Source organism: Alsobacter sp. P4_H11, assembly GCF_056400925.1.
In genome coordinates this window covers 111,618-165,059 of sequence record NZ_JBFUKI010000011.1, presented here as the reverse complement: position 1 = coordinate 165,059, position 53,442 = coordinate 111,618, and the positions used below count along the sequence as shown (strand labels likewise).

56 protein-coding genes and 2 pseudogenes (1 of these 58 cut by a window edge) are annotated in these 53,442 nt (G+C 68.5%); 28 read left to right on the top strand and 30 right to left on the bottom strand.

Translation table 11 applies throughout. The features are described 5' to 3' along the window. The 8 genes from AC1DSZ_RS19450 to AC1DSZ_RS19415 form a co-directional block, all read left to right on the top strand. Positions 1-393: hypothetical protein (locus AC1DSZ_RS19450; protein ID WP_476839997.1), on the top strand; the 393-nt coding region annotated here is incomplete at its 5' end. Then, positions 390-920 (top strand): TadE/TadG family type IV pilus assembly protein, encoded by a 531-nt coding sequence (locus tag AC1DSZ_RS19445; protein ID WP_476839996.1) that lies wholly within the window; start codon positions 390-392, stop codon positions 918-920. The genes AC1DSZ_RS19450 and AC1DSZ_RS19445, both read left to right, overlap by 4 nt. A gap of 7 nt (positions 921-927) precedes the next feature. Further along, complete coding sequence (locus AC1DSZ_RS19440) at positions 928-1,473, top strand: TadE/TadG family type IV pilus assembly protein (RefSeq protein WP_476839995.1); 546 nt, start codon at positions 928-930, stop codon at positions 1,471-1,473. Further along, entirely contained in the window at positions 1,470-2,189 is a 720-nt protein-coding gene (locus tag AC1DSZ_RS19435) for a TadE/TadG family type IV pilus assembly protein (protein WP_476839994.1), read from the top strand. Before AC1DSZ_RS19440 ends, AC1DSZ_RS19435 begins: the two co-directional genes overlap by 4 nt. Before the next feature lie 87 nt (positions 2,190-2,276). After that, positions 2,277-3,119, top strand: a complete 843-nt coding sequence (locus AC1DSZ_RS19430; protein ID WP_476839993.1) for an RNA methyltransferase — start codon at positions 2,277-2,279, stop codon at positions 3,117-3,119. Between the two features lie 227 nt (positions 3,120-3,346). Further along, positions 3,347-4,219, top strand: a complete 873-nt coding sequence (gene murI / locus AC1DSZ_RS19425) for a glutamate racemase (protein WP_476839992.1) — start codon at positions 3,347-3,349, stop codon at positions 4,217-4,219. Positions 4,220-4,419: 200 nt separating this feature from the next. Continuing rightward, complete coding sequence (gene rpsD, locus AC1DSZ_RS19420) at positions 4,420-5,037, top strand: 30S ribosomal protein S4 (RefSeq protein WP_188518897.1); 618 nt, start codon at positions 4,420-4,422, stop codon at positions 5,035-5,037. 141 nt (positions 5,038-5,178) lie between these two features. Beyond that, the gene (locus AC1DSZ_RS19415; RefSeq protein WP_476839991.1) at positions 5,179-5,613 is read left to right on the top strand and encodes a hypothetical protein; all 435 of its coding nucleotides are present in this window, start codon (positions 5,179-5,181) and stop codon (positions 5,611-5,613) included. 33 nt (positions 5,614-5,646) lie between these two features. Here the strand turns inward: AC1DSZ_RS19415 and AC1DSZ_RS19410 are convergent, their stop codons facing one another. Continuing rightward, a complete protein-coding gene (locus AC1DSZ_RS19410; protein WP_476839990.1) occupies positions 5,647-6,129 on the bottom strand; it encodes a hypothetical protein in 483 nt (160 codons plus the stop codon). A gap of 256 nt (positions 6,130-6,385) precedes the next feature. Here AC1DSZ_RS19410 and AC1DSZ_RS19405 point away from each other — a divergent pair, with 256 nt between their 5' ends. The 3 genes from AC1DSZ_RS19405 to AC1DSZ_RS19395 all read left to right on the top strand — a co-directional run bounded on the left by AC1DSZ_RS19405 (position 6,386) and on the right by AC1DSZ_RS19395 (position 10,427). After that, entirely contained in the window at positions 6,386-7,063 is a 678-nt protein-coding gene (locus AC1DSZ_RS19405) for a response regulator transcription factor (RefSeq protein WP_476839989.1), read from the top strand. Continuing rightward, positions 7,050-8,408 (top strand): sensor histidine kinase, encoded by a 1,359-nt coding sequence (locus AC1DSZ_RS19400; protein ID WP_476839988.1) that lies wholly within the window; start codon positions 7,050-7,052, stop codon positions 8,406-8,408. The genes AC1DSZ_RS19405 and AC1DSZ_RS19400 overlap by 14 nt, the downstream gene beginning before the upstream one ends. A gap of 339 nt (positions 8,409-8,747) precedes the next feature. Beyond that, positions 8,748-10,427 (top strand): MFS transporter, encoded by a 1,680-nt coding sequence (locus AC1DSZ_RS19395; protein WP_476840004.1) that lies wholly within the window; start codon positions 8,748-8,750, stop codon positions 10,425-10,427. A gap of 94 nt (positions 10,428-10,521) precedes the next feature. Here AC1DSZ_RS19395 and phoU read toward each other — a convergent pair whose 3' ends face one another. The 6 genes from phoU to purB all read right to left on the bottom strand — a co-directional run bounded on the left by phoU (position 10,522) and on the right by purB (position 16,769). Beyond that, the gene (gene phoU / locus AC1DSZ_RS19390) at positions 10,522-11,232 is read right to left on the bottom strand and encodes a phosphate signaling complex protein PhoU (protein ID WP_476839987.1); all 711 of its coding nucleotides are present in this window, start codon (positions 11,230-11,232) and stop codon (positions 10,522-10,524) included. A 20-nt stretch (positions 11,233-11,252) separates the two neighbouring features. After that, complete coding sequence (pstB, locus tag AC1DSZ_RS19385; RefSeq protein ID WP_476839986.1) at positions 11,253-12,026, bottom strand: phosphate ABC transporter ATP-binding protein PstB; 774 nt, start codon at positions 12,024-12,026, stop codon at positions 11,253-11,255. Beyond that, positions 12,026-12,871: a phosphate ABC transporter permease PstA gene (gene pstA, locus AC1DSZ_RS19380; protein WP_476839985.1), complete on the bottom strand. Its 846-nt coding sequence runs from the start codon at positions 12,869-12,871 to the stop codon at positions 12,026-12,028. The genes pstB and pstA overlap by 1 nt, the downstream gene beginning before the upstream one ends. A gap of 3 nt (positions 12,872-12,874) precedes the next feature. Then, positions 12,875-13,807 (bottom strand): phosphate ABC transporter permease subunit PstC, encoded by a 933-nt coding sequence (pstC, locus tag AC1DSZ_RS19375; RefSeq protein WP_476839984.1) that lies wholly within the window; start codon positions 13,805-13,807, stop codon positions 12,875-12,877. Positions 13,808-13,936: 129 nt separating this feature from the next. Next, on the bottom strand, positions 13,937-14,998 hold the full coding sequence (pstS, locus tag AC1DSZ_RS19370) for a phosphate ABC transporter substrate-binding protein PstS (RefSeq protein ID WP_476839983.1): 1,062 nt from the start codon (positions 14,996-14,998) through the stop codon (positions 13,937-13,939). 463 nt (positions 14,999-15,461) lie between these two features. Then, positions 15,462-16,769 (bottom strand): adenylosuccinate lyase, encoded by a 1,308-nt coding sequence (gene purB, locus AC1DSZ_RS19365; RefSeq protein WP_476839982.1) that lies wholly within the window; start codon positions 16,767-16,769, stop codon positions 15,462-15,464. 171 nt (positions 16,770-16,940) lie between these two features. Here purB and AC1DSZ_RS19360 point away from each other — a divergent pair, with 171 nt between their 5' ends. Beyond that, positions 16,941-17,789, top strand: coding sequence for a DUF6065 family protein (locus AC1DSZ_RS19360; RefSeq protein WP_476839981.1), 849 nt, complete (start codon positions 16,941-16,943; stop codon positions 17,787-17,789). A 177-nt stretch (positions 17,790-17,966) separates the two neighbouring features. Here the strand turns inward: AC1DSZ_RS19360 and rpe are convergent, their stop codons facing one another. The 5 genes from rpe to AC1DSZ_RS19335 all read right to left on the bottom strand — a co-directional run bounded on the left by rpe (position 17,967) and on the right by AC1DSZ_RS19335 (position 22,036). Beyond that, positions 17,967-18,644 carry a ribulose-phosphate 3-epimerase gene (rpe, locus tag AC1DSZ_RS19355; RefSeq protein ID WP_476839980.1) on the bottom strand — a complete coding sequence of 226 codons (678 nt, stop codon included), beginning with the start codon at positions 18,642-18,644 and terminating at the stop codon, positions 17,967-17,969. Between the two features lie 47 nt (positions 18,645-18,691). Beyond that, positions 18,692-19,378, bottom strand: coding sequence for a hypothetical protein (locus AC1DSZ_RS19350; RefSeq protein WP_476839979.1), 687 nt, complete (start codon positions 19,376-19,378; stop codon positions 18,692-18,694). A 90-nt stretch (positions 19,379-19,468) separates the two neighbouring features. Continuing rightward, complete coding sequence (locus AC1DSZ_RS19345; RefSeq protein WP_476839978.1) at positions 19,469-20,017, bottom strand: hypothetical protein; 549 nt, start codon at positions 20,015-20,017, stop codon at positions 19,469-19,471. 23 nt (positions 20,018-20,040) lie between these two features. Beyond that, entirely contained in the window at positions 20,041-20,481 is a 441-nt protein-coding gene (locus AC1DSZ_RS19340; protein WP_476839977.1) for a hypothetical protein, read from the bottom strand. A 49-nt stretch (positions 20,482-20,530) separates the two neighbouring features. Beyond that, on the bottom strand, positions 20,531-22,036 hold the full coding sequence (locus AC1DSZ_RS19335) for a hypothetical protein (protein WP_476839976.1): 1,506 nt from the start codon (positions 22,034-22,036) through the stop codon (positions 20,531-20,533). 261 nt (positions 22,037-22,297) lie between these two features. Here AC1DSZ_RS19335 and AC1DSZ_RS19330 point away from each other — a divergent pair, with 261 nt between their 5' ends. Beyond that, entirely contained in the window at positions 22,298-22,825 is a 528-nt protein-coding gene (locus tag AC1DSZ_RS19330) for a hypothetical protein (RefSeq protein ID WP_476839975.1), read from the top strand. Here the strand turns inward: AC1DSZ_RS19330 and AC1DSZ_RS19325 are convergent. After that, the gene (locus AC1DSZ_RS19325; RefSeq protein WP_476839974.1) at positions 22,750-23,727 is read right to left on the bottom strand and encodes a hypothetical protein; all 978 of its coding nucleotides are present in this window, start codon (positions 23,725-23,727) and stop codon (positions 22,750-22,752) included. The two genes, AC1DSZ_RS19330 and AC1DSZ_RS19325, sit on opposite strands and share 76 nt — an antisense overlap. A gap of 257 nt (positions 23,728-23,984) precedes the next feature. Here AC1DSZ_RS19325 and AC1DSZ_RS19320 point away from each other — a divergent pair, with 257 nt between their 5' ends. Then, complete coding sequence (locus AC1DSZ_RS19320; protein ID WP_476839973.1) at positions 23,985-25,226, top strand: NAD(P)/FAD-dependent oxidoreductase; 1,242 nt, start codon at positions 23,985-23,987, stop codon at positions 25,224-25,226. Between the two features lie 4 nt (positions 25,227-25,230). Here AC1DSZ_RS19320 and AC1DSZ_RS19315 read toward each other — a convergent pair whose 3' ends face one another. Both AC1DSZ_RS19315 and AC1DSZ_RS19310 read right to left on the bottom strand, forming a co-directional pair. Then, positions 25,231-26,235: a P1 family peptidase gene (locus AC1DSZ_RS19315; RefSeq protein WP_476839972.1), complete on the bottom strand. Its 1,005-nt coding sequence runs from the start codon at positions 26,233-26,235 to the stop codon at positions 25,231-25,233. 78 nt (positions 26,236-26,313) lie between these two features. Then, the gene (locus AC1DSZ_RS19310) at positions 26,314-26,538 is read right to left on the bottom strand and encodes a hypothetical protein (RefSeq protein ID WP_476839971.1); all 225 of its coding nucleotides are present in this window, start codon (positions 26,536-26,538) and stop codon (positions 26,314-26,316) included. A gap of 127 nt (positions 26,539-26,665) precedes the next feature. On the opposite strand from AC1DSZ_RS19310, the gene AC1DSZ_RS19305 reads away from it, so the two are divergent. Next, entirely contained in the window at positions 26,666-27,394 is a 729-nt protein-coding gene (locus tag AC1DSZ_RS19305; RefSeq protein ID WP_476839970.1) for a cytochrome c biogenesis CcdA family protein, read from the top strand. On the opposite strand, the gene AC1DSZ_RS19300 is transcribed toward AC1DSZ_RS19305, so the two are convergent. The 12 genes and pseudogenes from AC1DSZ_RS19300 to AC1DSZ_RS19245 form a co-directional block, all read right to left on the bottom strand. After that, positions 27,395-27,847, bottom strand: a complete 453-nt coding sequence (locus AC1DSZ_RS19300; protein WP_476840003.1) for an N-acetyltransferase family protein — start codon at positions 27,845-27,847, stop codon at positions 27,395-27,397. An 8-nt stretch (positions 27,848-27,855) separates the two neighbouring features. Then, the gene (gene bmt / locus AC1DSZ_RS19295) at positions 27,856-28,869 is read right to left on the bottom strand and encodes a betaine--homocysteine S-methyltransferase (RefSeq protein ID WP_476839969.1); all 1,014 of its coding nucleotides are present in this window, start codon (positions 28,867-28,869) and stop codon (positions 27,856-27,858) included. A gap of 175 nt (positions 28,870-29,044) precedes the next feature. Further along, a complete protein-coding gene (locus tag AC1DSZ_RS19290) occupies positions 29,045-30,163 on the bottom strand; it encodes a branched-chain amino acid ABC transporter substrate-binding protein (protein WP_476839968.1) in 1,119 nt (372 codons plus the stop codon). Positions 30,164-30,302: 139 nt separating this feature from the next. Continuing rightward, positions 30,303-30,662 (bottom strand): DUF6867 family protein, encoded by a 360-nt coding sequence (locus AC1DSZ_RS19285; protein ID WP_188518870.1) that lies wholly within the window; start codon positions 30,660-30,662, stop codon positions 30,303-30,305. Between the two features lie 62 nt (positions 30,663-30,724). Continuing rightward, positions 30,725-31,492 carry an ABC transporter ATP-binding protein gene (locus tag AC1DSZ_RS19280; protein ID WP_476839967.1) on the bottom strand — a complete coding sequence of 256 codons (768 nt, stop codon included), beginning with the start codon at positions 31,490-31,492 and terminating at the stop codon, positions 30,725-30,727. Then, positions 31,489-32,391 (bottom strand): ABC transporter ATP-binding protein, encoded by a 903-nt coding sequence (locus tag AC1DSZ_RS19275; RefSeq protein ID WP_476839966.1) that lies wholly within the window; start codon positions 32,389-32,391, stop codon positions 31,489-31,491. The genes AC1DSZ_RS19280 and AC1DSZ_RS19275 overlap by 4 nt, the downstream gene beginning before the upstream one ends. Continuing rightward, positions 32,391-33,692: a high-affinity branched-chain amino acid ABC transporter permease LivM gene (gene livM / locus AC1DSZ_RS19270; RefSeq protein WP_476840002.1), complete on the bottom strand. Its 1,302-nt coding sequence runs from the start codon at positions 33,690-33,692 to the stop codon at positions 32,391-32,393. The genes AC1DSZ_RS19275 and livM overlap by 1 nt, the downstream gene beginning before the upstream one ends. 24 nt (positions 33,693-33,716) lie before the next feature. Beyond that, positions 33,717-33,956: pseudogene (locus tag AC1DSZ_RS19265) on the bottom strand (DUF3382 domain-containing protein); the annotation flags it as partial. 4 nt (positions 33,957-33,960) lie between these two features. Then, entirely contained in the window at positions 33,961-34,875 is a 915-nt protein-coding gene (locus AC1DSZ_RS19260) for a branched-chain amino acid ABC transporter permease (RefSeq protein ID WP_188518866.1), read from the bottom strand. Between the two features lie 291 nt (positions 34,876-35,166). Further along, complete coding sequence (locus AC1DSZ_RS19255) at positions 35,167-36,177, bottom strand: 4-hydroxyproline epimerase (protein ID WP_476839965.1); 1,011 nt, start codon at positions 36,175-36,177, stop codon at positions 35,167-35,169. 190 nt (positions 36,178-36,367) lie between these two features. Next, on the bottom strand, positions 36,368-37,600 hold the full coding sequence (locus AC1DSZ_RS19250) for an NAD(P)/FAD-dependent oxidoreductase (protein ID WP_476839964.1): 1,233 nt from the start codon (positions 37,598-37,600) through the stop codon (positions 36,368-36,370). A 156-nt stretch (positions 37,601-37,756) separates the two neighbouring features. Continuing rightward, positions 37,757-38,680 (bottom strand): dihydrodipicolinate synthase family protein, encoded by a 924-nt coding sequence (locus tag AC1DSZ_RS19245; protein WP_476839963.1) that lies wholly within the window; start codon positions 38,678-38,680, stop codon positions 37,757-37,759. A 296-nt stretch (positions 38,681-38,976) separates the two neighbouring features. On the opposite strand from AC1DSZ_RS19245, the gene AC1DSZ_RS19240 reads away from it, so the two are divergent. Beyond that, positions 38,977-39,648 carry a GntR family transcriptional regulator gene (locus AC1DSZ_RS19240; protein WP_476839962.1) on the top strand — a complete coding sequence of 224 codons (672 nt, stop codon included), beginning with the start codon at positions 38,977-38,979 and terminating at the stop codon, positions 39,646-39,648. A 189-nt stretch (positions 39,649-39,837) separates the two neighbouring features. Further along, on the top strand, positions 39,838-40,341 hold the full coding sequence (locus AC1DSZ_RS19235; protein WP_476840001.1) for a flavin reductase: 504 nt from the start codon (positions 39,838-39,840) through the stop codon (positions 40,339-40,341). Positions 40,342-40,343: 2 nt separating this feature from the next. Here AC1DSZ_RS19235 and AC1DSZ_RS19230 read toward each other — a convergent pair whose 3' ends face one another. Both AC1DSZ_RS19230 and AC1DSZ_RS19225 read right to left on the bottom strand, forming a co-directional pair. Then, entirely contained in the window at positions 40,344-40,775 is a 432-nt protein-coding gene (locus AC1DSZ_RS19230) for an aconitase X swivel domain-containing protein (protein ID WP_476839961.1), read from the bottom strand. Then, a complete protein-coding gene (locus AC1DSZ_RS19225) occupies positions 40,766-42,028 on the bottom strand; it encodes an aconitase X (protein WP_476839960.1) in 1,263 nt (420 codons plus the stop codon). The genes AC1DSZ_RS19230 and AC1DSZ_RS19225 overlap by 10 nt, the downstream gene beginning before the upstream one ends. A gap of 151 nt (positions 42,029-42,179) precedes the next feature. Between AC1DSZ_RS19225 and AC1DSZ_RS19220 the strand changes: the two genes are divergently transcribed. The 10 genes and pseudogenes from AC1DSZ_RS19220 (at position 42,180) to AC1DSZ_RS19175 (ending at position 52,833) form a co-directional block, all read left to right on the top strand. Continuing rightward, a complete protein-coding gene (locus tag AC1DSZ_RS19220) occupies positions 42,180-42,635 on the top strand; it encodes an SRPBCC family protein (protein ID WP_188518860.1) in 456 nt (151 codons plus the stop codon). Between the two features lie 345 nt (positions 42,636-42,980). Then, entirely contained in the window at positions 42,981-43,475 is a 495-nt protein-coding gene (locus tag AC1DSZ_RS19215) for a (2Fe-2S)-binding protein (protein ID WP_476839959.1), read from the top strand. Positions 43,476-43,565: 90 nt separating this feature from the next. Beyond that, complete coding sequence (locus AC1DSZ_RS19210) at positions 43,566-45,929, top strand: xanthine dehydrogenase family protein molybdopterin-binding subunit (RefSeq protein ID WP_476839958.1); 2,364 nt, start codon at positions 43,566-43,568, stop codon at positions 45,927-45,929. Between the two features lie 193 nt (positions 45,930-46,122). After that, positions 46,123-46,926, top strand: coding sequence for an FAD binding domain-containing protein (locus AC1DSZ_RS19205; RefSeq protein WP_476839957.1), 804 nt, complete (start codon positions 46,123-46,125; stop codon positions 46,924-46,926). A 357-nt stretch (positions 46,927-47,283) separates the two neighbouring features. Then, positions 47,284-48,201: an AAA family ATPase gene (locus tag AC1DSZ_RS19200; protein WP_476839956.1), complete on the top strand. Its 918-nt coding sequence runs from the start codon at positions 47,284-47,286 to the stop codon at positions 48,199-48,201. Between the two features lie 20 nt (positions 48,202-48,221). Further along, complete coding sequence (locus AC1DSZ_RS19195) at positions 48,222-49,454, top strand: vWA domain-containing protein (protein ID WP_476839955.1); 1,233 nt, start codon at positions 48,222-48,224, stop codon at positions 49,452-49,454. Between the two features lie 76 nt (positions 49,455-49,530). Continuing rightward, the gene (locus AC1DSZ_RS19190) at positions 49,531-49,854 is read left to right on the top strand and encodes an XdhC family protein (RefSeq protein WP_188519707.1); all 324 of its coding nucleotides are present in this window, start codon (positions 49,531-49,533) and stop codon (positions 49,852-49,854) included. After that, entirely contained in the window at positions 49,854-50,480 is a 627-nt protein-coding gene (locus AC1DSZ_RS19185; protein ID WP_476839954.1) for a LysE family translocator, read from the top strand. The genes AC1DSZ_RS19190 and AC1DSZ_RS19185 overlap by 1 nt, the downstream gene beginning before the upstream one ends. A 13-nt stretch (positions 50,481-50,493) precedes the next feature. Beyond that, on the top strand, positions 50,494-51,195 hold the full coding sequence (locus tag AC1DSZ_RS19180; protein WP_476839953.1) for an XdhC family protein: 702 nt from the start codon (positions 50,494-50,496) through the stop codon (positions 51,193-51,195). Between the two features lie 4 nt (positions 51,196-51,199). Then, positions 51,200-52,833 (top strand): annotated as a pseudogene (locus AC1DSZ_RS19175) (NTP transferase domain-containing protein). Here the strand turns inward: AC1DSZ_RS19175 and AC1DSZ_RS19170 are convergent. Continuing rightward, positions 52,830-52,985 (bottom strand): DUF2256 domain-containing protein, encoded by a 156-nt coding sequence (locus AC1DSZ_RS19170; RefSeq protein WP_476839952.1) that lies wholly within the window; start codon positions 52,983-52,985, stop codon positions 52,830-52,832. The pseudogene AC1DSZ_RS19175 and the gene AC1DSZ_RS19170 overlap by 4 nt on opposite strands. Before the next feature lie 220 nt (positions 52,986-53,205). On the opposite strand from AC1DSZ_RS19170, the gene AC1DSZ_RS19165 reads away from it, so the two are divergent. Continuing rightward, positions 53,206-53,442, top strand: partial view of an usg protein gene (locus AC1DSZ_RS19165; protein ID WP_188518851.1) — the 5' portion only. Its footprint extends 51 nt past the window's final position; 237 of the gene's 288 nt are visible here — the first part of the coding sequence; its start codon is at positions 53,206-53,208; the stop codon falls past the right edge of the window.

Here is a 53,442-nt window from a genome sequence, read left to right as displayed (position 1 = left end):
GAATGGCTCTTGCCCAAGGGCCAGGGCTTCCTGGTGGACGACCGCGACGGCCGAGCGGCGGACGACATGTCCGGCCGGCGCCTGTTCGGCAACGACCGGGAGCATCACGACGGCTTCGCCAAGCTGGCCAAGCTCGACCGCAATGGCGACGGCGTGCTGGACGGCGACGAGCTCGACGGGCTCGCGCTGTGGGTGGACAACGGCGACGGCAAGGTTCAGCCGGGCGAGTTGAAAAGCGTGCGGGAGTGGCGTGTGAGCGCCATCGACGTGCGGGCCCACTGGACCACCAATGGCGAGCACCGGCTCATCTCCAAGGCCGTCGTCGACGGCAAGGAGATCCTGGCGGAGGACGTCTGGTTCTTCGCCGACATGCGGCCCGTCGCTCAGAAATGAGCGCCGGGCTCCCCCGCCAGCAAGTTCGCCGCCCTGCGCCTTTCCGGCGCCGGGCGGCGGCCCTTGGGCGCCGCTTCTTCGGCGATGCCGCGGGAGCGATCGCTGTCGAATTCGCGCTGCTGGCGCCGTTGATGTTCGGGCTGATCTTTCTGATTTTCGAGATCAGCTGGCGCTACTACGTGCAAAGCACGGCCGAGACGGCCGTGGCGGCCGTGGCGGTTCGCCTGGCCGACCCGCTGACGCGCAGCAGCGACATCGACGCTATCAAGCAGGAGCTTTGCGCGAAAGCGCGCGCGCTTCCGTGCGGCAGGAATGACGGCGGCTTTCGCGTGCAGGTCGTGCAACTGACGGCCGTCGCGCCGGCGGTGAGTTCGCCGGTGCAGGACCGGGTCGCTATCGCGCCCGGCCGTGCCAACGTCATCCGGGTCATCCACGAGCACGCCGCCATCGCGCCCACGGGCGCGATGAAGATGTTCGGGATGAGCACGCCGCCCGTGTTCGTCACGGCGGCGTTCTGGGCGCTGTGAGGCAGCCATGAACCTGAAGCGCTTCTCCAGAAATGAGCAGGGCTCCGCGGCCGTGGAGGCCGCGCTCATCCTGCCGGTGATCATCCTGCTGTGCTTCGGCGCCGTGATCCTGGGCGACGCCCTGCTGCAATATCGCCGCGCCGTGAACGCCGCGGCGCGCCTGCTGGACGTCGCGGTGGAGATGGGGGTGTCGGAAGCCGCCTCGCTCGGCGTGCCGGCGGCGACGCTCAACCTGGTGACGCACGGCATGAAGCTCGCCATGGGCGAGGGGCCGACTGGCGCGACGCTGATCCTGTCGCGCGTCACCCGCGCGGACGGGGTTCCGCGCATGACCTGGACCACCGCGCCGTCCGACCCCGCGACGGCGCACGACGCCCCGGTGATCGGCCGATCGCTGCTGGACGGCGAAACCGTGCTGGTGGCCGACGTGGTGGTGAACCGACGCCTGCCGATCGATCTGTTCGGGGGGCGGATCGCGTTCCGCACCCGTTTTCTCCTGTCGCCCAACGCTCGCAACATCAACGCCCGCTCGGGGCCAAGGTGGACATCATGATCGCTATGATCGCTATTGCATCGTTCCGTCCGGCTTTCCGGACCTTGTTTCGCCGCTTCGGCCGCAATGAGAGCGGCGCCTACGCGCCACTCTTCGCCGTGCTGGCCGTTCCGCTGATCGGCGGCGTCGGGCTGGGGGTCGACACGCTGCGCTTCCAGAACGCTCAGGCGGCCCTGATCCAGGGCGTCGAGCTCACCTGCAAGCGCGCGGCCAGCGGCGACCAGCTGCTCTACCCGCGCATGAGCGACCGGGTGAACCAGGCCCAGACCTTCGTCAACGAAGCCCTCGCCAACAAGGCGCTCGATCCGCGCGGGACACAGATCACCGTTTCGACGGATGGCGAATCGATCAAGGTCGAGGGGCGCACCGTGGTGAAAATGACGCTGATGTCGCTGATCGGACCCGGCACGCGCGCAGCCGGTTCGTCCAGCAGCTGCAAGCCGATCACCGGGGCGTTGACGGAGAACTGCAAGGACGCGGCCACGATGGTGGGCGACCTGGAGGTTTTCGAGATCGACGCGTTCCATATGCGCGGCAAGGCGACCGACTTCGTGGTGAGCCGCTTCGACGCCAGGAACGAATTGAAGGAACGCGTGCTGATCGGCAAAAAGAAGCCGATGACGCGGGTGCGCTTCAAGAATCCCGGCAAGGGCGACTACGCGCTGATCCAGGAACTGGACGCCGACGGGGCCATCCCGGCGGCCTGCAACACCTGACGCGGCGGCGGGGGGCACAAACGGGCTCCCCATCCGGCCCCGTGATCCTGTAAGGCTGCGCGCTGACGCCGCCCTGCGAGATCGATCATGCCCGGAGCCGGAACCGACCACACGCGCGCCGCCCTCTCGGGAGGGCCCGCCATCATCCTGGTGGAGCCGCAGCTCGGCGAGAATGTCGGCATGGCGGCGCGCGCCATGGCGAATTTCGGGCTGACCGAGATGCGGCTGGTGCGGCCGCGGGAGCGCTGGCTCAACCAGAAGACCCGTGCGGCGGCAGCCGGCGCGGAGGCGCTGCTGGACGGCGCGCAGATCTTCGACACGCTGCGCGACGCGGTGGCGGACCTCCACTTCACCTACGCGACCACGGCGCGCGAGCGCGGGCAGGGCAAGGACGTGGTGGGGCCGGCCCAGGCCGGGCCGATCCTGCGCGGGCGCGTGGCCGACGGGCAGAAGGTGGGCATCATCTTCGGGCGCGAGCGGACCGGGCTCGAGAACGACGACATCGCGCTGGCGGACGCGATCCTGACCTATCCGGTGAACCCGGCCTATGCGTCGCTCAACCTCTCGCAGGCCGTGCTGCTGGCCGGCTATGCGTGGATGGCGGGCGCCGAGGCGCCGCTGCCGTTCGAGCGCAAGGAAAAGTGGGGCCCTGCCAGCCGCGACATGGTGCTGAGCTTCTTCGACTACCTGGAAGACCAGCTGGAGGCGCGAGGCTTCTTCCGCCCGCCGCACAAGCGGCCGGTGATGAGCCGCAACCTGCGTAACATCTTCCACCGGGTGGGTCTTTCCGAGCAGGACGTGCGGACGCTGCGCGGCATGGTGGTGCGCCTGGTGGAAGGCCCGCGCGAGCCGCAGACCAAGAAGCGGCGAGGCCCGAAGCAGACGCCCAAGGGCACCAAGCCCGGGACGCCGGAGGCGCGGGGAGAGTAGGGGGCTTTTCGGGATGAGCTCCCATCATCCGACCTCGCTTTGCGCGGCCACCTTCTCCCCGTGCCGGGGAGAAGGGTCGCGGCGGCGCCGTTCTTCCCTTCGCCCCGGCACGGGGAGAAGGTGGCGCGAAGCGCCGGATGAGGGGTCTGCAACGCCCGCTCGCGCTCTTCGTTACCGCGCGTTAACCCGCTGGGGTTGTACTGGCGCCACCATTCAGCGTGAGCGCCATGCGGGTCGATCTTTGGGCGGGAATTCAGTATGACGGCGCGGCCATGTCCCCGCCGCGCGCGCCCGTCATTCTCGTGTTCGATTCCGGCCTGGGTGGCCTGACGGTTTATCGCGAGATCCTGAAGGCCCGGCCGGACGCCCGCTTCGTTTATGCGGCGGACGACGCCGCATTTCCGTATGGGCGGCTGGACGAGCGCGCGCTGGTGAGCCGCGTGGTCTCGGTGATGGACCGGCTGGTGGCGCTGCATGCGCCCGACATCGTCGTGATCGCGTGCAACACGGCCTCCACGCTGGTGCTGCCGGCGCTGCGGGCGCGGTTTCCGATTCCGTTCGTCGGCACAGTGCCGGCCATCAAGCCGGCGGTGGAACGCTCGCGCACGCGGCATGTCGCCGTGCTGGCGACGCCCGGCACCGTGAAGCGCGACTACACGCAGGCGCTGATCGCCGAATTCGCCGGCGATTGCCGGGTGACGCTGGTGGGCTCGACGCGCCTCGCCGGCATGGCGGAAGCCTTTCTGCGCGGCGAGGCCGTGGACGACGCCGCGCTGGCGGCCGAGATCGCGCCGTGCTTCCCAGCCGGCGAGCCGCGCACCGACGTGGTGGTGCTGGGCTGCACGCACTACCCCCTGCTGCTGCCGCATTTCGAGGCCTTGGCGCCCTGGCCGGTGGCCTGGATCGACCCCGCGCCCGCCATCGCGCGGCGGGTGGTGCAACTGATGGGCGCGCCCCTGCTGGCGCACGAGGGCGACGAGGACGCAACCATGCTGTTCACCGGCGGGGCGGGGCTCACGCCGGCGCTGTCGCGGGCTCTGGACGCATTCGGGCTCGGCCGCGTGGACGTCGAGGCCATGCCGCTGGGCGTATCCGCCTAGCGCAGGCGCCGCTCCGGTTTGACACCGGGCCGCCCATTCTGTATCAGCACCCCCGTAGCGCGGGCCGGGTTTTCGGCCCGCGTTGCATTTGACGCACCCGTGGCCCTGCGCGAACGCTCGCAAGGGGCCTGTCGGTTCGGCCGCAAGCCGGACAGAGGAGGGCGCGTTCCTCAAGCAACACCAACAAAAGAGGAACCGCGATGACAAAGCGCGTTCAGGCCAAATACAAGATCGATCGTCGTCTCGGCCAGAACATCTGGGGCCGTCCGAAGAGCCCCGTGAATCGCCGCGAATACGGCCCCGGCCAGCATGGCCAGCGCCGCAAGGGCAAGATGTCCGACTTCGGCACGCAGCTGCGCGCCAAGCAGAAGCTCAAGGGCTACTACGGCAACATCTCCGAGAAGCAGTTCCGCAAGTACTACGAGGAGGCGATCCGCCTGAAGGGCGACTCCGGCGAGAACCTGATCGGCCTGCTCGAGCGTCGCCTCGACGCGGTGGTGTACCGCTCCAAGTTCGTCGCGACCCCGTTCGCGGCCCGCCAGTTCGTGAACCACGGCCATGTCCGGGTGAACGGCCGTCGCGTCAACATCGCGTCCTACCAGGTCAAGGTCGGCGACGTGGTCGAGGTGAAGGACGCCTCCAAGCAGCTCGCCATCGTGCTCGAAGCCTCGCAGCTGCCCGAGCGTGACGTGCCTGACTACATCGAGGTCGATCACTCCAAGATGACCGCCAAGATGTCGCGCGTGCCCGGCCTCGCCGAGGTGCCGTACGCGGTGCAGATGGAGCCGAACCTGGTCGTCGAGTTCTACTCGCGCTGATCGGTTTCCAGACCGCCAGACTTACGAAGGGTCGCCGAAAGGCGGCCCTTTTTGCTTGAAAGGGACAATTTTACGCGCCGGATCCACGCTGTTTCAAAGCTGCTCCATTACACCACCGGTTCGTTGCACTGGAGCTGCCCCATGTTCGTCGCGCGCCTTCGCGGTTTCCTGGTTCCCGCCGTGGCGTGCGCCATCGGGGTGCTCGTGTGCTCGTCCGCCCAGGCCGAGGACGACTGCCCGGACCTGACATCCGACTTGCGCGGCATGACGCTGAAGTACCAGCGCATCATGGTGGACCTGCAGGACGCCCGGCGGGGCCTCGCCTATCTGCCGCGCGGCGAAGAGGCGGTGCTGCGCGCGGTGGGCCGGTTCTCGAGCCTCTCGATGGCGGCGCGCGCCGAACGGGAGCGGATCCTGGCGCTCTACCGCGTGGCGGTCGCCAAGGAATGCCGCCAGTTCGAGAAGTCCAGCCTGGAGCAGACCGCGGATCTGTTCGCGCGCTCCACGAGCGGCGAGGACGAGACGCTGACCGGAACGCGGCGCGTGCTCTCGGGTCTCGCGGCGGTGGTGAAGTAACAGAGCCGGGCGCACTCCCGACGCGGCGCGGTCTCAGAAGCGCTGGATCTCGGGCGCCGCGGATCCCTGGAATTCGAGGCTGTATCGCGCGCCGGCGGCGTCCACCGCCTGGCAGGCAAGCCTGCCGGCGGAGCCCGGCTCCAGCTTGCAGGAGCCCTTCGCGTCGACATGCGGCGCGTTGGGGTCGGACCCCACATAGACGCGCGAGATCGGCAGGTCGGCGAGCGGGGCCGCATCGCTGTGCGCGCCTTCGCCCACGAAGGTGAGCGCGGACTTGCCATCCGCCATGCCGATCATCACGAGCGTGCGCTGGTTCTTTAGCCGGGTGACGAGAACGCCGCCCCGTTGCGCGCAGGCGGCGGGCTTGCCGGCCACGATCATCGCCGTGCACCGACCCTGAAGAGCCGCGATCATGTCGAGCTTGACCTCGTCGGAGCCGCGGGCGGGCTGCCAGGCCGCGAGACTTGCCGAGCCCATGGCCAACACGGCGACCGCCGTTGAGGCGAGGGTCTTCATGATCGTGATCCTTCCGGAATCGTTTGCGTGCGCCCCCGATATGTGGACCGATTCTCTCCCGCGCTGCATCGTCAAGGCAAAGCTCTCCGAGTTGTCCCCGTCCAAGGGTGCGCAGCAGTGTCTGCGCAACCACAGATGGGTCTCGACAACCAGCGCCCGAAGGCGGGGCGGCGTCCGTGCGACCGCGCACAACGCCCGTCGCCCCGCGCTCCGGATGTGATAGGACAACGCAGAACTTGCCTTGGAGTGGCGCCCCATGAAGCTGCTTGTGATCGAAGACGATATCGAAATGGCCGAAGACGTCGCCAGCCGGCTGCGTGATCTCGGGCACAAGGTCGAAGTCGTGGGGGATGGTCGACAAGGTCTCGCGGCCGCCTTCGCGGACGCCTATGACGTCCTGGTGGTGGACCGCATGCTGCCGACGATGGACGGGCTCTCGCTGGTCCGCACGCTGCGAAAGGACGACGTGCGCACGCCGGTGCTGTTTCTCACCACGATGGCGGGCATCGACGACCGCGTCGAGGGTCTTGAGGCCGGCGGCGATGATTACCTGGTGAAGCCGTTCGCGCCGGCGGAGCTCGTCGCGCGGGTCAACGCCCTGGGGCGGCGGGCCAAGCTCGCGGGCGTGGATACCGTTCTGCGCGTCACCGACCTGGAGATCGACCTGGTGAAGCGCACCGTGGTGCGGGCCGGGCAGCGTATCGAGTTGCAGCCGCGCGAATTCCAGCTGCTGGAGTTCCTGATGCGGCACGCCGGGCAGGTGGTGACGCGCACCATGCTGCTGGAAAACGTGTGGGACTTCCACTTCGACCCGCAGACCAACATCGTCGAAACCCATATCAGCCGCCTGCGCAGCAAGGTGGACCGGGACTTTCCCGGCATGCTGATCCAGACCATTCGTGGGGCCGGGTACCTGCTCCGTGACCCTGCCTAGGTTCGTCCGCACGGCGGCGTTCCGGCTCGCGATCCTGTATGCGGCGATCTTCAGCTTCTCGACCTTCGCGCTGTTCGCCTTCACGTATTGGCGGGTGCAGGCCTATGGGGCCGACCAGATGCGGGCCTCGCTCGGCGTCGAGGTCGCGGCCCTGCTGGAAGAGCATCGGCGCGCCGGCCTGGACAGGCTGCGCGAGGAGGTGGAGGGGCGCGCCAACGCGGCCGAATCGCGGTCGAGCTTCTACCTCCTGCAAAACCCGGCGGGCGAACGACTGGCCGGCAACATTCCGTCCGCGGAGGCGCTGGAAGGCCTGTATGAGCGCCGCACCGAAACGATCCACGGCGGGCGCCAGTCCGGCGGCCCGGCCGTGGCGTTGTTTCGCGGCGCGGTGCTGCCGTCCGGCGACTACCTGGCGGTGGGCCGGGTGCTGGACGACCTCGGCGACCTGAACACGCTGGTGCTGCGCGCCTTCGTGGGCTCGCTGGCCGTGACGGCGCTTCTCGCCCTCGCGGGAGGAGTGCTGCTCGGGGCCGGTTTCGTCCGGCGCCTGGAGGCGATCAACCGGACGGCTCACCGCATCGTCGGCGGACACCTGTCCGAGCGCATCCCGCTTCAGGGCGCCGACGACGAGCTCGACCAGCTCTCCGGCAACCTCAACACCATGCTGGACCGGATCCAGGACCTCATGGAAAGCATGCGGCAGGTCTCCAACGACGTGGCGCATGATCTGAGGACGCCGCTCGCGCATCTGCGCCGGCGGCTCGAGCGCATGTTGCAGAAGACGCAGGATCCTGCGCTGCAGGACGACGCCGAGGCGGCTTTGGAGGAGATCGACAGCATCCTGGGCACCTTCCAGGCGCTGCTGCGGATCGCCCAGATCGAGACCGGCTCACGACGCGCGGGCTTTCGGGCCTATGATTTGTCGGGCGTGTTCGAGACCATCTGCGACGCTTATGGGGCGGTGGCGGAAGACCGGCAGCAGCGTTTCGTCGCCAAGGTGGAGACCGGCGTGCCGCATGTCGGCGATCGCGAGTTGATGACGCAGATGCTCGCCAACCTGGTCGAGAATGCGCTGCGACACTCTCCGGCAGGCGCAACCGTGTCGGTGGAGCTGCGCCGGGGCGCAGGCGGACGCCCGGTCGGCCTGGTGAGCGACGATGGGCCTGGCGTGCCCGAGGCCGAACGCGAGAAGGTGTTCCGGCGCTTCTACCGGCTCGAGCGCAATCGGACCACCTCGGGCAACGGGCTCGGCCTCAGCCTCGTGGCGGCGGTCGCCGAGCTGCACGACATCAAGCTCAGGCTCGAAGACAACCATCCCGGGTTGCGGGTCCGCATGCTCTTTTAGGGTGCGCCTAAGTTACGCCTGATCACACTAGTTGAACGCGTGTGGTCTGTATTTTACCCACACTTCATTGTACGAGCATTTTGTGTGAAACTGTACTACACGCAGCGCTTGTTATGCCTTTGTCTAAAGCAACGCCGCTCATCCCTGCCTTGAAGATCTCCAGCGTCAGCTCCACCTCCGGGCGAGGCTCTTCGATGGAAGAGCTGTGATCATGGCCGGGGGAGGCGGGCCGTCGCATGGGGATGCGGCGCAACGCACTGCTCTCTCGCCGGCGCGTGGGAGGGAATGACGATGACCATGCAGGCGACTGCCGCTGTGGCGGTGGACCGCAAGAGGCCAATGACGCGCGAAGAGAAGCGCGTGATCCTGGCCTCGTCGGCGGGCACGATTTTCGAGTGGTATGATTTCTATCTCTATGGATCGCTGGCCGCGATCATCGGGGCGCAGTTCTTCTCCGCCTTCCCGGAGGCGACCCGCAACGTCTTCGCGTTGCTGGCCTTCGCGGCGGGCTTCCTGGTGCGCCCGTTCGGCGCGCTGGTGTTCGGGCGACTGGGAGACCTCGTCGGCCGCAAATACACCTTCCTGATGACCATCCTGATCATGGGCGTCTCGACCTTCGTGGTCGGCCTGCTGCCCGGCTATGAGACGATTGGCTGGCTCGCGCCCGTGATCCTGATCGCTCTACGCATGCTGCAGGGCCTGGCGCTCGGCGGCGAGTATGGCGGCGCGGTGGTGTATGTGGCCGAGCATGCGCCGCATGGCCGGCGCGGCTTCTTCACGTCGTGGATCCAGACCACGGCGACGCTCGGCCTGCTGCTTTCGCTGATGGTGATCCTGGCGGTGCGCAGCTGGACCGGCGAGCAGGCCTTCGCGGCCTGGGGCTGGCGCATTCCGTTCCTGCTTTCGATCTTCCTGCTCGGCATCTCGGTCTGGATCCGGCTCCAGATGGAGGAAAGCCCGGCGTTCAAGAAGATGAAGGAGGAGGGCGCGCTCTCCAAGGCTCCGCTGTCGGAAGCGTTCGGCCAGTGGAAGAACGCGCGCTTCGCGCTGATCGCACTGTTCGGGCTCGTCGCCGGCCAGGCGGTGGTCTGGTACACGGGCCAGTTCTACGCGCTGTTCTTCCTGCAGAACATTCTGCGGGTGGACATGTTCACCGCCAACGTGCTGATCGCGTGGTCGCTGATCCTGGGTACGGCCGGCTTCGTGATCTTCGGCTCCCTGTCGGACCGGATCGGCCGCAAGCCGATCATCCTGACGGGCTGCCTGCTCGCGGCGCTGACCTACTTCCCGATCTTCGGCTTCATCACCCAGACCGCGAACCCGATGCTCGACAAGGCCCAGAAGGCGACCAAGGTCGTCGTGCTGGCCGACATGGAGCAGTGCTCGTTCCAGTTCAATCCGACGGGCACCTCCAAGTTCACCAGCTCATGCGACATCGCCAAGGCGCTGCTCGCCCGCAGCTCGGTGAGCTACTCGGTGCAGGAGGCGCCGGCCGGGTCGATGACCAAGATCCGCATTGGCGACAAGGAGGTGGCGTCCTATGACGCGGCCGCGCTGACCGGCGAGCAGGCGAAGACGGTTCCGGCCGCCTTCACCAAGTCGGTGAACGAGGCGCTGGGGGCGGCGGGCTACCCGGTCCCGGGCGTCGCCAACGCCGAGATCGTGAAGATGTCGGGCTTCTTCGACCTCTTCCGCGGGCAGGTGATCCTGCTCGTGCTGGCGCTGACTTACCTCGTGGTGCTGGTCACCATGGTGTACGGCCCGATCGCGGCGGCGCTCGTGGAGCTGTTCCCGACCCGTATCCGCTACACCGGCATGTCGCTGCCCTACCATATCGGCAACGGCTGGTTCGGCGGGCTGATGCCGGCGACGGCCTTCGCGATGATCGCCCAGTCCGGCGACATCTATTTCGGCCTTTGGTACCCGATCGTGATCGCGCTCGGCACCTTCGTGATCGGCATGCTGTTCGTGCCCGAGAACAAGGACCGGGACATCTTCGTGGATGAAAAGGCTGGCTGACCGCGGCCGCTGACGCAACGAGAAGGGCCGGCGCGCGAGCAGCCGGCCCTTTTCCTTGGTCTGGACGTTCCGGCCTGGCTGGCCGGCTCGGGGCTTACTGGCCGGCCTGGACCGAGAGCTCGTTCTCGTCGCCGCGGGGGCGGTCCACCGCGAGGCTCTCGCCGGTGACGAGGTAGTACACCGTCTCGGCGATGTTGGTGGCGTGGTCGCCGATGCGCTCCACGTTCTTGGCGCCGAACAGGAGATGCGTGCAGAAGCTGATGTTGCGCGGATCTTCCATCATGTAGGTGAGCAACTCGCGAAAGAGCGAGGTGTAGAGATTGTCGATCTCGCCGTCGCGCTGCCATACGGCGAGCGCCGCCTGGGCGTCGCGCTGCGTGTAGGCGTCGATCACGCTCTTGAACTGGTTCAGCGCCATCAGGCTCATGTTGCCGATGCCGGCGAGCAGCTTCTGGGGCGGGAACTGGCCTTCCATCGCGAGAATGCGCTTGGCGATGTTCTTGACGAGGTCGCCGACGCGCTCGAGGTCGTTGGCGATGCGGATGGTGGCGATGACGTCGCGCAGGTCCACCGCCATGGGTTGGCGGCGCGCGATGGTGAGGATCGCCTTCTCCTCTACCTCGCGCTGCAGCCGGTCGAGCGTGGGGTCGGCCGCGATGATCTTCTGGGCCAGGCGGATGTCCTGCTTGGCCAGCGCGTCGATGGCGTCCGATTGCATCTTCTCGGCGAGGCCGCCCATCTCGGCGATGGTGCGCTGCAGCTCCTTCAGCTCCTGGTCGAAGGCGGCGACGGTGTGGTTGGCCATGGTGATGTCCTCGTCGTCGATCAGCCGAAGCGGCCGGTGATGTAGTCCTGCGTGGCCTTCTGCTTCGGCGCGGTGAAGATCTTGTCCGTCTCGTCGAACTCGATCAGCTCGCCCAGATACATGAAGGCCGTGTAGTCGGACACGCGCGCCGCCTGCTGCATGTTGTGGGTGACGATCGCGATGGTGTAGTGCGCCTTCAGGTCGTCGATCAACTCCTCCACCTTGGCGGTGGAGATCGGGTCCAGCGCCGAGCAGGGCTCGTCGAAGAGAATGACTTCCGGCTTCACCGCGACCGAGCGGGCGATGCACAGGCGCTGCTGCTGGCCGCCCGAGAGGCTGAGGCCCGAGGCGTCGAGCTTGCCCTTGACCTCCTCCCAGAGCGCGGCGCCGCGCAGCGCCTGCTCGACGCGTCCGTCCATTTCGCTCTTGGGCAGGTTCTCGTAGAGGCGGATGCCGAACGCGATGTTCTCGTAGATCGACATTGGGAAGGGGGTCGGCTTCTGGAACACCATGCCGATGCGGGCGCGCAGGAGGTTGAGGTCCTGCCTGGGGTCGAGGATGTTCTCGCCGTCCATCAGCACCTCGCCCTCGGCGCGCTGCTTGGGGTAGAGGTCGTACATGCGGTTGAGAACGCGCAGCAGCGTGGACTTGCCGCAGCCGGACGGGCCGATGAAGGCCGTGACCTTGCGGTCATAGAGCGGCAGGTTGATGCCCTTGAGGGCCAGGTTCGCGCCGTAGAAGAACTTCAGGTCCTTGACGCTGATCTTTTCGGGCAGGGCGTTCGCGGCTTGCATCAGGAGGTCCTCGACGAGGAAAGGCTGCGGGCCGTGATGCTGAGCACGAGCACCGTCATGGTGATGATGATCGCGCCCGCCCAGGCGAGGCTCTGGGAGTCCTTGTAGGGGCTGGAGGCGAACTGGAAGATCACGTAGGGCAAGTTGGACATGGGCCGGCTCATGTCCCACGAGAAGAACTGGTTGTTGAGCGCCGTGAACAGCAGCGGCGCGGTTTCGCCGCTGATGCGCGCCACCGCGAGCAGGATGCCGGTGACGATGCCCGATCGGGCGGCCGAGTAGATCACCTTTCGGATCACCAGCGAGCGCGGCATGCCGAGCGCGTAGGACGCCTCGCGCAGGGCGGTGGGCACGAGGCGCAGCATGTCCTCGGTGGTGCGCAACACGACCGGGATCACGATCACGCCCAGCGCCAAACCGCCCGCGATGCCGGAGAAGCGCCCGACAGGCTCCACCGCGACCGTGTAGATGAAGAGGCCGATCACGATCGAGGGCGCGCTGAGCAGGATGTCGTTGATGAAGCGCACCACGCCGGCGAGGCGCGAGCCGGCGCTGTATTCGGCCAGCCAGGTGCCGGCCATGATGCCGAGCGGCGCGCCGACGAGTACGCCCAGCACGGTCATCATCAGCGAGCCCATGATGGCGTTGAGCAGGCCGCCGGCGCTGCCGGGCGGGGGCGTCATCTCGGTGAAGACGCGCGGGCTGAGGCTGGTGAAGCCGTTCCAGAGCAGCGAGCCCAGGATGAGGCAGAGCATGCCGAGGCCCAGCACCGTGGCGGCGACCGAGAGCGCCATCCAGACAGAGTTGGTGTTGGCGCGGCGGCGATATTTGGAGACGTCCTTCATCGCTCAGGCTCCCGCGCGGCGTTCGAGGCGCATCAGCATCAGCCTTGCGCATGACAGCACCACGAAGGTGACCAGGAACAGCAGCAGGCCGAGCGTCATCAGCGACGAGGTGTAGAGACCGGGCTCGGCCTCGCCGAACTGGTTGGCGATGGTGGCCGAGATGGTGGTGCCGGGATCCAGCAGATTGGCCGAGATGCGGTTGGCGTTGCCGACCACAAAGGTGACCGCCATGGTTTCGCCGAGCGCGCGGCCCAGCGCCAGCATGACGCCTCCGATGATGCCCACCCGCGTGAACGGGATGATGACGTTCTTGATCACCTCCCAGCGCGTGCAGCCGAGGCCGTAGGCGGATTCCTTCAGCATCGGCGGGACGGTGTCGAACACGTCGCGGGTGATCGACGAGATGAAGGGCAGCACCATGATGGCCAGCACGAGGCCGGCGGTGAACAGCGACAGGCCCGAGCCCAAGATCGACTGCAGGAAGGGGTTGAGAACGAAGAAGCCCCACATGCCGTAGATGATCGACGGGATGCCGGCGAGCAGCTCGATCGCGACGCCGACGGGCCGGCGCAAGGCGGGCGGGCACAGCTCGGTGAGGAAGATAGCGACGCCGATCCCGACCGGCACGGCGATCAGCATGGCGATCGCCGAGGTGACGAGCGTGCCGTAGATGGACGGCGCGGCGCCGAACTTCTCCAGCGGCGGGTTCCAGGATTGCGAGGTCAGGAAGCCGAAGCCGTAGGCGCGCAACGTCGGCATTGAGCCGATGATGAGCGACAGGATCACGCCCGAGAGGATCAGCAGCACCGTCATGGCGCTGAGGCGCGCCAGGGCCCCGAACACGGCGTCCGACAGCTTGAAGCGGGCGAGAGCCTTCAGCCGGCTCTCGGCCGCCGGGGTCTCCGCGTGGGTGGCCTGCATGGCGAGATCAACCATCGGTGCGCCTCATGGGGGCGGAACTGGAGCGCCGCCGGACACTTGCCCGACGGCGTGAACTCTCGCCGTCATCCCCTTCCCGACCCGCTGCGCGGGTCGCCGGGGATGCCGGTAGAGAGGGAAGGGCGCTTACTTGCCCGCAGTGAACAGCGGCTTGCCGGCCGTGTCCTTGATGTTGTCCGTCCAGGTCTTCTCGACCATCGTGACGACCGCGTCGGGCATCGGGATGTAGTCGAGCTCCTCGGCGGCCTTGTCGCCCTTCTTGAAGGCCCAGTCGAAGAACTTCAGCGCGTCCGTGGCGGCGGCCGGGTCGGCCGGCTGCTTGTGGATGAGGATGAAGGTCGCGGCCGTCATGGGCCAGCTGTCGGCGCCCTTCTGGTTCGACAGGATGACGCCATAGCCGGGCGCGCTGGACCAGTCCGCGTTGGCGGCGGCGGCCATGAAGGACTTCAGCTCCGGCCCGACCGTCTTGCCGTCGGCATTGATCATCTTGGCGTGCGAGAGCTTGTTCTGCTTGGCGTAGGCGTATTCGACATAGCCGATCGCGCCCTTCGACTGCATCACGTTGTTGGCGACGCCGTCATTGCCCTTGGCGCCGACGCCGACCGGCCATTCCACCGCGGTGGATACGCCGACCTTGGTCTTCCAGTCGGGGCTGACCTTGGCGAGATAGTCGGTGAAGTTGAAGGTCGTGCCCGAGCCGTCGGCGCGGCGCACCACCAGGATCTTGCTGTCGGGCAGCGTCACGCCGGCGTTGAGCTTGGCGATGGCCGGGTCGTTCCAGGTCTTCACCGTGCCCATGAAGATGTTGGCGAGCGTGGGCCCGTCGAGCACGAGCTGGCCGGGGGCGACGCCTTCGAGGTTCACGACCGGCACGATGCCGCCCATCACCATCGGGAACTGCACGAGGCCGCTCTTCTCCAGGTCCTCGCCCTTGAGGGGGGCGTCGGTGGCGCCGAAGGTCACGGTCTTGGCCTGGATCTGCTTCACGCCGCCGCCGGAGCCGATCGACTGGTAGTTGAGGCCGACGCCGGTCTCCTTCTTGTAGGCGTCAGCCCACTTCGCATAGACCGGGTAGGGGAAAGTCGCGCCGGCGCCGGTGATGTCGGCCGCGTGCGCGGGAGCCGCGGCCGCCACGAAGGCGAGGCCGGCGGCCGCGAAAAGGGTCTTGGTCTTGGTCGCGAGGGTCATGAAGACTCTCCATGTCGGACGTGGGGAGGGGCCGCGCGTCCTGCGCCGCCGCGCCTCCATCGCGACCCCGGGGGCCGCGACGCCCTTTCGCTATGACATGGATATGACAGGTGGATGACAGGGGAGGGCCGCTCCGGACATCGATGCGATTGCGGCCCGGCTCAACTCTCTCCGTCATCCCCGGCGGCGCGCAGCGCCGGGAAAGGATCCAGGGGTGAGCGCGGGGCCCTGGATCCCCTTCCCGACCTGCCGCGCAGGTCGCCGGGGTTGGCGGCGAGGCGCGAGGACATTGGGGTCATCCTCCCGTCATTGCGAGCGACAGCGAAGCAATCCAGCCTAACGTCGGGCATTTAGACTGGATTGCTTCGCCTCTGGCTCGCAATGACGGCGAGGCTCACGGAGGTGTTAGTTCTTCTACCGTCGATTGGAGGGCTGCCGATGTCGGCGCGAATCCCCCGGGCGTTCACGCCTCGCCGAACACCCGTCGGAAGATCGTGTCGACGTGCTTCAGGTGGTAGCCGAGGTCGAACTTCTCCTCGAGTTCCTGCGGGGTGAGCGCCTTGGAGACGTCCGGGTCCGCCTTCAGCAGCGTGAGGAAGTCGCCCTGGCCGCGCCAGACCGGCATGGCGTTGCGCTGCACCAGCCGGTAGGCGTCCTCGCGGGAGACACCCTTTTGCGTCAGCGCCAGCAGCACGCGCTGGGAGTGGACCAGACCGCCGAGGCGGTCGAGGTTCTTCTGCATGTTCTCCGGGTAGACCAGCAGCTTGTCGATCACGCCGGTGAGGCGGGCGAGGGCGAAGTCGAGCGTCACGGTGGCGTCCGGGCCGATCATGCGCTCCACCGAGGAGTGCGAGATGTCGCGCTCGTGCCAGAGCGCCACGTTCTCCATGGCGGGCAGCGCATAAGCGCGCACCATGCGGGCGAGGCCGGTGAGGTTTTCGGTGAGCACCGGGTTGCGCTTGTGCGGCATGGCCGAGGAGCCCTTCTGACCCTCGGAGAAATATTCCTCCGCCTCCAGCACCTCGGAGCGCTGCAGGTGACGCACCTCGATGGCGAGGCGCTCGATCGAGGACGCCACCACGCCCAGCGTGGCGAAGAACATGGCGTGACGGTCGCGCGGGATCACCTGGGTGGAGACGGGCTCCACCGCCAGCCCCATCGCCTTGGCGACGTGCTCCTCCACGCGCGGATCGATGTTCGCGAAGGTGCCGACCGCGCCCGAGATCGCGCAGGTGGCGATCTCGCGACGGGCGAAGACCAGCCGCTCGCGCGACCGGCTGAACTCCGCATAGGCCTCGGCGAGCTTCAGCCCAAAGGTGACCGGCTCGGCGTGGATGCCGTGCGAGCGGCCGATGGTGGGCGTCATCTTGTGCTCGAAGGCGCGGCGCTTCAGCGCCGCCAGCAGCGCGTCGATGTCGGCGATCAGCAGGTCGGCGGCGCGCGACATCTGCACGGCGAGGCAGGTGTCGAGCACGTCGGACGACGTCATGCCCTGATGGATGAAGCGCGCGTCGGGGCCGACGAATTCGCCCAGATGCGTCAGGAACGCGATGACGTCGTGCTTCACCTCGCGCTCGATGGCGTCGATTTTCTCGACGTCGAACGTGGCCGCGCCGCCCTTCTCCCAGATCGTCTTCGCGGCTTCCTTCGGGATCACGCCCAGCTCGGCCAGCGCGTCGCAGGCATGGGCCTCGATCTCGAACCAGATGCGAAAGCGGGTCTCGGGCGACCATATGGCCACCATCTCGGGGCGGCTATAGCGCGGGATCATGGGCGGTCCTTTCGGGTATCACCGCGCCGGTAGCATGGGAGGGGGGCGGGGGCAATGAGGGGAAGGACGGGGGGACGTCGCATCAGCAGCCTTCGCTTGACGAATGTTATTTCTGCAAACCCGATGTGAACGGTTTTGCGCCAGCTTGGCGGGCCAGTTCAGGGAACCGCCATGTCCGAAACCGAAGCCGAACCCGTTCCGACCCTTCATTGCTACTACGAGTACGACGATAGCCCGGCGCTGGTCCCCGGCCGCTCGGAGCGGGCCTGGATGGACAAAACGAGCCAGCGCTTCGCCTACCGATGCACGCCGCTGGCGATCGCCAATGCGAGCGGGTGGGAGTTGCAAGCTCCCGTCGGGTTCTCGGCGCATTGGACGGGCGGGGACTTGAAGGAGGACCTGCTGATCACGCCTGACGATCCCGGCAACTCGCGCGCCAGCCGGTTGGCGGTGAGCGCCTTCGGGCACGGCGTGCTGACCTTCCACCCCGGTTATCTTTTTCGAACCTCACCCGGCTGGGCATTGTGGACACGCGGCGCGCCCAACACCGTTAAGGACGGCATTGCGCCGCTGGACGGCCTGGTGGAGACCGCCTGGCTGCCCTTCACGTTCACGATGAACTGGAAATTCACGCGTCCGGGCTCGATCCGCTTCGACGCCGGCGAGCGCTTCGCGTTTTTGATGATGACGCCTCACCGCTTGCTGGATCGCATCCAGCCCGTGCTGGCGCATCTCGACACCGAGCCCGGGTTGAAGGCCGCCTCGAAAAGCTGGGCGCAAAGCCGCATCGATTTCAATGACCGGCTCGCGGCGCACGAGCCCCAAGCCGTGAAGGAAGGCTGGCAGCGCAACTACGTGCAGGGCAAGGACCCGACCGGCTACGCGACGCCGGACTACCACCTGACAAAACGCAAGCTGAACGCGCCGGTCGAGATCAGGGGCTGTCCGGTCCATGTCGCGTCCGGGCCGCCGGCGCCGTCGGTTGCACAGCCTGCGGCCAAACGGGGCCGAAATCGCTGAGTGTTCGACCGCGCCTCTTTCCGTCATGGCCGGTCTCGTCCCGGGGTCCACGCTTTAGCCGAGCGCGTGGACCCCGGGTCAAGCCCGGGGAAGACGGTTGAGGGGGTGCGATCTCTTTTTGGCAGTGTGAGGAGAAGGGCGTCGAGGCCTGGAAGCTCTCCTGAAGGCTCCAGCCTCTCAGCCGCGCGCCTTCTGCCCAGCCTCCCGGATGGCCGTGATGTTGGCCGCATAGGCTTCGGGCGTGCCGCCCTTGAACACGGCGGAGCCCGCCACCAGCACGTCCGCGCCGGCTTCCGTCACCAGCGGGGCGGTGTCTGCCGTAACGCCGCCGTCGATCTCGATGTGGATTGGGCGGTCGCCCACCATCGCCTTCACGCGGCGAACCTTCTCGACGATCTCGGGAATAAAGGCCTGGCCGCCGAAGCCGGGGTTCACGGTCATCAGCAGGATCAGGTCGACGTGCGGCAGCACGTATTCGAGAACGCTCTCGGGCGTGGCCGGGTTGATCGACACGCCGGCCTTCTTGCCGTGGTTGCGGATGGCCTGGAGGGAGCGGTGAAGGTGCGGGCCGGCCTCGGCGTGGACCGTGACGATGTCGCAGCCGGCCCGGCAGAACGCGTCGATATAGGGGTCGGCGGGCGCGATCATCAGATGCGCGTCGAACAGCTTGTCGGTGTGGCGGCGCAGCGCGCGGATCACGTCGGGCCCGAAGGTGATGTTGGGCACGAAGTGCCCGTCCATCACGTCGAGGTGGATCCAGTCGGCGCCCGCGGCGGCGACGTCGCGGACTTCCTCGCCGAGGCGCGAGAAGTCGGAGGCGAGAATGGACGGGGCGATCAGGAGCGGCTTTTCCATCCGCCGCGCGTAGCACCGCGCGCGGCGTCAGGCAATGGCTCCGCCGCTCAGGCGGAGGTCGAAGTCCCGGTGGCGCGGAGGGAGCGGTTGTAGGCCTGCACGGCGCGCATCGCCAGGGCCTCGAGATTGGGCTGCGTGCTCTTCACGGCGGAGCGGCCGCGCTCCTGGCCGTTGCGCGAGGCGTCCAGCGCGGCCGCGATCTCGTCCTTGCTGATGGAGCCGTCGCCGTTGCCGTCGAAGCTCTTCATGAGCTGGTCGGTGAGGGAGAGCTGCGATCCATCCTGGGCGCCGCTGGCGGGGTTCGCCCGGCGATGGCGCTCGCCGGGGCCGATAGCCGAGAGCTCGTCCGCCGAGAGCGAGCCATCCGCGTTCTTGTCGAGCTTGCCGAACAGCGTTGAGGCGACATTGTCGGTGGTGGTGCCGGCCGCCTGGGCCTGGATCTCCAGGAGGCCACCCTTGGACTTGTCAAGAGATTTCAGGAAGTCGCCGAACTCGGTCTTGGAAATGCCGCCGCTGCTGTCCGAATCCATCTTGGCCAGAAGCTGGGTGGGGTCGAAACCTGCCGGGCCGGCGGCGCCGCCCGGCATGTTTTGCCCAGCAGCCGCGGTCTCGCTCGTGGAGCCGGCCGAGCCGGTTTCCGGCTTGTTATGGTGCTTTTTGTGGGGTTTGAACGCGTCCAGCAGGCTGGAGAGCGTGGAAGCGGCCCCTGCAGCGGCCAAAATGGGAAGCGCCATGGTGTTGCCTCATGCGCGACGCGCCATCGTGGCGCGGTCAGTCGCAGAGTCTGTCGCAAGGCTGGCGCCAGCCTGCAGGGCGCGCTTCGCTCAGGCGGAGCGCCGCTGGCCGACGCCGCTGCGGCCCTCGTCCTGGGCGGCGCTGAGCCATGTCTTGATGGAAACGTGCAGGCGGTCGAGCCAGCGCTCCACGCGCTGGGCGTTGGCCTCGGCCCGCAAGGCTTCCTGGTTGGTGATGGCCAGCCGCGACAGCAGGGACTCGCGCTGGCCCTCGCGCTCGCGCAGGCGCCTCTCGAGCTCGGCCGCATGGGCCTCGACGACGCGGATGCGCTCCTCGGCGTCGCGCACCCGGTTCTCGCCGCGCAGACGCTCCTCGTTGATGGCCTGCATGAGTTCGCGCGCCTGCGCCTCGCACTCGATGCGTCGGCGGTCGAGCGCGTGGCTCCAATCGGCCGCACGCTCGATGATGTCGAGCGTGTTGGACCAGTCGCGCTGCTCGGGCTTGCGAAGCGCGGCGTGCGCCTGCGGATTGGTGCGCCGCGCTCCCGCAGGGCCGGGCTCCTGGCCCGCCATGATCATCGGGATGAGCTTGCGAAGCTCAGCCTCCAGGCTGTCATGCGCGTGCGACTTCTCCTGCATGGGCGCCCTCCCAGCGGCCCGGATCAACGCTGCGGCGAACCCTGGCGGGGCGTGAAGCCTTCCACGATGGCGGCGTGGAAGCGCTCAAGCCAGGACTCCGCCTCGGCGGCGCGGCGCTCGGCCGTTTCGGCGCGGGCCGTGACGGCGGCGATCTGCTCCTCGCAGCGGCGCAGCTGGGCCTCGTAGTGGCGACGCGCCTCGGCGGCCGCGCCCTCCAGGCGCTGGTTCTGCTGCTCGGCGACGCGCACGGCCTCGAAGGCCTCCTGCATCATGTCGAGCGCCGCGCCCCAGTCACGGCGCGAATCGGCCGGCGCTTCCTGGGTGTGGCGGACGCCCAGCATGCGAGCCATCTGGGCGTAGTCCGGCGCGGGCGGCGCCGGCGGAACGGCGCGCGCGAGCGCGGCGGCGGAGCTGTCGACCGAAGTGGCGGGGGCGAGAGGCTCGATTACGGACGGGCTGGTCATGGTGGGCTCCGGGAGGCTGGAGTGATCGCACGGGCGCTGGCGGCGGGGTTCAGGTGGCGGCGTCGGTCAATTCGATCCGACGCTTCTGGGCCTCGACGGCCGCCGATTTGGGGTCGTCCGCGGCCGCCAGGGCGGCGGCGGCGGTGGGCGTTGCCGCGGCGCTTGCCGTCGCAAGCCCGGCAATCGTTGCGACCGCCTGATCGCCCGCATGATGCGGCTCCTGCTCCGAGCGGCGGCGCAGGCTGGCGAATTCCGACTGCAGCCTTGCCCGGCTTTCGCGCGCGATCGTGAGAGCGCCCTGCGCCAGGGACCGCTCGGCGCGCTCGCCCTGCAGGGCGTTTTCGAGACGGCGGTTGGCGGCCTCCAGGGCGGCGCGCTCCTCGGCGTTGCGCGCCTTGAGCTGCTCGACGCGGTCCGCCAGCACTTGCGCCTGCGCGCCGGCGGCTTCCAGCTCGGCCGACTTGACGCCAACCGCGCCTTCCAGCGTCTCGATCTTCGCGGCGAGCGCCGCGTTGGTGGCGCGCAGGTCGGCGAGCGCATCCAGGGCGCGTTGAGCCTCGTCCTGCGCGGCCGCGACCTTGCGGGCGTTGGCGGTGTTGTCGAGAGCCGCCACGGAGGCGGCCTGCTCGGCCAGTTGCACGCGCTCGACCTTGTCGCGCAGTTGCTCACGCGTTTCGGAGAGGGTTTGCAGCGTCGAAGCGAGCCGCGAGCCCAGGCCTTCGCTCTTCAGCGTGAGGGCGGCGATCTCGACCGAGGCGGCGCTTTGCTCGCCTTCGCGCTGCAGCTCCAGCCGCTGGCGGCGGGAGGCCTCGTCGGCGAGGCCGGTTTCGAGGCGGCCGGCGCGCGCCGTTTCGTCCGCGAGGAGCCGTTCAAGCTCGTCGCGGCGGGCCGTGAGCTCGCCGATGCGCCGCACCTGGTCGTCGACCGCACGGGAGAGGCGCTCGTTGTCGCGCGCCAGCATGGCGGCCTGCGCCTGCGCTTCGGCGAGGCGCTGTTCGAGTTGCGCGACGCGCTGACCTTGCGTCAGCGTCTGCGTGCGCAACGCGCCGCATTCGTCGCCGAGCGCGCGGCTGCGCTCGCTTTCCTCGTCGTTCTTGCGGCGGAGCGCTTCGGCGGCCTCGCTTCGGCTGCGCAGCGCCAGCCTCAGCTCGGTGATCGTCTCGTCGTTCTCGCGGGCCAGCGCCTGCTGCCGCGCCAGGGCGGCGGCGCTCTGGGCGGCTTCGTCGGTCGCCTTCAGAGCCGCGGCGGCGGCTTCGTCGCGCTCGCGGCGCAGGTCGCGGCCAAGCTCCAATTCGCGCTGCAGCCCGGCTTCCACTTCGGCGAGGCGGGCCTGCAGTTGCGGGTGGCGGTCCAGAAAGTCGTCCATTGGCCGCACCAACCGGGCGAAGTCCGTGGACAGGGACTTCAGCTCGTCGAGCCGCGCTTCCATGGAGGCGATGCTCAGCCGCACTGTTTCGGCCTGCTCGCCGACGGCGTCCAACGTTCTGTTCGGCGCGGGCCGCTTGCGGCTCCACACCTTGCCGAGTTGTCTATCAATCAAAGACCATTGCGCCATCAGGCCGCTCCGCCGTGCGACTCACACTGCTGACGAGCATGGGGTTGTTTTTTACACTTATCAATTCTTTGAGTTGGAAAATGCAATTCCGCTTGTGGACGGAGAGCCCTTCCGAGGTCGTCGCCCAACGCGATCGTGTTGACACCGGCCTTGACGAATGTCGACCTGATAACGGCAACGAATCTCTGACGCCGCGCCAGTCAGCGAAGCCGTTCCGGGGACCGAATGCACAGCCCGCCGCCCACGCCAAGTGAAGACCGCGTGGTCGTCCCGTTCCCGAGCGAACGGACGGCCGATGGCGTCGCCGACGATCCGACCCGCGACGATCCCACGGGCGCCTGGGCGTCGACGCTCAGCCTGACGCATCACGCGACGGAGCGGATGCGCGCGCGCCGGCGGCTCCTGTCCGAAGCGGAAGAGCGGCTGCGAGACCTCCGCGCCGCCCTGGACGACGAGCGGCGAAATTCGCTTCAGAAGATCAGCGCGGTGGAGCAGGCCGCCATGCGGGCCGAGGCGCGGGTCGACGCCACCACGGCCGCAATCGCGATGGTGGAGGAATCGATCCAGGGGACGATCGACGGGATCCGGGCCGCGCATGAGGGCATCCGGGACGCGGCCGTCCGGCAGCAGCACGCCGAAGCCTGGCTGCGGCGCATCCAGCGCGCCATGGAGAACGGCGCGCATGACCGCGTGGCCCAGGAACTGGGCGAGCGCTACGACGCGGGCGCCAGAGCGGACGAGTTGCGGACCCATCGCGCCAAAGGGGCCACGGCCAGCGGCGCGCAGTAGATCGGGAACTGCAGCAACGAGAAGAACAGGTACGTATCGGGCGGGCAGGCGGCTCCCATCGCGACGATCAGCAGCCCGGTGTTGCGCATGCCGGAGCCGAGGCCGAGCACGAACGAGTCCGGGCGCCCGAGGCGCCAGAGAACCAGCATCGTCACCGCCAAACCGGTGATGCAGGTGAGCGTCGCCACCACGAGATAGAGCGCCACCTTGGCGGGCGACGCGAGCGCGGCCGCGATCACGCCGTCCATCGCCGCGATGGCGAAGACGAGGTAGAGCACCACAAAGACGCCGTCGAACTCGTGCTTTAGGGCGGCGATGCGCGCCGGCCCGACCAAACGCCTGAGCGCGAAGGCGCCCAGGAAGGCGCCGCCCAGCATCCACAGCAGCCGCAGGCTGAGCACCGTGGGATCCAGCGGCACCACGGCGCCCGCCACCAGCGTGGCGAGCGGGGGCGAGACCAGCGGAGTCACCGCCATTGTGAGAACCAGCAGGGCGACCGGGACGCTGTTGTCCATGCCCAGCAGCGACGTGTAGGCGGCGAAACCCATCAGGGGCGGGGAGGCGGCGACGAGCGCCAGGCCGAGCAGCAGCCCTGGATCAACCGCGGCGCGCCCGACCAGCGCGAGCGCGATCAACACCATCACGGGCATCGCGGCCGTCACCCACAACCAGGACAGGGCGACCCGCCCGGGTTGCTTCAGCGCACGCCGCACGCCGGCGAGGTCGGCGCGCGCGAAGGTCAGGACCACGAACACGAAGATCGAAAACGGCAGCACCGGCCGCATCGTGGAAGCGAGCCCCGGCAGGGCCAGGCCGACGAAGATCGAGATCGCGAAGCCCAGCGTGCCGTAGCGGCCCATGGCGGCGAGCGCGCGGGAGAGAGGGGCGAGAACGGGGGTCATCGGGCGGATCGCATGGGGCGTCTGGGGGCAGGACGAGCGGGAGCGGCAGAATCCACCGCCAAACGAGAGGATAGCGCTCTGCAATTGTGCAACTTGCTTCTCGCTCACGCCAATGATGCAGCACCTTCTCGGAATTGTCGCTAGATTGCGTCGCGAGGCGAGCGGCGCGATCCTTGCTGGCGTGACGTTCGGAGTGGGAGACGGAGGGCGCAGGCCCTAAACTCCCGGCAATCGAGCATGGGGCGGCGGAAGAAGCAATGCAGCGCGATGTCGTGGTGTTGGGCGCCGGGATCGTTGGTCTCGCGACGGCCCTGAAAATCCAGGAAAAAGGCCGCTCGGTGGCGATCGTCGACCGCGCCGGCGCGGGCGAGGGCACGAGCTTCGGCAATGCGGGGATCATCGAGCGAGCCTCGATCTTCCCCTATGCGTTCCCGCGCAAGCTCAGCGATCTCATCCGCTACGGGCTGAACCAGACGCCGGAAGCCTATTACCACCTCTCCTACCTGCCCAAGATCGCGCCTTGGCTGGCGCGCTATTGGTGGAATTCGTCGCCGGCCGGCCACATGGCGGCGATGCGGGCCTCGCTGCCGCTGATCGAGCGGTGTCTGGCCGAGCACGAGCCCCTGATCGCCGCCGCCGGCGCCGAGCACCTGATGCGGCGCACCGGCTGGATCAAGATGTTTCGCGGCGAGGCCAAGTACAAGGCGGCGGCCGAGGACGCCAAGAGGCTGACGCCTTTCGGGCTCACGTTCGAGTTCCTGGACGGCAAGGGCCTGCGCGAGCGCGAGCCGCACCTGACCGAGGACGCCTATGGGGCGATCCACTTCAAGGACCCGGCCTGCATCTCCGACCCGGGCGGCCTCTCGCGAGCCTACCTGCACCTGTTCGAGAAGCGCGGCGGCGCGCTGCTGGCGGGTGACGCCCGCTCGCTGCAGCAGGACGGCGCCGGCTGGACGGTGAAGACCGAGGCCGGCGTGGTGCATGCCCGTGAGGTCGTGACGGCGCTGGGCCCCTGGTCCGATGTGGTGTTCAAGCCGCTCGGCTATGACCTGCCGCTGGCCGTGAAGCGCGGCTATCACATGCACTACAAGCCGGCCGGCAACGCGGTGCTGAACCACACGCTGCTGGACGCCGACAACGGCTATGTGCTCGCCCCCATGGACCGGGGCATCCGCCTCACCACCGGGGCCGAGTTCGCGGATCGCGACGCGCCGCCGAGCCCGGTGCAGATCACCCGGACGGAGCCGCGGGCGCGCAAGCTGTTTCCGCTCGGGGACGCCGTGGACGCGCATCCGTGGATGGGCTCCCGGCCCTGCACGCCCGACATGCTGCCGATCGTCGGCGAGGCGCCGCGCCACAAGGGCCTGTGGTTCGCGTTCGGCCACGCCCATCACGGCCTGACGCTGTCGGCCGTCACGGGCCGGCTGATCGCCGAGATGATGACGGGCGAAACGCCTTTCACCAATCCCGAGCCGTACCGGGCGCAGCGGTTCCTTTGAGGCGCTACGGCGTCACCATGATGCGGCCGAACCTGTCCTTCCAGGCAGGCAGCGCGCCCGGGAAGGGCAGGGCGGTCGCCTCGAAGACTCCGCGCGCGACTGCGCGCGCCAGGCAATCGGCGGCCGCGACCGCGATCTCGTTCAGCGCATAGGCGTCGGCCGGCGCAGGCCGGCGGCCCGTGGCGGCCGCGAAGACGATGTCGCCATCCAGCGGCGTGTGCGCCGGGCGGATCGCGTGGGCGAGGCCGTCATGCGCCGCCACGGCGATGCGCTTGCATTGCGCCTTGGTGAGCAGCGCGTCGCAGGCGACCACCGCGATGGTGGTGTTCTCGCCCGGCCCGCCTTTTAGGCGCAGTCGAAGCGCCTCAGGCGAAACGCGGACAGGCTGGCCGAGGCCGCCGAACTCGCCGTTCTCCTCGAACGGCGCGGCCCAGAACTGTGGCCCATCGCCGATCGTGACGCTCCCGACAGCGTTGACGGCCACGATGGCCCCCACCGTGAAGCCGGACGGCGTCACCGTGCTGGCCGAGCCCAGCCCGCCTTTCAGGGTTGCGGTGGTCGCCCCGTAGCCGGCGCCGTGGGTTCCGAGCGCAAAGTCCGGCTGGGCCGCCTCGCAGGCTGAGATGCCGAGGTCGAAATAGGGCGGCTTGCGGCCCCAGCGCTTGTTTCCGCCATTGGCGAGATCGAACAGGATGGCCTGAGGAACGATCGGCACCGTGAGGTCACGGATGCGGAACCCGCGCCCGCGTTCGGCGAGCACGGCCTGGACGCCGCCGGCCGCATCCAGCCCGAAGGCGGAGCCGCCCGACAGCACGATGGCGTCGATGGCTTCGACGGTCTTGTCCGGCTCAAGCAGCGCCGTGTCGCGCACGCCCGGCGCGCCGCCATGGGCGGCATAGCTCGCCGTCGCGGGCGCGTCGAAGAGAATCGCGGACACGCCGCTGGCGATGGCGGCGTCATGGGCGTTGCCGACGAGGACGCCGGGGACGTCTGTGATGAGATTGCGCATGGGCGCAGTGTTGGGACAACACGGCCCGGACGCAAGGGCGCCGGCGGCCTGAGCCGCCGCGCTCCTCGCCGCGTGAGCTTAGCCCTGCGGAGGCTGCTGCTGGTTGCGCTGCTGCTCCTCGCGCTTCTGCTTCTTGGCCTTGCTGTGGCCGATGGCGCAGCCGGCGACGGCGCCGAGCTTGCCGTGGCCCGCCACATGGCCGGCGACGCCGCCCACCACGGCGCCGGAGAGGCAGCCGGCCGCCTGAGCGGAGCCGGCGGTTGCGAGAAAGGCGACGGCGACGATAGCGAATGTGATGCGCATCTGAGGCTCCCGATCCGAGTGGGGGATCAACTCTCGTCGGCTCCCTTTGGTTCGGCCGGCCGTGCTCACGGCATCGGGAACAGTCCTCGGCTTGGCCGCGGCGGGGGAAGGGCGTAGACACGGGCGCATGACCGACGTCTCCTTTCCGGCCGCCGTTTTCGCCGGCCTGCTCAGCTTCCTCAGCCCCTGCGTCCTGCCCCTGGTGCCGCCCTATCTCTGCTTCCTCGCCGGCACGACCATCGAGGACCTGGCGGAAGAAGGCGAGCGCGCGGCGCGGCGCGACGTGATGCTGGCGTCGCTGTTGTTCGTGCTCGGCTTCGCGACCGTGTTCGTGATGCTGGGCGCGACCGCGTCCGTGCTGGGGCAGTTCATTCGGCAATACATCCAGACGCTCTCGATCGTGGCCGGCGTCGCCATCGTGCTGATGGGCCTGCATTTTCTCGGCGTGTTCCGCTTCGCCATGCTGTACCGCGAGGCGCGGCTGAGCGTGGAAAAGCCCATCGGCCTGTGGGGCGCGTATGTGATGGGTCTCGCCTTCGCGTTCGGCTGGACGCCGTGCATCGGGCCGATCCTGGCTTCCATTCTGGCCGTGGCCGGAACCGAGGATACGGCCCTGCGCGGGGCGACGCTGCTGGCCTTTTACTCGGCAGGGCTCGGCATTCCGTTTTTGCTGGCCGCATTTGGGCTTGAGCAGTTCACCGGCTTCATGCGGCGGTTTCGCAAGCGCATGGGCATGGTGGAGAAAGCCATGGGGGCTCTGCTGGTGGTGACCGGGCTCGCCTTCCTCACCGGCTCCTTCACCGAGATCTCGTTCTGGCTGCTGGAGACGTTCCCGGCGCTGGGCCGGCTGGGCTGATCACAGCTCCAGCTTCAGCCCTTCGTGGCTCGCCTTGAAGCCGAGCCCATCATAGAAGCGCAGCGCGTCGGCGCGGCTCTTGTCGGACGTGAGCTGGACGAGGCCGCAGCCGCGGGTGCGGCATTGCTCGATCGCCCATTCGAACATGCGCCGCCCCAGGCCGCCGCCCCGATGGGACGCGGCGATGCGGACGCTCTCGATCTGCCCGCGCCAGAGCCCCAGCCGCGACAGGCCAGGGATGAAGCTGATCTGCAGGCAACCGATGATGCCGCCGCCGTCGCTCACCACGGCGAGCAGCTGGTTGGGATCGCGGTCGATGGCCGCGAAGGCGTCCGCATAGCGGGGGTCGAGCGGCAGGCCGGGCCTTTCGCGCGTGGCGCCCAGGGCGTCGTCGGCCAACAGGTCCACGATCGCGGGCACGTCCGTGGCGACGGCGCGACGGAACGTGACCAGGCTTTCGCTCACGCTTCGGCCGTCTCGGCGGCTCCGCGACGGCCCGAGCGGGCGCGGCCAGCCGAAGCCTTGGGGCGGGTGATCGGCCCGAGGCTGGCTTCCACGGCCTCGATGCTGGGCCGCTCGGCCGTTTGCAGCGTATCGAGCGCCTGCCGCATGGCCGCGATATGGGCCGGCGAGGTGCCGCAGCAGCCGCCCACGATGCGCGCGCCCGACGCCACCGCAAGACGGGCGTATTCGGCCATCAGCTCCGGCGTGCCGCCGTAATGCACATGGTCGCCGTGCAGCACCGGGATGCCGCAATTGCCCTTGGCGACCAGAACGTCGGTGGGCGCGGCGCCGCTCATGGCCAGCACGGAGGCGACGAGATCGCCCGGGCCGATGCCGCAATTCGCCCCGTAGGCGAGGGGCTTGCGCGGCAGGGTCTGCGCCAGCGCGGCCAGGCTCTCGGGCGTCATGCCCATCATGGTGCGGCCGGCCGTGTCGAAGCTCGCCGTGAAGACGTAGGGCAGGTCGGCCTCGATGGCGCCGCGGGCGGCGGCTTCGAGCTCCTCGGGGGCCGACATGGTCTCGATCCAGGCGACGTCGGCGCCGCCCGCCTTCAGGCCGCGCGCCTGCTCGGCGAAGGCCGCCACCGCGCTCGCCATGGTGAGCGCGCCGAGTGGCTCGAAGAGCTCGCCAGTGGGGCCGATGGAGCCCGCCACCACGACGGTGCGGCCGGCCTCGTCCGCGACCTTGCGGGCGATGGAGGCCGCGAGGCGGTTCAACTCCACGGCGTTGTCTTGCAAGCCATGCAGCTTGAGGCGGAAGCGGTTCGCGCCGAAGCTATTGGTGAGGATGATGTCGGAGCCGGCCTCAACGAAGCGGCGATGGAGATCGGCTACCTTCTCGGGGCTGTCCGTGAGCCAGCTCTCGGGCGCCTCGCCGGACATCAGCCCCATGTCGAAATAATTAGTGCCGGTTGCGCCATCGGCCAGCAAACAGCGGCGTTCGGCGAGGAGGCGGGACAGCGGGTCGGACATCGGCGGGCCTTCGTGAAAGATCGACGCTTGGCGCATGCTTCCCTTAGCACCGCGGCAGGGTTTTGCAAAACGGACGATGCGGGTGTTTTGAGGAACGCTGGCGGACGCTGACGTCCGCTCCCAACGAAAAAGGGCGCCCCGAGGGGCGCCCTTCCGCTGAGCCGTGAGGCTGAGCTTACTTGTTCTCGACGTAGGTGATCTTGCCGTCGGCGCCCTTCTTCCAGACATACATCGTATAGTCCGGACGGGTGATGTCGCCCTTCTTGTCATAGGCGATGTCGCCGATGACGGTCTTGAACGGCTTGCCGGAGTGCATGACCTCGGCGACCTTCTTGGGGTCGAGAGACTTGGCCTGCTCGGCGGCGGCGGCGATGATCTGCACGGCGGCGTAGCTGTAGAGCGTGTACGCCTCCGGGTTGAACTTCTTCGCCTCGAACTTCTTGACGATCTCCTTGGCTTCCGGACGGGCGCGCGGGTCCGGCGGGAAGGTCATCAGGGTGCCTTCGACGCCGGGGCCGCCGATCGTCGCGAACTCGTCCGAGGTGATGCCGTCGCCGGACATCAGAACGGCCTTGACGCCCTGGTCGCGCATCTGGCGCACGATCAGGCCGCCTTCGGTGTGCAGGCCGCCCCAGTAGACGATCTCGGCGCCCGAAGACTTGATCTTCGAAACGAGGGCCGAATAGTCCTTCTCGCCCGTGTTGACGCCCTCGTAGAGGACTTCCTTCACGCCGGCCTTGTTCATGGCCTTCTTGGTCTCGTCAGCGAGGCCCTGGCCGTAGGTGGTCTTGTCGTGAACGACCGCGACCTTCTTGCCCTTGAGCTGCTTGGAGATGTACTCGGCCGCAACGGCGCCCTGCTGGTCGTCACGACCGCAGGTGCGGAACACGTTCCACATGCCCTTTTCGGTGATCTTCGGGTTGGTGGCCGACGGGGTCACCATCAGCATGCCGTTTTCCTGATAGACGTCCGAAGCCGGGTTGGTGACGCCCGAGTTGAAGTGGCCGACCACGAACTTGACGCCGTCGCCGACGAACTTGTTCGCCACCGAAACGCCCTGCTTGGGATCCGACACGTCGTCGCCGGTCGAGAGAACGATCTTCTGGCCGAGGATGCCGCCCTTGGCGTTGATGTCCTCGATGGCCTGCTCCACGCCGTTCTTCAGCTGAGCGCCGAAAGCGGCGTTCGGGCCCGTGATCGGGCCGGCGACGCCCATCTTGATCTGTGCGTTGGCGACGCCCGACATGGCCATCACCGCGCCGAGCGCGATGCCGGTCAACAGCAGTTTCTTCATTGATCTTCCCCTCTGGTCGATGGTCCCGTGGGACCCGGTTTCCCGGAGAACTCCGCACGTGGGTGGCGGATCATTGCGCCTTTTCCAGTGGGTGTCATCCGAAAAGCAAAGCCTTCGCCGGCCAATTTTCGAGCGGTTTTCAGGCGTTTGCGGCGCTGCGCTCGCGCCAGCTGAAAGGCCCGGTCTTCTCGTAGAGCCAGCGATACTGGGTCGTCATCTGCTGGGTGCGCTTGTAGCGAAAGCCAAGGCCGCCGGCGATCAGCAGCAGGATGGTGTCGACCACGTAATAGTGGCCGGACAGCAGCGTGCCCTCGAACAGCGCGAAGTGGATGAAGCGGACCGCCATGCCGAGGATCAGCATGTAGGGGACCACCATCCAGGCCGGCCGCCAGGTTTGCGCGATGGACTTGCCCGACGCCCAGGCGGCCGCGCCTCCCATGATCACCGAGACGAGGAGGAACAGGCCGATGGAGCTTTCCTCGTAGAGAACGCCTTGCATGGTTTCCTCGGAGCTGTGGCAGGGTCGAGCGCCGCGCGGGCGCGCTCAACCGGCATGCGGGGCTAGTGGTGGCCGCCTTCGAGATAGGCGGCGCGCACCTGCGGGTCGGCGAGCAGCGCCCGCCCGGTGCCAGACATCGTGATGACGCCATTGACCATGACGTAGCCGCGATGCGCGAGCTTGAGCGCGTGGTAGGCGTTCTGCTCCACCAGGAACACGGTGAGCCCTTCCGAGCGGTTGAGCTCGCGGATGGCGTCGAAGATCTGCTTCACGATCAGCGGCGCCAGGCCGAGCGAGGGCTCGTCCAGCAACAACAGCTTCGGCCGGGCCATCAGGGCGCGCGCGATGGCGAGCATCTGCTGCTCGCCGCCCGACAGGGTGCCGCCGCGCTGGTCGACGCGCTCCTTGAGGCGCGGAAACAGCGTGAACATGCGCTGCAGGTCTTCGTCGAAATGGGCGAAGTTGTTGATCGACGCGCCCATCTGCAGGTTTTCGTAGACGGTCATGCGCGGGAACACGCGCCGGCCCTCGGGCGACTGCGAGATGCGCAGGCGCGCGATCTCGTGCGTCGGCATCTGGGTGATGTCGGTCCCCGCGAAGGTGATGCGGCCCTCGCGCGCCCGCGGCGAGCCGAACACCGTCATCATCAAGGTCGATTTGCCGGCGCCGTTGGCGCCGATGATCGTGACGATCTCGCCCTGGTTGACGTCGAGGTCGACGCCTTTCAGGGCGATGATGTTGCCGTAGTAGGTCTTGACGCCGCGCACGGTCAGCAAGGGCTGGCCGGGCGCGATGACGGCCGCGGGAGCGTCGGTTGCGAGGGCGCTCATCGGGTCTGCTCCGCAACCACCTGTTCGGCGACGGTCTCGACCTCGGCCTCGACCTCTTCGACCTCCTCGTCCTCGACGCCCAGATAGGCGGCGATGACCTTGGGGTCATTCTGGATGTCCTTGGGCGCGCCGTCCGCGATCTTGGTGCCGTAGTCCAGCACCACGACGTGGTCGGAGATCTGCATCACCACCGACATGTCGTGCTCGATCAGCAGCACGGAGGTGTCATGGTCGGTGCGGATCGAGCGCAGGAGCGTATTGAGCTCCAGGCTCTCGCGCGGGTTGAGGCCGGCGGCGGGCTCGTCCAGGCACAGCAGCACCGGGTCGGTGCACATCGCGCGGGCGATCTCGAGCCGGCGCTGCGCGCCGTAGGGCAGTTCGCCGGCTGCGTCGTCGGCGCGGTCGGTGAGATCGATCTTGTCGAGCCAGTACTTGGCGCGCTCGATCGCCTCTTTTTCCTTGGCCCTGTAGCCGCCAATGCCGAGCACGCCCAACAGGGTCATCCCGGAGGCGATCATCAGCGGATTGTGCTGCGCCACCAGCAGGTTCTCGAGCACCGTCATGCCCTGGAACAGGCGGATGTTCTGGAACGTGCGGGCGACCTTGGCCTTCCAGTTGATGCGGAAGTCCGGCAGGCGCTCGAGCAGGAAATTGGCCCCGCTCGGATGCGTGAGGGTGATCATGCCCTCGGTAGGCTTGTAGAAGCCCGTGATGCAGTTGAACACAGTGGTCTTGCCGGCGCCGTTGGGGCCGATCAGGGCGGTGATCTCGCCGCGGCGGGCCACGAAGGAGAGGTCGTTGATCGCCACGAGCCCGCCGAAGCGCATGGTGAGGTGGTCGACCTGGAGCAGCGGCGCGGCCGACGCGGCCGGGGAGGGAGACGAGATGGCGGATGACATCAGCCGTGACCCTCCTTCACGAGCGAACTCGACACGGTCTTGCGCTCCTTCAGGAAGGCCGTGGGCTCGCGGGTCGAGACGAGGCCGCGCGGCTTCCACAGCATGATGACCACCATCGCGAGGCCAAACAGCAGCGTGCGGTATTGGGCCGGGTCGAAGCTCTCGCCGAAGATCTGCTTCAGGAATTCGAGCTCGCGCAGGATCTCGAAGCCGCCGACCAGCGCGATGGACGACACCACGACGCCGACGAGGCTGCCGGCGCCGCCCAGCACCACGATGGCGAGCACCTGCGCGGATTCGATGAAGGTGAAGCTCTCCGGGCTGATGAAGCCCTGGCGGGCGGCGAAGAAGCAGCCCGCGAAGCCACCGAACATGGCGCCGATCGCGAAGGCGGTGAGCTTGGTGTTGGTGGTGTTGATGCCGAGCGATCGGCAGGCGATCTCATCCTCGCGCAGGGCCTCCCAGGCGCGGCCCACCGGCAGCTTGCGCAGCCGCAGCGTCACATAGGCGGTGAGCAGCGCGAGCGCGAAGATGACGTAGTAGAGGAAGATCGTTCGGTAGATCGGGCTGAACTCAAGCCCGAACACGGCCGCGAAGCCCGTATCGGACGCGTTGAACGGAATGCCGAAGAAGCTCGGCCGCGGGATGGTGGAAAGGCCCGCATAGCCGTTGGAGAAGTCGACCCAGTTGATCAGCACCAGCCGGATGATCTCGCCGAAGGCGAGCGTCACGATGGCGAGATAGTCGCCCCGCAGGCGCAGCACCGGGAAGCCCAGGATGATGCCCCAGAGGGCGGCCAGCAGGCCCGAGATGGGCAGGCAGACCCAGAAGGCCCAGACGCCGAGCGCCGGGAAGGTCTCGGGGATCACCTTGGTGGCTATCAGCGCGTAGCTGTAGGCGCCCACGGCGTAGAAGGCGACGTAGCCGAGATCGAGCAGGCCGGCGAGGCCCACCACGATGTTCAGGCCCCAGCCCAGCATCACGTAGATGAGGATCTGGATGCCGAAATTGTCGATCCACTTGATGGAGCCGCCCGGGCCAGCCAGCGCCAGCATGGCCATCGGGTAGACGGCCAGGAAGCCCAGCGCCACCGGGCCGGCGTAGCGGGTGACCACGGCCCACCGGGCCTTTGCGGCCGGGGAGAGCGGCGTCGAGACGCCTGCGGTTTCCACCCGCCGCTCCCACATCATGCCGGCGATCAGCAGCAGCAGGCCGATCGTGAACACGGTTGCGGCGAAGCCGTCGAAAGCGGCGTTCACGGCGCGTCCGAGCCCGCCCAGCAGGGTGAAGCAGCCCAGCACCAGCAGCGTGCGGGTGAACTTGTTCTCGAAGTAGATCTGCACGAAGCGGGCGATGAACACCGCGATGCAGAGCAGCGCCACCCAGCTCCAGCGCGGCACGAGCACGAGCTCGTTGGCCATGTTCTGCTCGGTGCGCAGCGCCAGGATCGGGAAGGAGAGCCCCAGCGTGATCAGCGCCGCGAAGCCGCCTTCGCGGATGGCGCGGGAGAGGAGGGCGCCGGCCGCGGGGCGGACGGGGACCTGTGCGTCGAGTGTGGCGGCCATGGTCTCAGACCTTCTCGACTTCTGGCCGGCCCAAGAGGCCGGTCGGCAGGAAGATCAGCGTGATGGCGAGGATCGAGAATGCCGCCACGTCCTTGTAGTCGATGGTGAAATAGGCCGACCACATGGTCTCGATGAGGCCGATGAGGAGTCCGCCGATCACCGCGCCCGGCAGGGAGCCGATGCCGCCCAGCACGGCGGCCGTGAAGGCCTTCACCCCCGGCACGAAGCCGTCCGAAAAGTTCACCACGCCGTAATACATGAGGTACATGACGCCAGCGACGGCCGCCAAGGCCGCCCCGATCACGAAGGTGATCGAGATGGTGCGGTCGACGTCGACGCCCAGCAGCGCCGCCATCTTGCGGTCCTGCTCGCAGGCGCGCTGGGCGCGGCCAAGCGGGGTCTTCTGCACCAGCCACCAGAACACGGCCAGCAGCACCACGGTCACCACCATGATGACGATCTGCTTGTAGGCCAGCACCACCGTGGTGGAGCCCTCGCCCATGAGCACGAAGTTGCCCTGGATCATCGGCGGCAGCGGCTTGTTGCGCGGGCCCTGGATGACCTGGACGAGGTTGGACAGGAAGATCGACATGCCGATCGCCGAGATCAGCGGCGCGAGGCGGAACGAGCCGCGCAGGGGCCGGTAAGCCACGCGCTCGATGGTCCAGTTCCAGAGGCCCGTCAGCACCATGCCGAGCAGCAGCACCAGCACCAGCGCGGGCACCACGGCCACGCCGAGCCAGGCCGTGAACACCATGAACAGGATGAGGGCGATGAAGCCGCCGACCATGAAAACGTCGCCATGGGCGAAGTTCACCATGCCGATGATGCCGAAAACCATCGTGTAGCCGATCGCGATCAGGCCGTAGATGGACCCCAGCGTCAGCCCGTTGATGAGCTGCTGCAGGAAAACTTCCATGATGAAACGCCACTCCCCTCTTTCGCCCTCCCGCGCTCTGACGGCGCTGTAAAGGGCGGCTCGGTCCGGCAAGCAAGGCGCATGCCCGGACCAGGCTAACTCTCACCAAAGTCTTACCAAGGCGCCCGCGTGGCGACAATGATCAGCGGTCACAATCCCGACAAAAAGCAGAAAACGCGGCTTTAACCCGCTTTGAAGACGGATTCATGCGCGCGAGCACGCGCATTGCGGGAAACTCGCAAGGCGATGCCAGGCCGAGGGCGCCCATGCGAGCCGCGCTGGGCTGTTATGTCAGCCGCGATCCTTCACCTGGAACCCATGCGCGAGCGGGTCGCGATCGTCGATCAAGATGGTGTTGTAGCCGGTCATGCGGGCCCAGCCTTCGATGGAAGGCACGATGGCGTCAAATTCGCCTACCCGGACCGCCTTTTCGACGCGGCCCTTGAATAGGGTACCGATGATCGATTCGTGCACGAAGTCGTTGCCCACCTTCAGGCGGCCCAGCGCCGCCCACTGGGCCATGCGGGCCGAGGTGCCGGTGCCGCAGGGCGAGCGATCAATGGCCTTGTCGCCATAGAACACGGCGTTCCTGGCGTGCGCGCCCGGCACGGTGGGCGTTCCGGTCCACAAGACGTGGGAGAGGCCGTTGATGGCCGGGTTCTCGGGATGCATGAAGTCGTAGCGGGCCCTGAAGGCCGTTCGCACCTTCGGGCTCCAGCGCAGGATGTCGGAGGGATCGACGTGCTCGAGGCCCGGGAAGTTCTTCTGCGGCTCGACGATGGCGTAGAAATTCCCGCCATAGGCCACGTCGGCGACGATCTCGCCCAGTCCCTCGACCTCGGCGACGATCTGCCGGGAGTGGAGGAAGGACGGCACGTTGGTGATGCGGACATTGTCCACAAATTGCCCGTTCTGCTCGTAGCGCGCCTCCACGAGGCCGGCCGGCGTGTCGATGCGCAGCAGGCCTGGCTCGCGCGGCGTCACCAGCCCCCGCTCCAGCGCCATCGTGACCGTGCCGATGGTGCCGTGGCCGCACATCGGCAGGCAGCCGGACGTCTCGATGAACAGGAAGGCGATGTCGCAATCGTCGCGCGTGGGCGGATAGAGGATCGCGCCCGACATCATGTCATGGCCTCGCGGCTCGAACATCAGCCCGGTGCGGATCCAGTCGAACTCGGCGAGGAAATGCGCGCGCTTCTCCACCATGGTGCGCCCCTCCAGCCGCGGCCCGCCGCCGGCCACGAGCCGCACCGGGTTGCCGCAGGTATGGCCGTCGACGCAGAAAAACGTGTGGGTCGCCATGGGGTTGATCCCGGGTGTGGTGGTTATGATTCAACTTGAAGTGGTGGTGGCGCCGCTACTCGCCGTCATCCCCGGCGACCCGCGGAGCGGGTCGGGAAGGGGATCCAGGAGTGAGCGCGGCGGCCCTGGATCCCCTTTCCGGCGCTGCGCGCCGCCTGGGACGACGGCGTCGAGTGGACGTCTTGTTCCATCAAAACCGCTGCGGGCTGAAACGCGCAAGGTCGATCGGAGGCGTGCGGCCGGCGATCAGGTCGGCCACGAGGGAGCCGGTGGCGGCCGATTGCGTCAGCCCGTAGTGGCCATGGCCGAAGGCGTAGATCACGTCCGCGCTGGTTCTGGCGCGGCCGATGACCGGAAGCGAATCCGGAATGGACGGCCGGAAGCCCATCCAGGTGGACCCGCTCTCGAAGGGCGGCACGTCGCGCAGGAAGCGCGTCGCCTTTTCGTAGAGCGCCCGAGTCCGGGCGTGGTTGGGGGGCAGCGACAAGCCGCCGAGCTCCACCGCGCCGCCGATGCGCAGGCCGCTGTCGAGCGGGGTGGCGACGAAACCCTGGCCATCGAACGACACCGGGCGGGACAGGAGGCCGGTGACGCCCGGGAAGCTCACATTGTAGCCGCGCTCGGTGTCGAGCGGCACGTCGTCGCCCAGCGAGGCGGCGAGGGGCCTGGACCATGCGCCGGCGGCGACCACCACCCTGTCGGCCGTCAGCACGTCGCCCGAGCGCGTGACGAGGCGGACCGGCGGTCCGGGCTCGACCGCGCGGATCTCGGCTTTCTCGAAGTGGATGTCGCGCGCCATGGCGGCGTCGAACAGCGCCTGCGTGACCTCGCGCGGGTCGCTCACATGGGCGGCGTCCGGGAAAAAGGCGGCCGCGACGACCCGGTCGGTGAGCGCCGGCTCCATCTGGCGCACCTGCGCGGCGTCGAGCAGGTCGCACGCGATGCCGAGCGCGCGCTGTTTCTGGAAATGCGCCTTGGCGCGCACGAAGGCGGCCTCGTCGTCGAACACGAAGAGCCCGCCGCGACGGTGGATGAGCTTGCCGAGGCCGAGCTCGCCGGACAGGCTGGTCCAGGCCGGCATCGCGAGCTTCTGCAGCGAAACGAGCGCCTCCACGGAGCGGGCCAGGTTCTCGGGCCGCGACGCCCAGACGAGGCGGGCGAGCCAGGGGAGGATCGAGATGAGATAGCTCGGCCGGATGGCCAGCGGCCCGAGCGGATCGAGCAGGAAGCGCGGCACGCGCCGCAGCATCTTGGGAGACGCAATGGGATCGATGTCGGTATGCGCCAGCCAGCCGGCGTTGCCCTGCGAGGCGCCCGCCGCCGGGCCCTCCCGGTCGATCACCGTGACGCGATGTCCCTCGGCCGCCAACGCGTGCGCGCTGGCGAGACCGACGAGCCCGGCTCCGACGATGGTGATCTTCATGCGCGGTCTCGGTTTCGGGAGAGGAAGGCCCTCACCCCAACCCTCTCCCCGTGCCGGGGAGAGGGGGCCGGTTACGGCTGCGGCGCCGGGCGTCCCCCCGGGACGGGGAGAACGTGGCCGAGCGAAGCGAGGTCGGATGAGGGGTTTGGCCCAGCCTTACTCCGCGGCGATCCTGGCGGCCGGGAGCTGCGGGCGGTTGGCCAGAGCCTTGGCGACGATCGCCTCCACGCGGGCGCGTTCCTCGCCGACCAGCGGCAGGCGCGGGGCGCGGCAGCGGTCGTTGGAGTTGGTGGCCAGCGCCTCGACGAGCTTGATGTTCTGGACGAGCTTGGACGACACGTCGAGGTCGAGCAGCGGCTGGAACCAGCGGTAGATCGCCACCGCCTCGGCGAGGCGGCCCTGGCGCATCAGGTCGTAGATCGCGACCGTCTCGGCCGGGAAGGCGCAGACGAGGCCCGCGACCCAGCCGACGGCGCCCACCGCGAGGCTTTCCAGCGCGAGGTTGTCGACACCCGTGAAGACCTGGAAACGGTCCCCCACGGCGTTGAAGATCTGGGTGACGCGGCGCACGTCGTCGGAGGATTCCTTGACCGCGACGAAGAGCGGGTCGGCGGCGAGCTCGCCCAGCATGGCGGGGGTGATGTCGACGCCGTAGCTGACCGGATTGTTGTAGATCATCACCGGCTTGCCGCCGGACTTCGCGACTGCGCGGTAGTGCGCCATCGTCTCGCGAGCGTCGGACTTGTAGGGCACGCCCGGCAGGATCATGAAGCCGTCCGCGCCGGCCTTGGCGCCGGCTTCCGCAAGCGCCTGCGCGCGGCGGGTGGAGCCTTCCACGACGGTCAGCAGCACCGGCACGGATCCGCCAGCGACCCGAATGGCAGTGTTCAGGACCTCGACCTTCTCGGTCGGCTCCAGCGTGGAGGCTTCGCCGAGCGAGCCGCACACGATGAGGCCGTGCACACCGGCATCGAGCTGCAGCTTGAAGCAGCGCTCCATCTCGGCGATGTCGAGCCGGTCGTCGGCGGTGAACTTGGTAGTTACGGCGGGGAAGACCCCGGCCCACTTCTGGCTGCTCATCTCGCCATCTCCCATTGTGCGTTGGTGTGTATATCTGTAATATATCACTGCTGGTCGAGGGTCAACGCGGATTTGCAGTCGGCTGAGCCCCGGCGGCGGTGCAATCACCTCCCGCCGTTATCCCCGGCGGCGTGAAGCGCCGGGAAGGGGATCCAGGGCAGCCGCGCTCTTGCCCCTGGATCCCTTTCCCGACCTGATGGGCAGGTCGCCGGGAATGACGGCCTAGGGATGGCTGATCTTGCGGCTTCGAGGCCGGCCTGCCGGTGCGATGGCGGAGTATGATGTGGGAGCCCTTGGTGGATAACAAGCTCGAGAGCGTTGAGCCGCAGCCCGGCGAGACCCTGGCGGATCGCGCCTATCGGCTGATCGAGGACGAGATCGTGCGGCTTGCGCTCGCGCCGGGGTTGCGGCTGACCGAGCAGGATCTCGCGGCGCGGCTCGCTCTCGGTCGCACGCCCGTTCGCGAGGCCGTGCAGCGGCTGGTGGCGGATGGGCTGCTGGTGGTGTTTCCGCGCAAGGGCATGGCGGTGGCGGCCATCAATCCGCTCGACGTGCTGCTGGCGCTGGACGCACGCGCGGCGTTGGAGCGGGTCGTGGCGGTCGCGGCGGCGCGGCGCGCCACCAAGGCGCAGCGCGCGCAACTCGCCGCCATCGCGGCCGAGATGACGGCGGCCGCCCGCGAGGGAGACGCCGCCGCATACATGCGGGCCGACCAGCGCTTCGACGGGCTGCTCGGCGACGCCGGCGCGAACCCCTTCGCGCAGAGGGCGCTGGCGCCGCTGCAGAGCATGGCCCGGCGCGGCTGGTACTATTTCCGGCGCGAGCAGGACCTGGCGGCGTCATCGCGCCTCCACGAGGCGGTGGCGGCCGCGATCGGCGCGCAGGACGCGGCAGGCGCAGCCGCGGCCTCGGACGCGCTGATCGCCCATGTTCGGGACGGATTGAAGCTGGCGCTCGCCGAACTTTGACGCTTGTCAGGTCCGCCGCCCCATTCTGGCGCGAAACGGGCGGCGTTTGGGAGTGAGCTTCTGGCCCTTGCATTGCCTGTCTGGGCTCCGGGCCCTATCTTGGCTTCTTGCGGAGCGAAATCCCCCATGACCCTTCCCCTGCGCGTCTCCACACTCGGCGGCCTTGCCGCGGCAGGCCCGGGCGCAGCCATGGGCGAGGGCTCCCCGGTGTCTGAAGAACAATCGCTCGTCTACCGCGAGGGCATGAGTCGGCTCGCGGCCGCGGTGAACATCGTCGCGACGGACGGCCCCGCCGGCCGGGCCGGGTTCACGGCGACCGCGGTGGCGTCGATCTCGGATCGTCCGCCGACGCTGCTGGTCTGCCTCAACCGCGCCAGCGGGTCGGCTGCGCGGCTCATCGCCAACGGGGTGTTCTGCGTGAATACATTAGCGGCCGAGCACCGGGCGCTGGCCGAGGATTTCGCCGGCCGTACCGGCCTGCACGGGGAAGCCCGCTTCGAGCGCGGCCAGTGGGGCGTGTTCGAGACCGGCGCGCCGCTGCTCCTGGACGCGCTGACGTCGTTCGATTGCCGCCTCGTCGAGGTGAAGGACGTCGCCACCCACCACGTGCTGATCGGCGAAGTCACGGCCGTGCGCCTGGGCGGCGCGGAGCCGAGCCTCGTCTACGTCCATCGTCGCTATCACGACGTTTGAGTTCAGGCCGCCGTACGCGACCGGATCAACCCGCCCTCGATTTCGACTTGCTGGCCCATGAGCCCGCGCTGGTCCTGCGCCGAGACGCGCAGCGCCGGCGGGATCGCCCAGCCCATTTCCCGCGCCACCACGAGGCCGAGCAGCAGGATCGCGTCCGGCTCCGGCATCAGGATCGCGGCGGGCGCCCGGCCGGCGTGAACCAGTTCCAGCAGCACGGCCGAGGCCGATGACGACCCGATGGTGCCGGGCAACGCCAGCACGCGCCCGGCGATGTTCTGGCCGCGCTCCGGGTGGCGCGCGTCGATGATCGTCCCGGTCTTGGGGTCGACCCCGCCCCAGAAGCTGATCGGAGCCGTGAGGGCGAGCACGTCGCCTTCCACCACGGCGTTGTCGGCGCCGTCGCCCGGCAGCAGGATGTCGGCGTTCAGCTCCACAGCTGGTCCTCCCGCACGAGGCGGCCCGCGACGGCGCTTTCCACGCAGTCGGCCAGCGCGCCGTATTGCACCGCCAGGCCGGTGTTGCCGGGGGCGTAATGCGCGAACTTGCCCGAGTTGGTCATCAGCACGCCGTCCGTGCGCTCCAGGATCGGCGTCACCACCACGCAGGTGTCGGCCACGAAGGTGACGCCCTGCCGCTCCAGCCGGGCCCGGCTGCCGTCCGCCTCGATGGCGCGGATCACGTGCCGGCCCGTGCAGGCGTAGAACGGCACGGCGACGCGCCGGCCATCCAGCAGCCGGTCGAGATCGGCGACCTCCTCGGCGGAGAGGTGCGGGCTGCCGATCGCGATCGCGTCGACGGCGTCGCCTTCGGCCGTCGACAGGCGGGCGCTGGCGGCCCGCATCATCGGGCCGGTCACCATGAGGCGCCTGGCCTGCGCGAGCCCATCCGCGCCGCCGCAGGCCGTCGCGAGGTCGGGGGCCTCGGGCGTTACGCCCGCTATGTGGAAGAGGCCGACGCCGCCCGAGGAGGCCGAGGCCGCGCCCATCGCCTTGAGGCGGTCCTCGGTCGCCAGGCCCTCCAGCCCGGTCACGACGCCGATCTCGGAGCCGAGCGTCAGGCCGTACCAGGTTCCGAACACGGGCCAGAACGCCTCGGACGCGCGCAACTCGGGCGACAGGCCAGACACGTCCACCACCACGGCGGCGCGGCGGTTCTCCGGCCGGTGCAGCCCGTAGTCGGGCGCGACGCCCGCGATCGCGCAGGCGATGTCGAGGAAGTCGCCATACCGGTTGGTGCGCGCGCCCAGCACCGAATTGCAGAACACCACGGCGTTGGATTCGCCCCAGGCGACATCGGACCCCACGGCCGGCCGGTGGCCGGCCTGGTAGGGCGCGCAGGTCCAGGTTGGCGAACAGCCCAACGCCTCGTAGGCGCGCATCATGCGCTTGGCCATCTCGCGCTCATGCGGCGGCAGGCGAACCCGGGAGCAGCCGACGAGGTCTAGCGCTCCGACGTTCAGGGTCGCCTCGACCTGCACGGAGGCGCCGCCATCCACCAGCGCCTCGGCGAACAGAGTGCCGGAATCGCCATGATAGAGAGCGCCGTCGATATGGGCCGACGCAACCGGGATGAGGCGCGGCGCGCCCATCAGCCGGGCGGCCTCGGCGACGATGCGCATCGCGATCGCGGAACCACGCCCGTGTTCGCCGGCGGCGGCGGCCTGTTGTTCTGGCGTGAGCGTGAGCATGCCTCACCTGCGTTCGGGGCGATCCCGGCGCGTTGCGGCGGCGCGCGGGACATGGTCTGATCGGCCGACTGTAGCAGGGCCGGCGGGACGAGGCGCAAGCCTCCCGCGCCGGCCTCGCGCATTTCAAGTGTGTTTTGGAGGAGAACGACCCATGGCCATGACCATGTCCGGCGATTTCGTGCTGCCCGCCGACAAGGCGACCGTGTGGGCCAAGCTCAACGATCCCGACGTCCTGCGCGCCTGCATCCCGGGCTGCCAGAGCTTGGAGACCACGGGCGACAACGGTTTCGCGGCTGTCGCCAAGGTGAAGGTCGGCCCGGTGAGCGCCACTTTCAAAGGCAAGGTCACGCTGTCGGACATCGATCCGCCGAACGGCTACCGCATCACGGGCGAAGGCGAGGGCGGCGTCGCGGGCTTCGCCAAGGGCGGCGCGGTGGTGAAGCTCGAGGACGCCGAGGGCGGCACCAAGCTCACCTATGATGTTGAAGCGCAGATCGGCGGCAAGCTGGCGCAACTCGGCGGCCGGTTGATCAATGGCGTCGCCAAGAAGATGGCGGACGAGTTCTTCGCCAACTTCGCCAAGGCGGTGGAGCCGCAGGCGGCCTAAGCCTCCCTTCCACTGTGACGAAGCTGGCGCGGGAGCGAGCGGCCAAGCGTAGCCTTGTCCGTCGCGTCCGTGTTTCTCCCGAAAACTTGCGGCAAAACGCGCGGATTTGGCCCATCTTTCTCATTCGTCAATCCGCTTGACCCCGTTTTCAGGGCGTACCAAACTCGAATCCTTCCAAGCTGGACGGCGGCCCACCGGGGCGGCCGATCCGGCTGCGGGGACGCGGCCGGCCGTCTGTTCAGTGTTCGCCGACAACGCACCATGAGTTCGCCGCGCGAGCGGCCAAAAACGAGTCGCCGGTCCCGTTCTTCGGGCTCCATGGCGGCGCACCAGTGGAGGACTTGAATGACGACGATTTCGATGACGGTGAACGGCAAGGCCGTTTCGGGGAACGTTGAGCCGCGCACGCTTCTCGTGCAGTTCCTGCGTGAGAACCTCCGGCTCACCGGAACCCATGTCGGCTGCGACACCAGCCAGTGCGGCGCCTGCGTGGTGCATGTCGACGGCGCGGCCGTGAAAAGCTGCACCATGCTGGCGGTAAGCTGCGAGGGCTCGCACGTCACCACGATCGAGGGGCTCGCGAACGGAACCGAGCTGCATCCGATGCAGGCCGCCTTCCGCGAGCATCATGGCCTGCAGTGCGGCTTCTGCACCCCCGGGATGATCATGACGGCGGTCGATATCGTGAACCGCAAGGGCTCGACCCTGGACGAGCACACCATCCGCGAAGAGCTCGAAGGCAACATCTGCCGCTGCACGGGCTACCACAACATCGTGAAGGCGGTGGAAGCCGGGGCCCAGGCAATGGGTGCGGGCGGCATGCAGGCCGCGGCCGAGTAGTTCATCCGTTTCGATCGATTCATTCGCGCCGAAGCCGTCCCGGACCCTGATCCGATACAAGATCGGCCGGCGCCCCCGAGGAGGAACATCATGTCAGCGACCGGCATCGGCGCGCCCGTGCGCCGCAAGGAAGACTTTCGCTTCATCACCGGCAAGGGGCAGTACACGGACGACATCAACCGCCCGGGCCAGACCTATGCGGCCTTCGTGCGTTCCCCCCACGCCCATGCGGTGATCAAGTCCGTTGACGCGAGCGCCGCCCTGGCGTCGCCCGGCGTGGTGGCGGTGCTGACCGGCCAGGATCTTGAGGCCGACAAGATCGGCGGCCTGATCTGCGGCTGGATGATCCACAACAAGGATGGCTCGCCGATGAGCGCGGGCGCCCATCCGGCGCTGGCGGTCGGCAAGGTGCGCTATGTGGGCGACCACGTCGCGGTGGTGATCGCCGAGACCTTCGCGCAGGCCCGTGACGCCGCCGAGAAGGTGATGGTCGACTACGACCAGCTGCCCGCCGTGGTGGACATGAACGAGGCGCTCACGGGCAAGACCGTGATCCATGACGTCGCGCCCAACAACCGCGTCTATGACTGGCACCTGGGCGACAAGGCCGCCACGGACGCCGCCTTTGCGCGCGCCAAGCACGTGACCCGGCTCGACATCGTCAACAACCGGCTCGCCCCCAACCCGATGGAGCCGCGCGCCGCGATCGGCGACTACGACAGCGGCCAGGAGCAGTTCACCCTCTACACGACGAGCCAGAACCCGCATGTGGCGCGGCTCGTGCTGTCGGCCTTTATCGGCATCGCGCCCGAGCACAAGCTGCGCGTGATCGCACCTGACGTGGGCGGCGGCTTCGGCTCCAAGATCTTCATCTACGCCGAGGAGACCGTGTGCGTGTGGGCCGCCAAGAAGGTCGGCCGGCCCGTGAAGTGGGTGAGCGACCGCACCGAGGCCTTTCTGGCCGACGCGCATGGGCGCGACCACCTCACGCATGCGGAACTCGCCACCGACGAGCGCGGCAAGATCATCGCGCTGCGGGTGAAGACCAAGGCCAATCTGGGAGCTTACCTCTCCACCTTCTCGTCGTCGGTGCCGACCTACCTGTACGCGCCGCTCTTGTCGGGGCAGTACGACATCCCGGCGATCTACGCCGAGGTGGAGGGCGTCTACACCACCACCGCGCCGGTGGACGCCTATCGGGGCGCCGGCCGGCCCGAGGCCACCTTCGTGGTGGAGCGGCTGGTGGAAGTGGCGGCGCGCGAGCTGGGGCAGGACCCGGTGGCGTTCCGCAAGAAGAACTTCATCCGCAAGTTCCCGCACCAGACGCCCGTGATCATGGCGTATGACGTGGGCGACTACACGGCCTCGCTCGACAAGGCCATGGAGATGGCCGACGTGAAGGGCTTCGCCAAGCGCAAGCGCGAGAGCGCCCGGGTCGGCAAGCTGCGCGGGCTTGGCTACTCGGCCTATATCGAGGCTTGCGGCATCGCGCCGTCGGCCGCGGTGGGTTCGCTGGGCGCGGGCGTCGGCCTGTGGGAATCGGCGGAAGTCCGGGTCAACCCGGTGGGCACCGTGGAGGTGCTGACGGGCTCGCACTCGCACGGCCAGGGCCACGAGACCACCTTCGCGCAGCTGGTCTCCGACCGGCTCGGCGTGCCGATCGACCAGGTCGCGATCGTGCATGGCGACACCGACAAGGTGCAGTTCGGCATGGGCACCTACGGCTCGCGCTCGGGCGCGGTCGGCATGTCGGCGATCTCCAAGGCCCTCGACAAGGTGATCGCCAAGGGCAAGAAGGTCGCGGCCTACGCGATGGAGGCCTCGGAGGCCGACATCGAATTCAAGGACGGGCGCTTCAGCGTGTCAGGCACCGACAAGTCGCTCGCCTTCGGCGAGGTCGCGTTGCAGGCCTATATCGCGCACAAGTTCTCCGGCCAGGAACTGGAGCCTGGGCTGAAGGAGGGGGCGTTCTACGATCCCACCAACTTCACCTTCCCGTCGGGCGTCCACATCTGCGAGCTGGAGATCGACCCCGAGACGGGCGTGACCACCATTGCGCGGTGGACCGCGGTGGACGACTTCGGCACCGTGATCAACCCGATGATCGTGGAGGGCCAGGTGCATGGCGGCATCGCGCAGGGCGTCGGGCAGGCGCTGTTCGAGGGCGTGCACTACGACGCCGACGGGCAACTCGTGACGGCCTCCTACATGGACTACTGCATGCCGCGGGCCGACGACCTGCCGAGCTTCGACGTCGGCACGACGTCGACGCCGTGTCCGTCCAACCCGCTTGGCATCAAGGGCTGCGGCGAGGCGGGGGCCATCGCGTCGCCGCCGGCCGTGATCAACGCCATCACGGATGCGCTCGGGCACGAGCACATCGCCATGCCGGCGACGCCCCAGGCCGTGTGGCTTGCGGCGCAGCGCCGGCTGCCCGCCATCGCGGCGGAGTGAGCGGGGCGATGATTTGAACTCGGCGGCCGACCCGCCCTCGTCCTTCGAGACGCGGCCCTGTGGGCCGCTCCTCAGGATGAGGGCTAAGCGAGGCCGCCATCCCGTTTCCTCATCCTGAGGAGCCCTGCGCAGCAGGGCGTCTCAAAGGACGAGGGAACGGCTCCAGAACGCGAATGATAAGGGGATCCGACCCATGTACGCCTTTTCCTACCACCAGCCGAAAACCGTGCGGCAGGCCGCCTCGCTCCTCGCCAAGAACGAGGACGGCAAGATCCTGGCCGGCGGGCAGACGCTGCTGCCGACCATGAAGCAGCGCCTCGCCGCGCCGCCGGCGCTGATCGACCTCAGCAAGGTCGAGGGCCTCGCCGGCATCGAGCTCAAGGGCCGCTCGCTCGTGATCGGCGCCATGACCAAGCACGCCCATGTGGCGACGTCCGAGATCGTCCGGCAGGCGATCCCGGGCCTCGCCGACATGGCGGGCCTGATCGGTGATCCGGCGGTGCGCAACCGCGGCACCATCGGGGGCTCGGTCGCCAACAACGACCCGGCCGCCGATTATCCGGCCGCCTGCCTGGCGCTGGGCGCGACCATCATCACCAACATGCGCAAGGTCCCGGCGGAGCAGTTCTTCACCGGCCTGTTCGAGACCGCGCTCGAGCCGGGCGAAGTTGTCGTGAAGGTGGCCTTCCCGATCGTCTCCAAGGCGGCCTACGCCAAGTTCCGCAACCCGGCCTCGCGCTACGCCATGGTGGGCGTGTTCGTGGCCAAGCGCGGCTCCGACATCCGCGTCGCCGTGACGGGCGCCGGCGCCAACGGCGTGTTCCGCGCCACCGCGCTGGAGGAAGCCTTGAAGAAGCGCTTCTCGCCGAAGTCGCTGGACGGTATCTCCATGCCGGCGACCGGCATCAATGGCGACATCCACGCCTCACCGGAATACCGCGCGCACCTGATCACCGTGATGGCCAAGCGGGCCGTGACGGCCGCGATCGGGAAGTAAGCAACTCGGCAAAGGCCTTCTCCCCGCGCCGGGGAGAGAGAGCGCGCCGGAAGAGGTCAGCGGCCCAAAGCCTCACTTCGGAAGCCTCTCCCGCGTAGCGGGGGAGGGCAGGGAGGGGGTAGCGGTGCGCAACCCCTCGCAAGAAAGAACGCCTCGGGCCCGGCCCCCCTCTGTCGGCTTCGCCGACATCTCCCCCGCTTCGCGGGAAAGAGTTTACGCTGCGGCCCTTGTCGCCGCCATTGCGCGTCCGCCATGCGTTCCGGGCGGGCGCGATCCTTCTTTGGCCCTAGTGGCGCCGGGCCTTGAGCGCGCTAGGTTCTGCGTGCGTCTCGCCGGCGCACGGAGATTTCGACCCGCATGGCCCACCCGCTTCCCACTTCCATCGACGAGACGCTGAAGCTGCTCTCGGCCGGGTCCTATGTGGCGGACCGCTCGCTCGCGACCGTGATCTTCTTGGCGCTGCGCATGGGACGGCCCATCCTGCTGGAAGGCGAGGCGGGCGTCGGCAAGACCGAGATCGCCAAGGTTCTGTCCAGCGTGCTGGGCCGCAAGCTCATCCGGCTGCAGTGCTATGAGGGGCTCGACGTTTCGTCGGCCGTGTATGAGTGGAACTACGCCGGCCAGATGATGGCGATCCGCATGGCCGAGGCGGCCGGCGGCGTGGACCGCGGGCGGCTGGAGGAGGATGTCTTCTCCGAGCGCTACCTCGTCAAGCGCCCGCTGCTGCAGGCCCTGGCGCCGGACGTGAACGGCGCGCCCGTGCTGCTGATCGACGAGCTCGACCGCACCGATGAGGCCTTCGAGGCCTTTCTGCTGGAGGTGCTGAGCGACAACCAGGTCACCATCCCGGAGCTCGGCGTGATCAAGGCGGACCATCCGCCGATCGTGATCGTGACGTCGAACCGCACCCGCGAGATCCACGACGCGCTGAAGCGGCGCTGCCTTTATCACTGGGTCGGCTACCCGAACGCCGAGCGCGAGCTTCAGATCCTGAAGGCGAAGGCCCCCAAGGCGCCGGCGCGGCTGTCGCGCGAGATCGTCAATTTCGTGCAGGCGATCCGGGCGCAGGACCTGTTCAAGGCGCCGGGCGTGGCCGAGACGCTGGACTGGGCCTCCGCGCTGGTGGAGCTCGACGCAGTGGCGCTCGACCCCGCCATCGTGTCCGATACGCTGGGCGTGCTGTTGAAGTACCAGGACGACATCCAGAAAATGCAGGGCTCGCGCGTGAAGGCGATCCTGGACGAAGCGAAAGCCGTGGCGAACGCGAAAGCGTGACGAAGCGCGGGATGGTTCCGATGGACGCCGCCGACACGATCCCGGACGACTCCGGCAAGCTCGCCGAGAACATCGCGTATTTCGCCCGCGCCTTGCGCGAGGCGGGACTGCCTGTCGGCCCCGGCTCTGTGCTGGACGCGCTGGCGGCGGTCGAGACGGCGCGGATCGGCACGCGGGCCGACTTCTACTGGACGCTGCACGCCGTGTTCGTGAAGAAGCACGAGCACTCGGACGTGTTCGAGCAGGCGTTCCGGATTTTCTGGCGGCGGCGGGCGCTGATCGAGAAGATCATCTCGACGATGTCGCCCGCGACGCCGCCGTCGCGCGACGAGAAGGAGCGCAAGCCCGACGCCGCTGCGCTGCGGGCCGCGCAGGCGCTGCTGAAGCAGGACAAGCCGCCCGAGCCGCAGGAGGAGCGGCAGGAGGAGTTCTCCGCCCGGCTCACCGTGTCGGAACGCGAGATCCTGCAAGGCAAGGACTTCGCCCAGATGACAGCCGAGGAGATCGGCCGGGCGCAGCGCGCCATCGCGACGCTGCGCCTGCCCGATGACAAGACGCTGATCCGGCGCCTGACGCCGGCGGCGCGCGGCTCGCGCATCGACCTGCGGCGCTCGCTGCGTCAGTCGCTGCGCGGTGGCGGGGCGGGCATCGAGCTCGCCCGCATGGAGCAGGCGACGCGGCCGCCGCCCGTGGTGGCGCTGTGCGACATCTCGGGCTCCATGGCGGACTACACACGGCTGTTTCTGCATTTCCTCCACGCCATGACGGATGCGCGGCGGCGGGTGCACACCTTCCTGTTCGGCACGCGGCTCACCAATGTGACGCGGGCCTTGAAGAGCCGCGATCCCGACGAGGCGCTGGCCTTGTGCTCCGCGCAGGTGCAGGACTGGTCAGGCGGCACGCGCATCGCCACATGTCTGCATCAGTTCAACCGCGAGTGGTCGCGCCGTGTGCTCGGCCAGGGCGCGGTGGTGCTGTTCTTCACGGACGGGCTGGAGCGCGACGGCGTGGCCGACCTGACGACGGAGATGGACCGGTTGCATCGGTCCTGCCGCCGGCTGGTGTGGCTCAATCCGCTGTTGCGCTACGATGGGTTCGAGGCCCGGGCGCAGGGCATCCGCGCCATGCTGCCGCATGTCGACGAGTTCCGGCCGATCCACAATCTCCAGTCCATGGAGACGCTGGTGAAGGCGCTGGCCGCCGAGGGCAGCATGGATGCCGATCCACGGCGCTGGCTGCGCAGGGCGGCTTGAGTTGGATCGCGAGCCTCCGGCTCGCAGGGTGGCGAGCCTGAAGGCTCGTGGTCCAGAGGAGTGAAAGGCGATGACCATGCTGGCGACCGACAACGACATCATGAACAAGGCCGAGGCCTGGCGCCGCGAAGGCAAGGGCGTCGCCATCGCGACCGTGGTTGAGACCTGGGGCTCGGCGCCGCGGCCGGTGGGCAGCCATCTGGTGATCGACAACGACGGCAATTTCCTGGGCTCGGTCTCGGGCGGTTGCGTCGAGGGCGCGGTGGTGACCGAGGCCGTGGACGTGATCGAGAGCGGCGCCCCGCGCATGCTGGAATTCGGCGTCGCGGACGAGACCGCCTGGAAAGTCGGGCTCTCCTGCGGCGGCCGCATCCGGGTGTTCGTCGAGAAGGTGGATTGATGGCCTCCTTCGACGTGCTCGTCGCCTTCGCGATCGCGACGGCGGTTTTCGCCTATATGCCCGGGCCGGCGCTGCTCTACACGGCGGCCCAGACGGTGGCGCGCGGGCGGCGCGGCGGGTTCATGGCCGTGCTCGGCATCCACCTCGGCTGCTATGCGCATGTGCTGGCGGCCGCGCTGGGGCTCTCGGTCGTTTTCACCCATGTGCCGGAGGCTTATGCGGCCGTGAAGCTGATCGGCGCGGCCTATCTCGTGTGGCTCGGCATCGGCATGATCAGGAGCCGCGGCGCGGTGGAGACGCCCGAGGTGCAGCCCAAGAGCGTGCGGCGGGCGCTGCTGGAAAGCTTCATGGTGGAGCTCCTGAACCCCAAGGTGGCGATCTTCTTCATCGCCTTCCTGCCGCAGTTCGTGGACCCGGCGGGATCGCTGCCCGTGTGGGCTCAATTCCTGATCCTGGGCGTGATCGTTAATCTCAGCTTCTCGTCGGCCGATGTGCTGACGGTGCTTTTCGCCTCCGCGTTGACGCGGCGGATGAAGGAGGCCGGCCGCGTGCAGGCTGTCATGAAGGCGGTTGGCGGCGCGGTGCTGATCGGGCTCGGGGCGCGTCTGGCGCTGGATCGCAACTGAACGGGAGACGGCCATGAAGCTCGAAATCCTCGCCGCCCTGAACGCCGAGCGCGAAGCGCGCCGCGCCGCCGTGCTGGTCACCGATGTCGCGAGCGGCGAGCAGCGGCTGGTGCGCGAAGCGGACCTCGCCGGCGATCCGCTGGCCGACCTGCTGGCCGAGCGCCTGCGCATGGGCAAGAGCGGCATGGCGGAGACGCCGCAGGGCGACGTGTTCCTGACCGTGCAGGCGCCGCCGGTGCGCATCGTCGTGACCGGCGCGGTTCACATCAGCCAGGCGCTGGTCGCGATCGCGCGGCTGCTCGGCCACGACATCGCGATCGTGGATCCGCGCACCGCATTCGCGACCGCGGACCGCTTCCCGGACGCGCCGGTCTATGCCGAATGGCCCGACGACGTGCTGCCGAAGCTCGGCGTCGACCGCTACACGGCCTTCGTGGCCCTGACGCATGACCCTAAGATCGACGACCCGGGCCTCGTGCACGCGCTGAAGTCGCGGTGCTTCTACGTTGGCGCGCTCGGGTCGCGGAAAACTCACGCCCGGCGGGTCGAGCGGCTGATGGCGGCCGGCTTCACGGAGGCCGACATCGCCCGCATCCACGCGCCCATCGGGCTGGCGATCGGCGCGATCAGCCCGGCCGAGATCGCGCTTTCGATCATGGGCGAGATCACCGCCACCTTGCGCCGCAAGCCCGAGGCCGCCGCGGCGGCGGCCTGAGCGGATGCTGTTCGGGTCGGCGCCGCTCGACGAGGCGCTGGGCGCGGTTTGCGTCCACGCGGTGCGCACGAGCGATGGCGTGGTGAAAAAGGGAACGCTGCTGGACGCGGCCCAGATCGCGCGGTTGCGCGCCGCCGGCGTGGAGCGTGTCGTAGTCGCCCGGCTCGAGCCCGGCGATGTTGGCGAGGACGAGGCGGCCCGGCAGCTTGCCGAGGCCGTGGCGGGGGCGGGCGTCCGGGTCGAGAAGCCGTTCACCGGGCGGAGCAACCTCTTCGCCGAGGCGCCCGGCGTGCTGGTAATCGACCGGGACGGCGTGGATCGGCTCAACAGCGTCGACGAGGCGATCACGCTCGCGACCTTGCCGGCCTTCAAGCCCGTGCAGGCGGGCGAGATGATCGCCACCGTCAAGATAATTCCCTTTGCGGTTCCGCAGCGGGACCTCGACGCCGCCCTGGCGTCCGCCGGCGCCGAGCCGCTGGTGCGCGTGGCGGCGTTTCGGCCGCTCCGTGTGGGGGTGGTGTCGACGCTGCTGCCGACGCTGAAGGCCAGCACAGTGCGCAAGACGCTTCGTATCCTGGAAGAGCGGCTTGCCCCAGCGGGCGCGCCAATCGTGGCCGACATGGAAGTGCCCCACGACACGCAGGCGCTGGCGTCGGCATTGGCCACGCTGGCGCAGAGCGACGCCGAATTGATCCTCGTGTTCGGGGCGTCCGCCATCACGGACCGGCGCGACGTGATCCCGGCCGCGATCGAGGCCGCAGGCGGCGTGGTCGAACATTTCGGCATGCCGGTGGATCCCGGCAACCTGCTGCTGTTTGGGCGGTTATCCGGGAGGCCCGTGCTGGGGGCTCCTGGCTGCGCCCGGAGTCCGGCCGAGAATGGCTTCGACTGGATGCTGCAGCGCCTGCTTGCCGGCCTGCCGGTCGGGCGGCGGGAGATCACCGCGCTCGGGGTTGGCGGACTGCTGATGGAAATCGTCCAGCGGGGCATGCTGCGCTCCGGCGGGGCGAAGGAGGACGAATGACTGCTTCGCTCGACCGCATCGCCGCCATCGTGCTGGCCGCCGGACGCTCGACCCGGATGGGCGGGCCCAACAAGCTGCTTCTGGAGCATGACGGCAAGCCGCTGGTCCGTCTCGCCGCGGAGGCGGCCGTGGCGTCAGGCGCGGCGCCTGTCGTGGTGGTGACGGGCCACGAGGCCGAGGCCGTCGAGGCCGCGCTCGCGGGTCTCGACGTGCGCTTCGTTCGCAATCCGCGCTTCGCCGAAGGGTTGTCGACGTCGCTGCAGGCCGGCGTCGCGGCGCTGCCGGAGGCGGCTGACGGCGTGGTGGTCGCGCTTGGCGACATGCCGCTGGTGGACGCGCCGCTGATCCGCCGCATGGTCGCGGCGTTCGAGGCTGCGCCCGGCAGCGTCGCGGCCGTGCCGGTGCACGAGGGCGAGTGGCACAATCCGGTGGTGATCGCGCGGGCGCTGTTTTCCGAGATCGCCACCCTCACGGGCGACGCCGGAGCCAAGAAGCTGCTGGAGCGCCGGCGTGACCAGGTGATCGAGGCGCCGATCTCGGACGTGGCGGTGGCTCTCGACGTGGACACGCCCGAGGCGCTGGCGAAGCTGCGAGAGGTCGCGCCTCCGGCTTAGCGTCCAGCGCTGGGCTTTTCGCGCTTGCAGCGTTCCGAGCAGAACTTCACGGCCTCCCAGTCGCGCTCCCACTTCTTGCGCCAGGCGAAAGGCCGGCCGCAGGCCATGCAGGTCTTGGTCGGCAGGTCGGCTTTCTGGCGCATGCGGGGCACGGGCGTCGTCCTTGTGGTCAGCCCTGCTACGAGTCAGGTGGCCGGCTGGCTCACACGATGATTCAGGCTGCTGTCAGCAATCCTTCACGGTGGCTGCCAAGTGTCTGGAATGAAACGTAAAATTTACAACTTGGCCCGAATCTTGAACCTTCGGTTCGTCCACATGTTCTCCGTTTGCCGGGGAGGGGCCCCGGCGATCCTTGGAGAAGAAGGAGGCGCCATGGGTTCGACGATACGCCAGTCCGACGCGGACTTCATCAAGCAGATGCAGGGCTACGGCCTGACCACCGCTCACATCCTGTATTGCCTGCCGGATCATCCCTCGTTGCTCCAGACCTTCGTCTGGCAGGAGTATGACCTCGCGCCCAAGTTCCCGGCCCTGAACAAGTTCCTGACCTTCTGGCGCACCACGCTGGAAGGCCCGCTCCACTCGGTGCGCGTGGCGCATGCGCGGCTG

What these genes read in the sequence shown, in the direction of transcription:
- AC1DSZ_RS19445 (WP_476839996.1), top strand. Translation starts at nt 390, where the DNA reads ATGAGCGCCGGGCTCCCCCGCCAGCAAGTTCGCCGCCCTGCGCCTTTC.
- AC1DSZ_RS19440 (WP_476839995.1), top strand. Translation starts at nt 928, where the DNA reads ATGAACCTGAAGCGCTTCTCCAGAAATGAGCAGGGCTCCGCGGCCGTG.
- AC1DSZ_RS19435 (WP_476839994.1), top strand. Translation starts at nt 1,470, where the DNA reads ATGATCGCTATGATCGCTATTGCATCGTTCCGTCCGGCTTTCCGGACC.
- AC1DSZ_RS19430 (WP_476839993.1), top strand. Translation starts at nt 2,277, where the DNA reads ATGCCCGGAGCCGGAACCGACCACACGCGCGCCGCCCTCTCGGGAGGG.
- murI (WP_476839992.1), top strand. Translation starts at nt 3,347, where the DNA reads ATGCGGGTCGATCTTTGGGCGGGAATTCAGTATGACGGCGCGGCCATG.
- rpsD (WP_188518897.1), top strand. Translation starts at nt 4,420, where the DNA reads ATGACAAAGCGCGTTCAGGCCAAATACAAGATCGATCGTCGTCTCGGC.
- AC1DSZ_RS19415 (WP_476839991.1), top strand. Translation starts at nt 5,179, where the DNA reads ATGTTCGTCGCGCGCCTTCGCGGTTTCCTGGTTCCCGCCGTGGCGTGC.
- AC1DSZ_RS19410 (WP_476839990.1), bottom strand. Translation starts at nt 6,129, where the DNA reads ATGAAGACCCTCGCCTCAACGGCGGTCGCCGTGTTGGCCATGGGCTCG.
- AC1DSZ_RS19405 (WP_476839989.1), top strand. Translation starts at nt 6,386, where the DNA reads ATGAAGCTGCTTGTGATCGAAGACGATATCGAAATGGCCGAAGACGTC.
- AC1DSZ_RS19395 (WP_476840004.1), top strand. Translation starts at nt 8,748, where the DNA reads ATGACGCGCGAAGAGAAGCGCGTGATCCTGGCCTCGTCGGCGGGCACG.
- phoU (WP_476839987.1), bottom strand. Translation starts at nt 11,232, where the DNA reads ATGGCCAACCACACCGTCGCCGCCTTCGACCAGGAGCTGAAGGAGCTG.
- pstB (WP_476839986.1), bottom strand. Translation starts at nt 12,026, where the DNA reads ATGCAAGCCGCGAACGCCCTGCCCGAAAAGATCAGCGTCAAGGACCTG.
- pstA (WP_476839985.1), bottom strand. Translation starts at nt 12,871, where the DNA reads ATGAAGGACGTCTCCAAATATCGCCGCCGCGCCAACACCAACTCTGTC.
- pstC (WP_476839984.1), bottom strand. Translation starts at nt 13,807, where the DNA reads ATGGTTGATCTCGCCATGCAGGCCACCCACGCGGAGACCCCGGCGGCC.
- pstS (WP_476839983.1), bottom strand. Translation starts at nt 14,998, where the DNA reads ATGACCCTCGCGACCAAGACCAAGACCCTTTTCGCGGCCGCCGGCCTC.
- purB (WP_476839982.1), bottom strand. Translation starts at nt 16,769, where the DNA reads ATGATCCCGCGCTATAGCCGCCCCGAGATGGTGGCCATATGGTCGCCC.
- AC1DSZ_RS19360 (WP_476839981.1), top strand. Translation starts at nt 16,941, where the DNA reads ATGTCCGAAACCGAAGCCGAACCCGTTCCGACCCTTCATTGCTACTAC.
- rpe (WP_476839980.1), bottom strand. Translation starts at nt 18,644, where the DNA reads ATGGAAAAGCCGCTCCTGATCGCCCCGTCCATTCTCGCCTCCGACTTC.
- AC1DSZ_RS19350 (WP_476839979.1), bottom strand. Translation starts at nt 19,378, where the DNA reads ATGGCGCTTCCCATTTTGGCCGCTGCAGGGGCCGCTTCCACGCTCTCC.
- AC1DSZ_RS19345 (WP_476839978.1), bottom strand. Translation starts at nt 20,017, where the DNA reads ATGCAGGAGAAGTCGCACGCGCATGACAGCCTGGAGGCTGAGCTTCGC.
- AC1DSZ_RS19340 (WP_476839977.1), bottom strand. Translation starts at nt 20,481, where the DNA reads ATGACCAGCCCGTCCGTAATCGAGCCTCTCGCCCCCGCCACTTCGGTC.
- AC1DSZ_RS19335 (WP_476839976.1), bottom strand. Translation starts at nt 22,036, where the DNA reads ATGGCGCAATGGTCTTTGATTGATAGACAACTCGGCAAGGTGTGGAGC.
- AC1DSZ_RS19325 (WP_476839974.1), bottom strand. Translation starts at nt 23,727, where the DNA reads ATGACCCCCGTTCTCGCCCCTCTCTCCCGCGCGCTCGCCGCCATGGGC.
- AC1DSZ_RS19320 (WP_476839973.1), top strand. Translation starts at nt 23,985, where the DNA reads ATGCAGCGCGATGTCGTGGTGTTGGGCGCCGGGATCGTTGGTCTCGCG.
- AC1DSZ_RS19315 (WP_476839972.1), bottom strand. Translation starts at nt 26,235, where the DNA reads ATGCGCAATCTCATCACAGACGTCCCCGGCGTCCTCGTCGGCAACGCC.
- AC1DSZ_RS19310 (WP_476839971.1), bottom strand. Translation starts at nt 26,538, where the DNA reads ATGCGCATCACATTCGCTATCGTCGCCGTCGCCTTTCTCGCAACCGCC.
- AC1DSZ_RS19305 (WP_476839970.1), top strand. Translation starts at nt 26,666, where the DNA reads ATGACCGACGTCTCCTTTCCGGCCGCCGTTTTCGCCGGCCTGCTCAGC.
- bmt (WP_476839969.1), bottom strand. Translation starts at nt 28,869, where the DNA reads ATGTCCGACCCGCTGTCCCGCCTCCTCGCCGAACGCCGCTGTTTGCTG.
- AC1DSZ_RS19290 (WP_476839968.1), bottom strand. Translation starts at nt 30,163, where the DNA reads ATGAAGAAACTGCTGTTGACCGGCATCGCGCTCGGCGCGGTGATGGCC.
- AC1DSZ_RS19285 (WP_188518870.1), bottom strand. Translation starts at nt 30,662, where the DNA reads ATGCAAGGCGTTCTCTACGAGGAAAGCTCCATCGGCCTGTTCCTCCTC.
- AC1DSZ_RS19280 (WP_476839967.1), bottom strand. Translation starts at nt 31,492, where the DNA reads ATGAGCGCCCTCGCAACCGACGCTCCCGCGGCCGTCATCGCGCCCGGC.
- AC1DSZ_RS19275 (WP_476839966.1), bottom strand. Translation starts at nt 32,391, where the DNA reads ATGTCATCCGCCATCTCGTCTCCCTCCCCGGCCGCGTCGGCCGCGCCG.
- AC1DSZ_RS19260 (WP_188518866.1), bottom strand. Translation starts at nt 34,875, where the DNA reads ATGGAAGTTTTCCTGCAGCAGCTCATCAACGGGCTGACGCTGGGGTCC.
- AC1DSZ_RS19255 (WP_476839965.1), bottom strand. Translation starts at nt 36,177, where the DNA reads ATGGCGACCCACACGTTTTTCTGCGTCGACGGCCATACCTGCGGCAAC.
- AC1DSZ_RS19250 (WP_476839964.1), bottom strand. Translation starts at nt 37,600, where the DNA reads ATGAAGATCACCATCGTCGGAGCCGGGCTCGTCGGTCTCGCCAGCGCG.
- AC1DSZ_RS19245 (WP_476839963.1), bottom strand. Translation starts at nt 38,680, where the DNA reads ATGAGCAGCCAGAAGTGGGCCGGGGTCTTCCCCGCCGTAACTACCAAG.
- AC1DSZ_RS19235 (WP_476840001.1), top strand. Translation starts at nt 39,838, where the DNA reads ATGGGCGAGGGCTCCCCGGTGTCTGAAGAACAATCGCTCGTCTACCGC.
- AC1DSZ_RS19225 (WP_476839960.1), bottom strand. Translation starts at nt 42,028, where the DNA reads ATGCTCACGCTCACGCCAGAACAACAGGCCGCCGCCGCCGGCGAACAC.
- AC1DSZ_RS19220 (WP_188518860.1), top strand. Translation starts at nt 42,180, where the DNA reads ATGGCCATGACCATGTCCGGCGATTTCGTGCTGCCCGCCGACAAGGCG.
- AC1DSZ_RS19215 (WP_476839959.1), top strand. Translation starts at nt 42,981, where the DNA reads ATGACGACGATTTCGATGACGGTGAACGGCAAGGCCGTTTCGGGGAAC.
- AC1DSZ_RS19210 (WP_476839958.1), top strand. Translation starts at nt 43,566, where the DNA reads ATGTCAGCGACCGGCATCGGCGCGCCCGTGCGCCGCAAGGAAGACTTT.
- AC1DSZ_RS19205 (WP_476839957.1), top strand. Translation starts at nt 46,123, where the DNA reads ATGTACGCCTTTTCCTACCACCAGCCGAAAACCGTGCGGCAGGCCGCC.
- AC1DSZ_RS19200 (WP_476839956.1), top strand. Translation starts at nt 47,284, where the DNA reads ATGGCCCACCCGCTTCCCACTTCCATCGACGAGACGCTGAAGCTGCTC.
- AC1DSZ_RS19195 (WP_476839955.1), top strand. Translation starts at nt 48,222, where the DNA reads ATGGACGCCGCCGACACGATCCCGGACGACTCCGGCAAGCTCGCCGAG.
- AC1DSZ_RS19190 (WP_188519707.1), top strand. Translation starts at nt 49,531, where the DNA reads ATGCTGGCGACCGACAACGACATCATGAACAAGGCCGAGGCCTGGCGC.
- AC1DSZ_RS19185 (WP_476839954.1), top strand. Translation starts at nt 49,854, where the DNA reads ATGGCCTCCTTCGACGTGCTCGTCGCCTTCGCGATCGCGACGGCGGTT.
- AC1DSZ_RS19180 (WP_476839953.1), top strand. Translation starts at nt 50,494, where the DNA reads ATGAAGCTCGAAATCCTCGCCGCCCTGAACGCCGAGCGCGAAGCGCGC.